The 57,671-nt window shown below is 31.7% G+C and carries 49 protein-coding genes and 1 pseudogene (1 of these 50 cut by a window edge); 28 read left to right on the top strand and 22 right to left on the bottom strand.

Annotated features, from left to right (window positions below; genetic code table 11):
• The 3 genes from CLHOM_RS13575 to CLHOM_RS13565 form a co-directional block, all read left to right on the top strand.
• Positions 1-116, top strand: partial view of an RNA-guided endonuclease InsQ/TnpB family protein gene (locus CLHOM_RS13575; protein WP_052222229.1) — the 3' end only. It extends 1,030 nt beyond the left edge of the window; 116 of the gene's 1,146 nt are visible here — the last part of the coding sequence; its start codon lies off the left edge, out of view; it ends in the stop codon at positions 114-116.
• A gap of 167 nt (positions 117-283) precedes the next feature.
• On the top strand, positions 284-1,075 hold the full coding sequence (locus CLHOM_RS13570) for a sugar phosphate isomerase/epimerase family protein (protein WP_052222228.1): 792 nt from the start codon (positions 284-286) through the stop codon (positions 1,073-1,075).
• A gap of 176 nt (positions 1,076-1,251) precedes the next feature.
• Entirely contained in the window at positions 1,252-1,737 is a 486-nt protein-coding gene (locus CLHOM_RS13565) for a DUF3888 domain-containing protein (protein ID WP_052222227.1), read from the top strand.
• 161 nt (positions 1,738-1,898) lie between these two features.
• Here the strand turns inward: CLHOM_RS13565 and CLHOM_RS13560 are convergent, their stop codons facing one another.
• Entirely contained in the window at positions 1,899-3,077 is a 1,179-nt protein-coding gene (locus CLHOM_RS13560) for a glycosyltransferase family 4 protein (protein WP_052222226.1), read from the bottom strand.
• 510 nt (positions 3,078-3,587) lie between these two features.
• Here CLHOM_RS13560 and CLHOM_RS13555 point away from each other — a divergent pair.
• A complete protein-coding gene (locus CLHOM_RS13555; RefSeq protein WP_052222225.1) occupies positions 3,588-5,144 on the top strand; it encodes an N-acetylglucosaminidase in 1,557 nt (518 codons plus the stop codon).
• A gap of 438 nt (positions 5,145-5,582) precedes the next feature.
• Positions 5,583-7,007, top strand: a complete 1,425-nt coding sequence (locus CLHOM_RS13550; protein ID WP_052222224.1) for a sigma-54 interaction domain-containing protein — start codon at positions 5,583-5,585, stop codon at positions 7,005-7,007.
• A gap of 84 nt (positions 7,008-7,091) precedes the next feature.
• On the opposite strand, the gene CLHOM_RS13545 is transcribed toward CLHOM_RS13550, so the two are convergent.
• Positions 7,092-8,069: an MBL fold metallo-hydrolase gene (locus CLHOM_RS13545; RefSeq protein WP_052222223.1), complete on the bottom strand. Its 978-nt coding sequence runs from the start codon at positions 8,067-8,069 to the stop codon at positions 7,092-7,094.
• A gap of 504 nt (positions 8,070-8,573) precedes the next feature.
• Here CLHOM_RS13545 and CLHOM_RS13540 point away from each other — a divergent pair.
• The 4 genes from CLHOM_RS13540 (at position 8,574) to CLHOM_RS13525 (ending at position 12,686) form a co-directional block, all read left to right on the top strand.
• Complete coding sequence (locus CLHOM_RS13540; RefSeq protein WP_052222222.1) at positions 8,574-9,878, top strand: acetyl-CoA hydrolase/transferase family protein; 1,305 nt, start codon at positions 8,574-8,576, stop codon at positions 9,876-9,878.
• A gap of 79 nt (positions 9,879-9,957) precedes the next feature.
• A complete protein-coding gene (locus CLHOM_RS13535) occupies positions 9,958-10,593 on the top strand; it encodes an acetate uptake transporter (protein ID WP_052222221.1) in 636 nt (211 codons plus the stop codon).
• Between the two features lie 111 nt (positions 10,594-10,704).
• Positions 10,705-11,490, top strand: coding sequence for a short-chain-enoyl-CoA hydratase (locus CLHOM_RS13530; RefSeq protein WP_052222220.1), 786 nt, complete (start codon positions 10,705-10,707; stop codon positions 11,488-11,490).
• A gap of 53 nt (positions 11,491-11,543) precedes the next feature.
• A complete protein-coding gene (locus tag CLHOM_RS13525; RefSeq protein WP_052222219.1) occupies positions 11,544-12,686 on the top strand; it encodes an acyl-CoA dehydrogenase family protein in 1,143 nt (380 codons plus the stop codon).
• Positions 12,687-12,924: 238 nt separating this feature from the next.
• Here the strand turns inward: CLHOM_RS13525 and CLHOM_RS13520 are convergent, their stop codons facing one another.
• Genes CLHOM_RS13520 through CLHOM_RS13510 form a run of 3 tightly spaced genes read right to left on the bottom strand, consistent with a single transcriptional unit; the run spans position 12,925 to position 15,141 of the window.
• Positions 12,925-13,509, bottom strand: coding sequence for an anti-sigma-I factor RsgI family protein (locus CLHOM_RS13520; RefSeq protein ID WP_052222218.1), 585 nt, complete (start codon positions 13,507-13,509; stop codon positions 12,925-12,927).
• A gap of 8 nt (positions 13,510-13,517) precedes the next feature.
• Positions 13,518-14,459, bottom strand: a complete 942-nt coding sequence (locus tag CLHOM_RS13515; RefSeq protein WP_052222217.1) for an anti-sigma-I factor RsgI family protein — start codon at positions 14,457-14,459, stop codon at positions 13,518-13,520.
• The gene (locus tag CLHOM_RS13510; protein WP_052222216.1) at positions 14,452-15,141 is read right to left on the bottom strand and encodes a sigma factor; all 690 of its coding nucleotides are present in this window, start codon (positions 15,139-15,141) and stop codon (positions 14,452-14,454) included. Before CLHOM_RS13510 ends, CLHOM_RS13515 begins: the two co-directional genes overlap by 8 nt.
• Positions 15,142-15,390: 249 nt before the next feature.
• Here CLHOM_RS13510 and CLHOM_RS13505 point away from each other — a divergent pair, with 249 nt between their 5' ends.
• A complete protein-coding gene (locus tag CLHOM_RS13505) occupies positions 15,391-24,783 on the top strand; it encodes a DNRLRE domain-containing protein (RefSeq protein WP_052222215.1) in 9,393 nt (3,130 codons plus the stop codon).
• Between the two features lie 27 nt (positions 24,784-24,810).
• Entirely contained in the window at positions 24,811-25,176 is a 366-nt protein-coding gene (locus tag CLHOM_RS13500; RefSeq protein WP_242846783.1) for a hypothetical protein, read from the top strand.
• A 909-nt stretch (positions 25,177-26,085) separates the two neighbouring features.
• On the opposite strand, the gene CLHOM_RS18875 is transcribed toward CLHOM_RS13500, so the two are convergent.
• Both CLHOM_RS18875 and CLHOM_RS13490 read right to left on the bottom strand, forming a co-directional pair.
• Positions 26,086-26,769: a tetratricopeptide repeat protein gene (locus CLHOM_RS18875; protein WP_423230640.1), complete on the bottom strand. Its 684-nt coding sequence runs from the start codon at positions 26,767-26,769 to the stop codon at positions 26,086-26,088.
• 74 nt (positions 26,770-26,843) lie between these two features.
• Entirely contained in the window at positions 26,844-27,407 is a 564-nt protein-coding gene (locus CLHOM_RS13490; protein ID WP_052222213.1) for a tetratricopeptide repeat protein, read from the bottom strand.
• Positions 27,408-27,533: 126 nt separating this feature from the next.
• On the opposite strand from CLHOM_RS13490, the gene CLHOM_RS18560 reads away from it, so the two are divergent.
• The 6 genes from CLHOM_RS18560 (at position 27,534) to CLHOM_RS13460 (ending at position 32,831) form a co-directional block, all read left to right on the top strand.
• A complete protein-coding gene (locus CLHOM_RS18560; protein ID WP_052222212.1) occupies positions 27,534-28,919 on the top strand; it encodes a DUF5667 domain-containing protein in 1,386 nt (461 codons plus the stop codon).
• A 144-nt stretch (positions 28,920-29,063) separates the two neighbouring features.
• Positions 29,064-29,351 carry an SHOCT domain-containing protein gene (locus CLHOM_RS13480; RefSeq protein ID WP_074782872.1) on the top strand — a complete coding sequence of 96 codons (288 nt, stop codon included), beginning with the start codon at positions 29,064-29,066 and terminating at the stop codon, positions 29,349-29,351.
• Between the two features lie 82 nt (positions 29,352-29,433).
• Positions 29,434-30,132: a response regulator transcription factor gene (locus tag CLHOM_RS13475; RefSeq protein WP_052222211.1), complete on the top strand. Its 699-nt coding sequence runs from the start codon at positions 29,434-29,436 to the stop codon at positions 30,130-30,132.
• Positions 30,129-31,541, top strand: coding sequence for a HAMP domain-containing sensor histidine kinase (locus CLHOM_RS13470; protein WP_052222210.1), 1,413 nt, complete (start codon positions 30,129-30,131; stop codon positions 31,539-31,541). The genes CLHOM_RS13475 and CLHOM_RS13470 overlap by 4 nt, the downstream gene beginning before the upstream one ends.
• Before the next feature lie 148 nt (positions 31,542-31,689).
• Positions 31,690-32,142 (top strand): thioredoxin family protein, encoded by a 453-nt coding sequence (locus CLHOM_RS13465; RefSeq protein WP_052222209.1) that lies wholly within the window; start codon positions 31,690-31,692, stop codon positions 32,140-32,142.
• Positions 32,142-32,831, top strand: coding sequence for a cytochrome c biogenesis CcdA family protein (locus tag CLHOM_RS13460; protein ID WP_052222208.1), 690 nt, complete (start codon positions 32,142-32,144; stop codon positions 32,829-32,831). Before CLHOM_RS13465 ends, CLHOM_RS13460 begins: the two co-directional genes overlap by 1 nt.
• Positions 32,832-32,884: 53 nt before the next feature.
• On the opposite strand, the pseudogene CLHOM_RS18930 reads toward CLHOM_RS13460, so the two are convergent.
• The 4 genes and pseudogenes from CLHOM_RS18930 to CLHOM_RS13445 form a co-directional block, all read right to left on the bottom strand.
• Positions 32,885-32,932 (bottom strand): annotated as a pseudogene (locus CLHOM_RS18930) (4Fe-4S binding protein); the annotation flags it as partial.
• A gap of 13 nt (positions 32,933-32,945) precedes the next feature.
• On the bottom strand, positions 32,946-34,076 hold the full coding sequence (glgD, locus tag CLHOM_RS13455; RefSeq protein WP_052222207.1) for a glucose-1-phosphate adenylyltransferase subunit GlgD: 1,131 nt from the start codon (positions 34,074-34,076) through the stop codon (positions 32,946-32,948).
• Between the two features lie 17 nt (positions 34,077-34,093).
• Positions 34,094-35,239, bottom strand: coding sequence for a glucose-1-phosphate adenylyltransferase (locus tag CLHOM_RS13450; protein ID WP_052222206.1), 1,146 nt, complete (start codon positions 35,237-35,239; stop codon positions 34,094-34,096).
• 241 nt (positions 35,240-35,480) lie between these two features.
• Positions 35,481-36,533, bottom strand: a complete 1,053-nt coding sequence (locus CLHOM_RS13445; protein WP_052222205.1) for an FAD:protein FMN transferase — start codon at positions 36,531-36,533, stop codon at positions 35,481-35,483.
• 192 nt (positions 36,534-36,725) lie between these two features.
• Between CLHOM_RS13445 and CLHOM_RS13440 the strand changes: the two genes are divergently transcribed.
• Positions 36,726-37,109, top strand: coding sequence for a NusG domain II-containing protein (locus CLHOM_RS13440; RefSeq protein WP_052222204.1), 384 nt, complete (start codon positions 36,726-36,728; stop codon positions 37,107-37,109).
• Positions 37,110-37,119: 10 nt separating this feature from the next.
• Entirely contained in the window at positions 37,120-37,623 is a 504-nt protein-coding gene (locus tag CLHOM_RS13435; RefSeq protein ID WP_052222203.1) for a Gx transporter family protein, read from the top strand.
• A gap of 145 nt (positions 37,624-37,768) precedes the next feature.
• On the opposite strand, the gene CLHOM_RS13430 is transcribed toward CLHOM_RS13435, so the two are convergent.
• Entirely contained in the window at positions 37,769-40,129 is a 2,361-nt protein-coding gene (locus CLHOM_RS13430; RefSeq protein ID WP_074782874.1) for an ABC transporter substrate binding protein, read from the bottom strand.
• Positions 40,130-40,381: 252 nt separating this feature from the next.
• Here CLHOM_RS13430 and CLHOM_RS13425 point away from each other — a divergent pair, with 252 nt between their 5' ends.
• Entirely contained in the window at positions 40,382-41,332 is a 951-nt protein-coding gene (locus CLHOM_RS13425) for a DUF6263 family protein (protein WP_052222202.1), read from the top strand.
• Between the two features lie 140 nt (positions 41,333-41,472).
• A complete protein-coding gene (gene pepT, locus CLHOM_RS13420; protein WP_052222201.1) occupies positions 41,473-42,696 on the top strand; it encodes a peptidase T in 1,224 nt (407 codons plus the stop codon).
• A gap of 59 nt (positions 42,697-42,755) precedes the next feature.
• On the opposite strand, the gene CLHOM_RS13415 is transcribed toward pepT, so the two are convergent.
• The 3 genes from CLHOM_RS13415 to CLHOM_RS13405 form a co-directional block, all read right to left on the bottom strand.
• On the bottom strand, positions 42,756-42,998 hold the full coding sequence (locus CLHOM_RS13415) for a hypothetical protein (RefSeq protein ID WP_052222200.1): 243 nt from the start codon (positions 42,996-42,998) through the stop codon (positions 42,756-42,758).
• Between the two features lie 175 nt (positions 42,999-43,173).
• Positions 43,174-44,142: a rhodanese-like domain-containing protein gene (locus tag CLHOM_RS13410; protein WP_052222199.1), complete on the bottom strand. Its 969-nt coding sequence runs from the start codon at positions 44,140-44,142 to the stop codon at positions 43,174-43,176.
• 224 nt (positions 44,143-44,366) lie between these two features.
• Positions 44,367-45,314: a sulfurtransferase gene (locus CLHOM_RS13405; protein WP_052222198.1), complete on the bottom strand. Its 948-nt coding sequence runs from the start codon at positions 45,312-45,314 to the stop codon at positions 44,367-44,369.
• Between the two features lie 259 nt (positions 45,315-45,573).
• Between CLHOM_RS13405 and CLHOM_RS13400 the strand changes: the two genes are divergently transcribed.
• On the top strand, positions 45,574-47,217 hold the full coding sequence (locus tag CLHOM_RS13400; protein ID WP_052222197.1) for an ArnT family glycosyltransferase: 1,644 nt from the start codon (positions 45,574-45,576) through the stop codon (positions 47,215-47,217).
• Positions 47,218-47,235: 18 nt separating this feature from the next.
• Here the strand turns inward: CLHOM_RS13400 and CLHOM_RS13395 are convergent, their stop codons facing one another.
• The 6 genes from CLHOM_RS13395 to rffA form a co-directional block, all read right to left on the bottom strand.
• On the bottom strand, positions 47,236-47,979 hold the full coding sequence (locus tag CLHOM_RS13395) for an ABC transporter ATP-binding protein (RefSeq protein WP_242846782.1): 744 nt from the start codon (positions 47,977-47,979) through the stop codon (positions 47,236-47,238).
• Complete coding sequence (locus CLHOM_RS13390; RefSeq protein ID WP_341377027.1) at positions 47,976-48,782, bottom strand: ABC transporter permease; 807 nt, start codon at positions 48,780-48,782, stop codon at positions 47,976-47,978. The genes CLHOM_RS13395 and CLHOM_RS13390 overlap by 4 nt, the downstream gene beginning before the upstream one ends.
• The gene (locus CLHOM_RS13385; protein ID WP_052222195.1) at positions 48,760-49,752 is read right to left on the bottom strand and encodes an ABC transporter substrate-binding protein; all 993 of its coding nucleotides are present in this window, start codon (positions 49,750-49,752) and stop codon (positions 48,760-48,762) included. Before CLHOM_RS13385 ends, CLHOM_RS13390 begins: the two co-directional genes overlap by 23 nt.
• Before the next feature lie 73 nt (positions 49,753-49,825).
• Positions 49,826-51,112: an ATP-grasp domain-containing protein gene (locus CLHOM_RS13380; RefSeq protein ID WP_052222194.1), complete on the bottom strand. Its 1,287-nt coding sequence runs from the start codon at positions 51,110-51,112 to the stop codon at positions 49,826-49,828.
• A 14-nt stretch (positions 51,113-51,126) separates the two neighbouring features.
• The gene (locus tag CLHOM_RS13375) at positions 51,127-51,864 is read right to left on the bottom strand and encodes a glycosyltransferase family 2 protein (RefSeq protein ID WP_052222193.1); all 738 of its coding nucleotides are present in this window, start codon (positions 51,862-51,864) and stop codon (positions 51,127-51,129) included.
• 1 nt (position 51,865) lies between these two features.
• Complete coding sequence (gene rffA / locus CLHOM_RS13370; RefSeq protein ID WP_052222192.1) at positions 51,866-53,011, bottom strand: dTDP-4-amino-4,6-dideoxygalactose transaminase; 1,146 nt, start codon at positions 53,009-53,011, stop codon at positions 51,866-51,868.
• A gap of 153 nt (positions 53,012-53,164) precedes the next feature.
• Between rffA and CLHOM_RS13365 the strand changes: the two genes are divergently transcribed.
• Entirely contained in the window at positions 53,165-53,383 is a 219-nt protein-coding gene (locus tag CLHOM_RS13365) for a sulfurtransferase TusA family protein (RefSeq protein WP_052222191.1), read from the top strand.
• Here CLHOM_RS13365 and CLHOM_RS13360 read toward each other — a convergent pair.
• The gene (locus CLHOM_RS13360; protein WP_052222190.1) at positions 53,380-54,276 is read right to left on the bottom strand and encodes a LysR family transcriptional regulator; all 897 of its coding nucleotides are present in this window, start codon (positions 54,274-54,276) and stop codon (positions 53,380-53,382) included. The two genes, CLHOM_RS13365 and CLHOM_RS13360, sit on opposite strands and share 4 nt — an antisense overlap.
• 263 nt (positions 54,277-54,539) lie before the next feature.
• Between CLHOM_RS13360 and CLHOM_RS13355 the strand changes: the two genes are divergently transcribed.
• The 5 genes from CLHOM_RS13355 (at position 54,540) to CLHOM_RS13335 (ending at position 57,609) form a co-directional block, all read left to right on the top strand.
• The gene (locus CLHOM_RS13355) at positions 54,540-55,244 is read left to right on the top strand and encodes a YeeE/YedE thiosulfate transporter family protein (protein WP_052222189.1); all 705 of its coding nucleotides are present in this window, start codon (positions 54,540-54,542) and stop codon (positions 55,242-55,244) included.
• A gap of 46 nt (positions 55,245-55,290) precedes the next feature.
• Complete coding sequence (locus tag CLHOM_RS13350) at positions 55,291-55,518, top strand: sulfurtransferase TusA family protein (RefSeq protein WP_052222188.1); 228 nt, start codon at positions 55,291-55,293, stop codon at positions 55,516-55,518.
• 61 nt (positions 55,519-55,579) lie between these two features.
• A complete protein-coding gene (locus CLHOM_RS13345; RefSeq protein ID WP_052222187.1) occupies positions 55,580-55,807 on the top strand; it encodes a sulfurtransferase TusA family protein in 228 nt (75 codons plus the stop codon).
• A gap of 19 nt (positions 55,808-55,826) precedes the next feature.
• The gene (locus CLHOM_RS13340; RefSeq protein WP_052222186.1) at positions 55,827-56,369 is read left to right on the top strand and encodes a YeeE/YedE thiosulfate transporter family protein; all 543 of its coding nucleotides are present in this window, start codon (positions 55,827-55,829) and stop codon (positions 56,367-56,369) included.
• A 16-nt stretch (positions 56,370-56,385) separates the two neighbouring features.
• Positions 56,386-57,609: an FAD-dependent oxidoreductase gene (locus CLHOM_RS13335; protein ID WP_052222185.1), complete on the top strand. Its 1,224-nt coding sequence runs from the start codon at positions 56,386-56,388 to the stop codon at positions 57,607-57,609.
• Positions 57,610-57,671: the final 62 nt, after the last annotated feature.

The following is a 57,671-nucleotide window of genomic DNA, read 5'->3' as shown; positions in this document are numbered from 1 at the left end:
TAAAGAAAGATTTAAAACTTAAAGATAGGGTTTTTATATGTTCATCATGTAATCATAAGATTGATAGGGATAAAAATGCGTCAATAAATCTTTCAAGATATGAGAAATCAGTATAGTATCACTAACAAGATAATGCTGATATGTACTGTTCGTTACGCAGGAATTTAAGCCTTTGGAGCAACATATCAAACTGGAGTAGTCTTATGACGAAACAGGTTGCATTGAATAAGGAATAAATCTCTAAATATTAGATTTTAGTAGATTTTATGTAACGGCAAAAAATATGAAGATAGGATATGCAGCATCAGCTGGGGAAAAGGATATTTTTGACACAATAGATTATGCTTATGAAAATAAACTAGAAGCCGTAGAGCTTAATATAAATATGCCAATATTTTTCCCAGAGAAATTTGATGAAGAGGAAAGAAAAAAGATTAAAGAGTATAGCAATGAAAGAGGGGTAGAGCTTACATTTCATGCACCAGAGGATATTTCTCTTCTTCAGCTTCAAAAGAATATTAGGGAAGCTGGACTTAGCAGACTTAAAGAAGTAATGGATTTTGGACATGATATAGGGGCAACTAGACTTACAATGCATGTTGGACCAGCTGTAACTTTTACTTTAACTGATAGAAAGACTTACATGGATGAGCTTTACTATGATGAGTATAAAGCAGTATTAAGAGAAAGTTTATTAGAGCTTATACACTATTCCAAAGGAAAAATTAAACTATGTGTTGAGAATTCAGGAAGATTCCCAAAGAAGCTGGTTCAAGAAACTTTAGATGAATTGCTAGCTCAAGAAGAAGATTTATTTTTAACTTGGGATATTGGACATTCCTATGAAAATAAATATGATGAAGTTAAATTTTTCTTAAAACATGTGGACGGGATAAGAACTTGCCATGTACATGACCATAATGGAAAGAGCGATCATCAAATTGTGGGAGAAGGAAATGTAGACTTTAAGTGGCACTTTGACAAAATGAAAGGAATTGAGATTATTTTCATTGTTGAGGTAAGGCCGAGAGATAAGGCAATAGAGGCAATTAAAAAATTAAAGGAAATATTATAGGAACTTTTAAAGACGATGGCTTTCGTTTTTAGGTGCAAAACGAAAAAATAGCATTGATATTAACACAATCAATGCTATTTTTATTGGTATTTATCCTCAACATTATGCTAACTTTCCAGTAAGAATTTAATATTAACGGAAATAATAATATTAATATGAGTGAAAAGGGTGAGATAATGAGAAAGGCTAATAAACCTATTGTAATGCTAAGTATCTTAATATTAGGATTTCAGTTTACATTTACTACATTTATTTCTGCTACTACATTATATTCAACAGATATACCGTATCAGCCACCAGAGCAATCAAGAGAAGAATTATATCAAGATATTTTTATATCTTTGCTGTTGCCATATATTCAGAATGAAGTTGATAAATACTACTCAAAGTACCTAATACAGCCTCCGATGGTTGCTCCGTACACAGTGGATGTATTAAGTGCCGAAAGACCAAATGGATATCGAACATTCTTTTTTAGATTAAAACTTCAAGTTAATTCTTATATAGGACCACATAACAGTGTTGGGCTTGATTATATAACTGTTACGGTAGGAGGTTCGGGAGATGTCAAAATTGAAAAATTTGAACATATAAAAAGTTATGTGTTACCCCCTAACTACGAGGATATAATTAAGAAAGGTTATAAAAATCCAATTCCTTAAAGTATGTTGTTGAGGGAATAACTGAATTTATGGGTATTCAGCCATAAACTATCAAATAGTACTTTCTTTAAGCCCAGTAAATTAAACAAAAAAGACTTGCTATTTTTGTGATAAAAAGCAAGCCTTTTCTAATGTTATTTATTTTCATAAATTTTTGCATATTAAGCTGAGTGCCCATGGGAATATAAAACATAGCTATTTAGAATTTCAGCATATAGAAGTTCAACTCTTCTCGCAAAGGTTCTAGAAGAAAATTTTTCTGCGAAGCTTTCACTGTATTTTGCCATCTTAAGTCTTAAGGCTTTATCTGTAAATAATTTTTCTATAGCTTCTTCAAATTCTTTAGAAGTTTTATAAACTAATCCATTTTTATAAGGTTCAACTACGCCTTCAATGCAAGGATCATATCTACATATTACAGGAAGGCCACTAGAAAGTGCTTCTATATAAGTAAGGCCCTGAGTTTCACTGGTGGAAGCAGTAACAAATGCATCAGATATTTTATAGTATTTATATACTTCTTCAGGCTTTACCATGCCTGTGAAAATAATTTTATTCTTTAAGGCTTTAACTGAGGATAATTCCTTAAGATTTTGAAGATAAGGGCCGCCACCTACAATTAATAGCTTAAAGTTGTCTATTTTATAAGCTAAATTAGAATAAGCATCTATTATTTCTTCAATATTTTTTTCTTGAGCTATTCTTCCTAGATATAAAAGTATTTTATCTTTTTTATCAATATTATATCTTTTTCTCAAGTCTATTTTTTCTTCCTCTGTCATGGATATTTGGAATTTGTTTAAATCGATTCCTGTTGGTATTATATGAATATCCCTTTTTACTCCATAATTTAATAGAGCTGTTTTAACCTTGTTAGTTGGAGCAATAACAGCGTCCATGCTATTAAGGAGTAACCTAATAAACAGACCCATTGCCTTAGGGGTTATTACTTTTCCATTAAAAATATAATCTAAATAATCCTCATACATAGTATGGTAAGTGTGAACATGAGGAACCTTTAGTATTCTAGCTATAAATTTAGCATCTATCATAGTAGTAAATTCTGTTTGAGAGTGAATAATATCTGGTCTCCACTTTAATATCTGCTGCCTTATTTCAGTATTGAAAAACCTTTTAACTTTTGCACCAGGATAAAGCCTTAAATTGAAGGATTTCAAATAAAAAATGTCTCCATCAATTCTCTCTTTACCGTCTGCTGATAAAGCAAGTATTTTAACATCATGTCCCATAGACTTTAATTCCTTATATAGGTTCAGGGTTGAAATAACAACTCCATTTACCATAGGATAAAAAGTATCTGTAGTTAATAAGATTTTCATACCTAATCCTCCAGTAATCTGAATAATATACTTATTTATTAATTGTAATATAAATAGATTAAGAAAAGGATGTATAAAATATTAAGATTTTATTAAGTTTTAGATAAGTGGGAAGGTAGTAATATAAGAAAAATGCGATGCATTTTTAAAATTGACAATGCACAATGGACAATTGACAATGAAGGATGTTTTGCTAAGGCAAAACTAGATTTTATATTGCAGCAAAGCTACAATTATTAAAATTGGTAATTAAGCTCTGCTTAATTACTTCCTTCATTGTCCATTGTCCATTGTCAATTGTCAATTTTGAAGAATTTTACGTCGTAAAATTCTTCAACTACTACAATATGATATAATACAATGATACCATAAATTATTAAATTTGGTTACAAGATAATGAATAAATTACAAATAGATTCATATAATTAACAGTAATTACCACTAAAAAAGTACATAAAGTGGACGATAATTATTTGGGAAATAATTAGACTAATTAGGAGATGTATACATATGAAAGCAAAACTTTATATAATTAAGTTCTTATTGGCAGCAGCCATGTTTACCTCAATGTGTACTACTGCTTTTGCAGAAACCTCTGATTTTAAGGAACTGCCTTCAAAGTCTCAGGTAAGTATATTAAAACCATTTACTGTAAAGGTTAATCTAGACTTGGATGCAAGCACTATTAATAGTACAAATATAATTGTAAAGGATAGTAAAGGACTTCCAGTGAAGGTTTCTATTTATCCAGGAGATGATAGTAAATCAATAGTAATATATCCTCAGGTTGGAGGATATATTCCAGGAGCTGCTTATGCTATAGAAATAAGTACAAATGTAAAAAGTAAAGCTGGTGCGAAATTGTCCATGCCTGTTAAGATGAATTTTACTACCTCAAGTCAGTTTGAGGATGAAACAAGCAATACAGCTTTACCGAGCATAAAGTCAATAGACATTTTAGACAAGCCTCTTATACAAAAAAACAAGACAAGCTTTGTAATCACTCCAAACATTTCTGGAGATGTTCAATACAGGGTATTTTTATTTAATTATCCTAATGAAACCTACGATAATTCAAACTATTATACGAGTGGAGTATATACAGAGCTTACATCAGGATATACAAGTGCTATATCAAGCTTAAATCCATACACCTTTACAAAAACAGATGGTTTTGAACTTGGCAAGTACAAGCTTTTAGTTTATGTTAAAGGAAGTGGAAGATCAGGAAAGTACAAGGATACAAATACTGATTTTGATAATTTTTATTCAACATATTTTAAAGTTTTGGATAAAAACATATTAGCAGATGCAGCAACTACCACCACAACAACTTCATCAAGTATTACTAAAATTAGTTATAGCAAAACCCTAGAAGAAGCTGTAGGTGCACAAATTAAAGCAGGTGGTCCAGTTTATAGTGAAACTACAGGCTTTATGAAAGCTAATGATAGTCTTCTTAGATATTATATGGACCCAAACAACTATTTAGATGATTATGGAAAGTACTCCTTTTTAGTTTTAAATTATATGGAGGTTAGTGTTGATGATTTAAATATTCTTTTAAAAGGAAAAGGAGTTTTAGAGGGAAAAGGAGATGTATTCTTAAAGGCAGCAAAGGATAACGACATAAATCCTATATATCTAGTATCTCATTCCCTACTTGAAACAGGCAATGGAACTTCTGTGTTATCCAATGGAATTCTTGTAAGTTCTGTAGATGGAAAAGCTGTAGAACCTAAAACCACATACAATACCTTTGGAGTACATGCTTATGATGAAGATCCGAATAGATTTGGTTCTGAGTATGCCTACACTCAAGGATGGTTTACCGTTGATGCTGCAATTTTAGGGGGAGCTAAATTTATAGGAACTAATTATATTAACAGAGTTGGAGAAAAGCAAAACACACTTTATAAAATGAAGTGGGATATAAATTATTCAACTTATCCTCATCAGTATGCTACAGATATTGGGTGGCCAAGAAAGCAGATTAAGAGAATAAAGGATTTAATAGAACAATGTAAAACTGCAAAGCCAGTATTTGAAATACCTAGCTTTAAATAAATGCTATGTTTTAAGAGATCGTTGATTTCGTATAATATAGAAAACAATTCTAAGTTTATAATAACTACAGCAGCTAAAATTTCATTAACTCGCACAGCTCAGACAAATGAAATTTCTTAACGCTTCTATAGTTATTCTAAATAAGAATTGTAATTTCTATATTATAATGAACTCAACAATCTTAAAAATAGCTTCGGGCACTAATGGAAAGTTTTAAATGAATGTAAAAACCAACATTCATTTAAAACAAATAAAACATAGTCTAAATAAAAAAAACATAAAGAGCTGTTTGAAATTTATTTTTCAGACAGCTCTTTATGATTTTTACTATTATGAGATTTGGCACAATATATGCTGTAATATAAATTAGGAAGTTAGGGCCTAGACCTTGAAAATGGCTGTGAACATAAACCTAATTTGATATAAGTGGGTGATATTATGAGTACTATAAGTAAAGAAATAAATGATCTAGAACATTACAAGTTGATATTCAATGAAATTCTAGATATGACAGAAGACGGATTTGTTGTAACTGATGTTGATGGAACAATATTAGATATAAATAATTCCTATTGTGCTTTTATTGGAACCACAAAGGAAAAAGCTATTGGACATCATATTCGCGAATTTATAAAGAATACTAAAATGCCGGAAATTGCAAAATCGGGTATTAAGGAAGTAGATGCAATTCATGAACTTGTACATGGACAGCACTACAAGGGAGATAAATTTTTATTTGTTACCAGGGCACCTGTAAAGAAGAATGGAAAGGTCATAGCAGCAGTAGCACAAGTGAAATTTAGAATACACACTCTGAAGCTATCACAAGATTTATTAAAACAAGATAAGGAATTGAAATATTATAAAGACGAGCTACAAAGGCTTGGAGAAAGCAAATATAATTTAAATTCTATACTTGGACAAAGTGATTCTTTTATGGAGGCAAAAGAACTAGCTAGAAAGGCTGCAAAGAGTAACTTATCTGTGTTAATTAACGGAGAAACAGGAACAGGAAAGGAGGTTTTTGCTAACGGAATTCACTACGCTTCAGATAGAAAAAATAATCCTTTAATAAGATTAAATTGTGCAGCAATTCCTGGTGAACTTTTAGAATCTGAGTTATTTGGATATGAAGAGGGGTCTTTCACAGGAGCCAAGAAAGGTGGGAAAAAAGGTAAATTTCAGCTTGCACATAAAGGAACAATATTCTTAGATGAAATAGGAGATATGCCTCTTCATATGCAGGCAAAGCTTCTTAGAGTACTACAGGAAGGAGAAATCGAGAGGATAGGCGGTTATGAACCAATACCTATTGATGTAAGAGTCATAGCTGCAACTCACCAAGATTTAAGAAAGCTCGTTAATGAGAAGAAATTCAGAGAAGATCTTTATTATAGATTAAATGTAATAAATATTAGGATACCTCCTCTAAGACAAAGGAAGGAAGATATAGCTTTATTTATTAATCATTTCTTAAGCGAATTAAACAAGAAATATAAAACTGATACCACCATATCTCAAAGGGCAAAGGAATTACTGTTGAATCATAAATGGCAAGGAAATATAAGAGAACTTAAAAACGTAATAGAAAGTGCTTATGTATTAGCCGAAAAGGATATTGTAGGAGTTAAGCATTTTCCTTCAAATTTAATTACATCTTGTCCTAATATAGCAAAAGCTAATAAGGATAATTCCTTAGATTTAATATTAAATGAATTAGAAAAAGACATAATTTTAGAAACTTTAATGGAAAACAACTATAAAATATCAAAAACCGCTGAAGACTTAGGAGTGCACAGAACTACATTATATAAAAAGATGGAAAGATTAAATATTAAGCTTTCCAGGTCAGTTGAAATATAAATACTAGGGAAATACTAATTGATTTATTGCTATTGGTATTTCCCTAATAGTCTATAGTAATCTAAAATAAACCATATATTTTTATTAATTACTTTTTAGCTTATAATATAATATTCCATCTTCCTCTGTCTTTTCAGCTTCTCCAATACAAGCTAGATGCTCTAAATGTGACGCAGCTTCAGCTGAGGCAAACCACTTTTGAGCTTTAGGGAAGTCTTCCCATTTATCATATCTTAATTCCCAATGCATATTTGCAGCTGTATCTCTTACTGTTTTCTTATTATTTTTAATTATTTCTTTTACTTCATTTAGGCGATGATCATGATGAGCTAAGAGTTCATTAATTCTTCTTTTATAATCAATTATAATGTTCCTGTGAGCTGTAAAAAGAAAGTCAATATCATATTCATATACCTTTTTTAAACTATTGAAGTATACCTCTAATATGTCTCTCTCAAAGCCCCAAAAGGCTATGTTTGGTGTAATCTTGTCTAAAATATGATCTCCACAAAAGAATAGCTTGTGATTTTTTTCGTATAAGCCCACATGTCCGGGGGTATGCCCTGGGATATCTACTATATTGAAGGAGTATTCTCCAATATTTATTACATCACCTTCTTCAACGGGAGTAAATTCAATAGGCTCTTTAAGCGCATATTTATATCCGGGATTATCGTCAACAGATACATTATCTTGATTTAAATGGAACATATTTTTATATCTATTAAAGTTATCCCAATATGTGCCATTAGTCATGTCATTAATCATTTTACCGTCTATCTTTCCTGCGTAAACTCTAACTCCCTGCTTTTCCAATTCTGATGCAAGGCCAGAGTGATCTGAATGCAGATGGGTTACAAGTAAATCGGTTTTTGTGAAATCAATTGCCAGTTCTTCAATGCCTTCCATAAAGGCTTTTTTGCATTCTTCAATATTAAAGCCAGTATCAATTATCAAGTTCCTTTCTGGTGAGGTTATTATGTAACTGTTAACTGCCTTTAATGGATTTTTAGGTAAAGGTATTTCCTGCTTATAAATGTTAGAATAAATTTCTGTAATCATGTTATCCTCCTTGTTTTTTCTTAATGAGTAGTGATATCTGGGTAAAAACACTTCTATTAATAATCTTTATATATAGCATATATAATGCCAATTTTTATTTATTTCTAAATAAATACTTATAAATGTGAAATATTCAATATAATTTAGTAATTATTTAATTGAGGATTTTAGTCCTTATAAGTTAGAAGAGGTTTATATAGAAAAGATATGTATAATGAATTATAAAGTGTAGAAAAAATTATACATTTTCTTTTGAAACTTATTAAATAAAGGATTTACAAAGATTTTGGTTCAGAAATATATAAATTCATATGGTTTTATTTAGTTTAGGTGTAGAAATTTTTCTACACTTAAATTTTTATCATTTATTAGAATATAGAGCTTAGGAATGGAAAATCAATGATTTTTATATTTGGCACGGCAATTGCTTTATAGGTTATCAAGGTATTAATACATCATAGAATTCTAGAATTCCATATATTAATTCAAAAGGAGTGATTAATTATGAATAAGTGGCAAAGCATTTACAAGGAGAAATTGACTTTAGCAGAAGAAATAGCAAAACAAATAGACTCCAATACTGTATGTGCAAGTCCCATAGCTGCCGGTGAAGCCTTTGCTATACCAGAAGCTATTGCTGAAAGAGCCCTAAAAGAAAATCTAAAGGGGATAAAACATTGTTCTATACTTTCTTTAAGACCACAAAAAATATGGGATCCTGCTTTAGACGGAAAATTTAATCATGTAACTCTATATGTATCATCAAACAATCCAAGAAAGGCTATGTGGGAAAATAGAGCAGAATTTGTACCAAGCTTCTATTATCAAATACCTAGAGTTTGGGATGAATATATAGAACCAGAAGTATTTTATGCTACTGTATCTCCAATGGATGAACATGGATACTTTAGCTTTGGATTAAGTGTGAGTACTTGTATTACTTTAAAGAAAAAAGCAAAGAGAATCTTTCTAGAAGTTAATGAAAATATGCCTAGAACTCATGGAAACAGTGCTATTCACATTTCAGAAGTAGATGCTATCTGTGAATGTAATGTACCACTGCCTCAGTTACCAGTTGGAAAAATATCTGATGTAGATAAGACTATAGGTAATTACATTGCTGAGTTAGTTCCAGATGAAGCTACTATCCAATTAGGAATAGGTGGAATACCTAATGCAGCAGCTCAAGCTTTATTAAATAAAAAGAATCTAGGAATACACACAGAAATGTTTACTGAAAGCATGATTGACTTAATAGAAGCTGGTGTAGTTACAAACACAAAGAAGAATATACATGCAGGTAAAAGTGTAACCACATTTGCACTAGGAACAAAGAGAATGTATGAATTTTTAGATGATAATGTAGGAGTAGAATTCCATCCAGTAGATTATGTTAATGATCCAGTTACAATAGGAAAGCATGATAATTTTGTATCTATAAATTCATGTATAGAAGTTGATTTATTTGGACAGGTTTGCTCAGAATCTCTTGGACCAAAGCAATACAGCGGAGTAGGCGGTCAAGTTGACTTTGTAAGAGGAGCATGCAATTCAAAGGGTGGTAAATCAGTAATATCAATGCAATCTACTGCAAAGGGTGGAACAGTATCAAAGATTAAATTAGCTTTAACAGAAGGTTCAATAGTAACTACTTCTCGTAACGAAGTTGACAATATTGTAACAGAATACGGAGTGGCAAAGCTTAAAGGAAAGTCTATATCAGAGAGAGCAAAGGCACTTATAAGCATTGCACATCCGAGCTTTAGAGAACAGCTTACTTTTGAAGCTAAGAAAATAAACTTATTTTAATAGATAGATAAAAAGGTAGTATGCTTAGCGAGAGCTGCTACAAGAATATAAAAATAATTTTAATTAAGGGGAGTAAATTATGGGGAATAATGATATAAGAATGGTTCAACATATAAGTTCTGATCCCACGGCAATAGGTCAATTTGGCCTTTCAATGGTTACTTTGGTGGCAGCTAGTCAAAAATTAGGATGGACTAACGGCCTTGGAGTATTGGTGCCTGTAGCCTTTTTCTTAGGCGGAGTAGCTCAACTTTATGCTGGAATAATGGATTCAAAACATAATAAAAGCTTTGGAGCTAATGTATTTACTTGTTTTGGTCTATTTTGGATGACAATGGCTATAGCTTGGATGATTAAATCAGGGGTGTTTGGAGAAGTTTTAGCAAAGCAGTACGATGTGAAACAATTGGGGTTCTTCTTTCTTGGTTATTTGATATTTTCTTTATTTGCAACAGCTGCAAGTTTAGAAGCAACAAAACAATTATTTATAGCTTTCATACTTGTTGATCTTTTATTGATAGGCTTAACATTAGAAAGCTTTGGAATTGCAGCACATTTTGCACATCAAATGGCCGCTTGGTCAGAGCTAATAGTATCTTTAGTTTGTTTTTACGGAGTAGGGGGTTATGTAATTAACAGTCATTTAGGATTTGTATTACTTCCTATGGGAAAACCAACAGGAATTTTAAGAAAGTTAAATAAACAACAAATATAGATTAATTTTTATGGTATTTATAATTAATTATATGGAAATTATAAAAATTGGCATGATATATGCTAAATAATTATATATATATAAAGATAATTTATACAAGGAGGGATTAATGTGGACTTTAAAAATGTTCTCTTAAAAAAAGAGAAGGGCATTGGTTTTTTAACAATTAATAGACCAGCTGCTTTAAACGCTTTAAATTCTGAGACCTTAAGTGAAATACATAAGGCAATTGAAGAAATTTCAAATGATGATGAAGTGTTAGCAGTTATAATAACCGGTGCAGGAGATAAAGCTTTTGTTGCAGGTGCAGACATATCTGAGATGAAAGATATGAGTGTAATCGAAGGAAGAAAGTTTGGAATACTTGGTAACAAAGTATTTAGAGCTATTGAAACCTTAGAGAAACCTGTAATAGCTGCTGTTAACGGTTTTGCCTTAGGCGGAGGCTGCGAGCTTTCTATGGCTTGCGATATAAGAATTGCTTCAACAAAGGCTAAGTTTGGTCAGCCAGAAGTAGGACTTGGAATAACTCCTGGTTTTGGTGGAACTCAAAGGCTGCCAAGACTTGTAGGAATGGCAATGGCAAAAGAACTAATATATTCTTCAAGAATTATTGGTGCTGAAGAGGCTTATAGAATAGGGCTTGTAAACAAAGTCGTTGAACCAGAAGCTCTAATGGGAGAAGTTACAAAACTGGCTGAAGAAATACTAAGAAATGCTCCAATTGCAGTTAAGCTTTGTAAACAAGCAATTAACAGAGGAATGCAAATAGATATAGATACTGCAATTTCTTTAGAGGCTGAGCTATTTGGGGAATGTTTTTCAACAGAAGATCAAAAAGAAGGAATGAGTGCCTTCGTAGAAAAGAGAAAAGAAAAACAATTTAAAAACAGATAAAGATATATAAATATAAAAATATATAAATTAATTTTAATTAGGGGGAAATAATTATGGATTTTATGTTATCACAGAATCACCAATTTATTCAAAGCACTGCAAGAGAGTTTGCACAAAAGGAGTTACTGCCAATTACAATTGAAAACGATGAAAAAAGCGAATTCCCTATGGAAGCTTATAAAAAGCTTGCAAAAATGGGATTCCTAGGACTACCTTATTCAAAAGAATACGGCGGAACAGGAGCTGATTATCTTTCTTATGCAATAGCAATTGAAGAGATATCAAAGGTACATGCATCCTTAGGTATTGCTTTCTCAGTAACTACTTCACTTTGTGCAGGTTCAATTTACAATGGGGGAACTGAAGAACAAAAGAAAAAGTATATTCCAGACTTATTATCTGGTAAAACTATTGGAGCTTTTGGTTTAACAGAGCCCAATGCAGGTTCAGACGCTAGTAATGCTAAAACTGTGGCAGTTAAAGATGGGGAATATTATATATTAAACGGTATGAAATGCTTTATAACTAATGGTCCTATAGCAGATATTTTCGTAGTATATGCGATGACAGATAGAAGTAAAGGAGTAAAGGGACTTTCAGCTTTTATAGTTGAAAAAAATTACCCAGGTTTTTCAATAGGCAAAATAGAGGATAAATGTGGAATAAAGGCTGCTCAAGTATCTGAAATAATATTTGAAAATGTAAGAGTTCCGAAAGAAAACTTACTTGGCGGAGAAGAAGGAAAAGGCTTTGCTTTAGCAATGAAGAGCCTTGATGGAGGAAGAATTGGAGTTGCCTCTCAAGGTCTTGGAATAGCAGAAGGAGCTTTTGATATAGCAGTAGATTACATGAAGAAAAGAGTTCAATTTGGAAAGCAGTTATTTAAAAATCAATACTTGGCATTCAAAATGGCTGAATTAGAAGTAGAAATAGAAAAGGCAAAATACTTACTATACAAAGCTGCTACAGATAAAGACAATGGAAGACCTTATTCAATTCCAGCTGCAAAAGCTAAGCTTTCCTGTACAGATGCAGCTATGAAGGCAACTGTTGAAGCAGCACAAATGCTTGGAGGAAACGGCTACATGAAGGAATACCATGTAGAAAGAATGATGAGAGACGCTAAGATTACTCAAATTTATGAAGGAACAAATGAGATACAAAAACTAATTATTAGTGGAAATATATTTAAATAATTTAATTTGATTTCTACCAAACTCCTCACCATATAAAAGACTAAAGGAATTACTCATCCTTTAGTCTTTCTTAATAATTATCATTTTTGAGACAAATAAAAAGAGAATAATAAATAATTTAAAGTAAAGCAGTGAAATTATTATAAGAATTAAAGCTATTCACTGAATAATCTGCATTTAAAATAAATTATCATTTTTGAGACAAAGTTTCGAAAAAAAGACAAGATATTTATGATATTTAATCAGAAATCATATCTTGTCCATCGTTATTAATAAGATATTTTATTTTTCTATCCTTTAGATAATTTTTAAGATTTGTTAAATTCATATCCTGCTGTTTTTTGGTTTTATTAGTTATATATATAGTTAAGGAGCCTTCTCCTTCAATATAGTTCTTGTTTATAATATTTTTGTTTTTTGCCTCCTCCAGTATCAATTGAATGGCCTTCTCTAAAGAAGCACCCTTTAAGTCTAAGCGTTCTACTAAATTACGGCCAGGAGTACTGGTAGGAGTGACGGATATAACTTTATTCCATTTATTTATCTTAAGCTGTATAGTAGGAGGAATAGATACTACAACTGATGCTGAGGAAGAAAAATATCTATAAATATTCATACTAACTAGTATTAATACTGTAATTAAAGATAAAATAATTATCCTTCTTACAGCAAGTCTTTTTGGAGTAGCTAAGATTGAAGAGTAAATATCTCCAATTTTAGGAGTATTCTCTTGAGGCTTTAGATTATAAAATTCTCCTTTTACAGTTCTAACACAAATATACTCCTTGGCCACTTTTACCACTACACCAGTTTTTCGCTTCATTCATACACCTATTTAACCTTATTTGTTTTATTAGAGTTATCTGAATTATTGGATTTACCGTTTGCCCCATGGGCTTCTGTGCCCTTACTGTCATTTTGAGGATTAGGCTGAGAGTTCTTTTCACCATTGTTCAATACAGGAAGAGTTTTAAACTCTTCCTTTGAGTTTGAAGATGATTTATCTTTAGATTCCTTTTTATCTATTTGGGAATCCTTTGCTTTTGGTATATTTTTATTTTCTTTGGAATCAATTTTATTTTCTTTATTTTTATCCTCAGTATTAACCTTTGGAGCTTGTTTTTCTTTATCTATTATATCATTTTTTGGAATATTTGTATCTGTATTTTTATCAGAGTTTATTACTTTATTGTTTATTTCTCCACTTAAATTCTTTTCCTTAAGCTTGCTTTCAAATTTAGGTAAGCTAATAGAATTTTCAGGACTGTCCCCGATAGTTTCCTTATTTTTTGAAGCTTTATCTAAGGTTTTAATTGATAAGGATACATTAATATCAGTTTTATTAGACGGATTTATGAAATTCTCCTTTTCTGCTTCTTCTAAAATCATGCTGAGACCATCATCTATGGTTTTATTTTTTATACTCAATGAGTCTAACATCTTTTGCCCGTCTTCATTTAATGCAGCTGCTTTTATAATTCTATTCCATTTATTTACCTTAAGTTCTAGGGAGGGGTTAATATCTACAACTATTGAGGCAACTGGAGTGTAATAAGCATAGGCGGTTGATCCAGTTGTTATAAATAAAATAAAACAAGCAGCTGCAGCTATATATTTAAATAAAGGTAGTTTTTGTTCTAGAGCACCAGTATAAGTACTTCCAATTGTGGGACTGTCCCCTAGAATTTTAACCTCTGCAAACTCTCCGCTGGGAGTCATTATGCAGGCTTTCCTATTTTTTATTTCTAATACTATGCCTGTTTTGCTAATCATTATTTTCACCTACCTTTATGTTCAAGTATGATTTTATGTAAGGATATTCTTCTGTAGAAAGAATCAGTATTAAGGTTAATAAGTATCTTCTCCATTTCTCTAAATACTTCTTCTTAGTGTTAGTTAGAAGAGCTATTTGAGCTATGGGAAGGAGTTTTTTATTTTTTATATAATCCAATATGTTATTATCCTTTGAACAAGCAATTGCAAGATTTAAAAGATTATTTCTCGTGTCTACGTGAGAAGGAGAAGATTCCACAAGTGCACTAAAGCTTAATTTATAATTTGCCAGCTCCTGTGAAAAAAGTGCTATCTCCTCTGCTCTTTTTTTATTTTCCGTTTCTATCTGATAGTTATCTATAGAAATTTTATAATCAATGTAGTCTTCTTTATTATCCTCTGAGGAATTATCAAAGGTTAAATAGGGTGTATTGTTGGCTTTTCTGAAAAAGTCTATTAAGGCATTTTTAATAATAACTGAGGCAAAGCTGAAAAAATTACCCTTTTCTTCGCTGTATTTATCACAGGCATCGTTAAAGGCAATAAGTGATATACTAAGCTCCTCGTCATTAGTCCAATCTAGCTTTCTCTTGCATACTTTATAAGCCGCGCCGTATATGAAGTTTTTGTTATTTTCAATAAAGCTATCTCTATTTTCTAAGATAGGCGACATAGGATCCATTGCCTCACCTCTTTACTAGTCATTATTTTATACGTATTTTATCGTAGTTTTTGCGGGGTTCTGTATGAATAAAATGTTTCCATATATTCCATGGGTTAAGATTCATGTATTTACAGTAAACAATAAAATGTAACAAAAAATTCAAAAATAAGAAGGAAAAAGGTAAAAAATATCGAATATAAGGAAATTAATAGAAAGTTAAATTAAATATAAAAATCGATTAAAATGTAAAAATGTGGGGGTAAATTCATGGTTAAAAAGACTAGAGGAAGATTTTTAAGTATTTTTATAGTGATTCTTTTTATAATATCTTCATTTAGCCAGACCTTGGCATTTGCAAAGGATGCCAGTGGAAATGGGGTACATGGTAAATACTATGGAAAGGAACTAGCTTCAAAGGAAAAGGTAAAGGAAGTACAAACTAAGGAAACTAAGACTGAGAAGCCGGCAAAAAAGCCTGTTACAAAAAAATCAAAATGGGTTTATGAAGAAAAATTTAGTGAAAAGCAGGAGGCAAAAGAAAAAAGAACCTTAAATAGCAAGACCTTTAAGGAGGAAAATGGTAAATATTCTACCTATGTATTCACTGAAAATATTCATTTTAAAAACTCCAAGGGAGAAATAGAAGAAATAGATAATACTTTAATTGAAGATAAAAATAAGAAGGGAACTGTATATAAAAACAAGGCAAATGAATTTAATGTAAGCTTTCCTTCTAAAATAGAAAAAAATAACCCAATTAAAGTAGAAAAAGATAATACATATATTGAAATGCTCCCAACGGAAGGAGACTTTTCAAAAAGCTCAATTTCAGATAACAGCATACTTTATAGTGATGTATTAGAGGGAATTGATTATCAGTATACGGTTGATAATTCTAGAGTAAAGGAAGACATAATATTAAACCACCTTGTTAATAAAAACGAATTTTACTTTGAAATAGAAACTTCGGGACTTACTTTAAAAGAAGAAGGAGGGGTAATTTTTGCCTACGATAAAAAAGAAAAAGAGCCCCTTTGGAAAATAAGTGCTCCAGAAATGGTAGACGCTAACGGCAAAAGCTCTATGAACTTAAAGTTAAGCTTGGATAAAAGATTTTTTGGAAATGACAGAGTAATAATTACTGCAGACAAGGATTGGCTTAAGGCTAAGGATAGGGCATATCCTGTAAAGATAGATCCAACTGTATATTCATATAAAGGGTCATTACTTGACAACTGTGTTGAATCTAATCATCCAAATACCATTACGGATAATGCATATTCTTATATAGGCTATGACGATGGAAAAGCCACAGGGAATTTAAAAGAAAGGAAAACCTTCTTAGGAAAAAATAGAACCTTCGTAAAATTTGACTTACCTGCATTACCAGAAGGTGCTGTTGTTAAAGGTGCATCCTTAATTATGTATAGATACACTGCCTATAGCTCTGCAGAAAGGACTATTCAGCTTGATAGGGTAAATCAATCCTATAATATATCAAAGATAACTTGGAATACTCAGCCTCAAGAAACAAGCTTTGAAACCTCTACTAAAATAGCAGGTAATATAGGCCCTGTAGAATGGAATATAAAGAACCTTGTAAATCAATGGTATAACGGATTAGCTAATAATGGGGTTGTTCTTAAATACACGGATGAAAATGCTCAATGTGAGGTATATAGATCCAATGAATATTATAATAAGCAGCAAACTCCATACGCAAGAATAGTGTATGAAGTACAAAAGAGTGGACAAGTTGATGATCAAGTAAAGCCTACAATCAATTTAAGGCCTATAGTGCAAGCAAACAACGATGGACTGCTTAGATTTGTAGCAGTAACAGCTGACGGACTTTCTAAGCCAAAATCTAAAGTTAATTATGAAACTGAACCAGCAAATGGAAACTTTACTGGAGAAGTAATAGCCAATGAGGATTATATTTATCCAAATCTAAATCCAGTAGAGTATGCCCAAACATACAATGTTAAAGAAAGTAACTGGCAAACAGATAAAGCATTTACTGAGGAAATGATTGGTACTAATAAGCTATATAGAATATCAGCAAAAGCAACTATAGAAATAGAAGAGGAAGAGCCCCCAGCTGGAGAAGGTGGGGAGCATGCAGAACCAACTCCTCCAAAGATAGAAATTATTGATATTGGACAAAGTGACAGCTTCCAGCTTTATGAAGTAAAATCTATGGATATACTTCCAAGAGTCTTAGCCTTCTATGGAATCACAGATAAAGACACCTTCATGAAAGATAATAACATGAAGGATGACCTGCTGGTTCAAGGAAGCATAATATTTATTAGAAATCCTAAGCAAAATCAAGGAGTGCCTTATAATGCTAAAGATCTAACCGATAGTGATAAACGTAGAATTGACAGCTTATTAATTGGAAGAGGAAAACACTGTGAATTTGGGTTTGAGCCAATTAACCTGATTACAGGAAATTATTATTATACTGCTGATGATATATCTATACCAGATATGGGTGGAGACTTTAAAATATCAAGAACCTATAATTCAAAGGCCAGCGAATATAATGGACCTTTTGGGCAGAGATGGGATTTTAACCTTAATAAATATATAGCTTACATGTCTAATGGGGACATAGGCTTTGATAGAGGAGATGGAAGTATCGTATACTTCACAAAGAACTCCGATGGAAGCTATACTGCTCCAGAAGGTGAAATTTATACTCTAACTAAATTAGAAAATGGATATAAAATTGCAGAAAAAGATGCTACCACTTATTATTTCATGAGACAAGGTCTTCTAACTGCAATAGAAGATAAAAACGAAAATAAAACTCAATTTCAATATGATGAAAATTACAGCCTAAATAAGATTATATCCCCATCAGGAAAAGAGCTTCAGATAAGCTGCGACAGTGAGGGAAGAATTACAGACATCACAATGCCAGATGGAAATTCTGTAGCCTACGAATACGACTCAATGGGCAACCTTATTTCCTACACAAATGCCAAGGGAAGCAGAATAAGCTACAACTATGATGATAAGGGAAGGCTTATTTCCTTCTACGATTCAAAGGGAAATAGAGTAATAAACAATATATATGATGATGAAAACAGGGTAGTACAGCAGGAGGATTCAAAGGGAAGTATAATTTATATAAAATACTTGAATGGATATAACGAAACCACTGATGCAAAAGGCAACAAAACCCTTTACTACTACGATTCACAATTTAGAAAGACTAAAATTGTTTATCCAGATAGAACTAGTGAAGAATATACTTATGACTCAGGAAATAACGTAAAAACCTTTAAGGATAAACTAGGAAGAACCACTACCTATGAATATGATTCAAATGGAAACAAGACAAAGGAAACTCTTTGGAATGGAAAAGTAAACAGATTTACTTATGATTCCTTTGGAAATATGACCTCAGCTACTGACCTAATGGGAAATGTGACCTTGATGGATTATAATTCAAAAAGAAATCTAATTAAGGTAACAAGACCAGGAGGAGCTGTTACAGAATACACTTATAACGAAAAGGGACAACTTATCTCCTCAAAGGATTCAGAAGGAAAAACAACAACCTATGAATATCAGGGAGGGGATTTAGTAAAGATTACAGATCCAAGGGGAAACTTCAGTAATTATTACTACAACTCTGTTGGCAAGGTAATAACTATAGAAGACCCCCTAGGTAAGCTCACTAGAATTGCCTACAGTCCAAATGGAGAAAGGCTGAATGTGCTTTTACCAGACGGAAATACCACAGAATATGGCTACGACAGCAGCGGAAACAACACTGCTATTGTAGATGGAAAGGGCAATGCAGTATTATTCAACTATGACAATCTAGATAATATGGAAAGTGTACAAGACCCTCTAGGAAACATAACAAGCTTTAAATACGATTTAAATGGAAACAAAATTGAAGAAAAGAATCCTAAGGGCGGAATAATAAAATATGAATATGACAGCATGAATAGATTAGTTAAGGTAATTGATCAGGATAACGGAGTCACTGAATATAAAAGGGATGCTCTTGGAAACATAACTTCAATTATTAATCCACAAGGCAGTAAAACAACCTATGAATTTAACTATGATGTAAATATGCCTGAAAAGATTACAAGCTCCCTTGGGCAAACGGTGGTAAATGAATATGACCCTATGGGAAATCTACTAAAGTCCATACTGCCAGATGGAAATGTGAAAGCCTATAAGTATGATGAACTATATAACTTAAGTGAATATACAGACATAACAGGAGTGAAAACCTCTATTGAATATGACAAGCTAGGAAGAATTAAAAAGATAAGTGACAGCCTTAATAAAACTTATCTATATGAGTATGACGAAAACGGAAATTTAACTAAAACAAAGGACCCATTAGGCTATGAAGTAACCTATGAGTATGACAAAAATAATTTAATGACTGGAGAAAAGGATGAAGAGGGAAACCTAACTAAATATAGCTATAGCCCTATTGGAAAGCTTAGTGAGGCAATAGATTCCCTAGGAAACAAAACCACCTATAAATACGATGAGAATGGAAATCTAGAAAGTGAAAAAGATTCAAGGGGTAACATTACCACCTACAATTATGACCAGCTGGATAGAATTATTGGTATAAAAGATGCTCTAAATAATATCTACCAGTATCAATACGATGCTGCCGGCAATAAAGAAAAGGAAATAGACCCTCTGGGAAATGAAACAAAGTATGAATACAACGGAAGAGGGCTTCCAGTAAAAATTATAAACCCGCAAGGCAGCACAGTTTCAATGGAATATGACAAGAATGGAAACAACACTAAAATAATTGATCCTTATGGAGATGCCTATGTATTCAGTTATGACAAAGGGGACAGGCTGATTTCCTTAACTGATACTGCAGGAGTGGTAAATACACTTACCTATGACATAAGAAATAATCCTACAGAAGAAAAGGATAATATGGGAAATGTAGTAAAGTATGTTTATGATTCCTTTGGAAGGCTTCTTGAAGAGAAGGATACAATAGATAGAAGCATTAAGTATACCTATGACTTAGAAGGGAACATAACCTCAAAGACAGAGAAGGATGGAAATACCACAAGCTTTCAATATGACAAGAAAAACAGGATTATAAGTATAGCAGACCCAGAAGGGAAGGTAGCCAGCTTCACCTATGATGGGCTAGGAAAAGTAAAGAGCAAGACCCAGCCGGGAGATAAAAAGTATGCCTATGAATACAATTCTATTGGAAACCTTATAAAGGAAAAGGATCCTCTAAATACAGAGACAAACTACCTTTATGATGGAAACAGTAATCTAATAGAAGTTAAAAACGGAAAAGGCAGCAGCAAAAAATACACCTACGACCCTCTAAACAGAATAAAAGAGGTAATAGATGAAAGAGGAAATACCACCACCTTAGATTATGATCCAAATGGAAATCTTTCTAAGGTACAAGAACCAATGGGAGGGACTACTCAATATTTATATGATTCCTTAAACAGACTTCAAAAGAGCGTAGATGCTCTAGGCTTCGATACAACCTATGAATATGATAAGCTAGGAAGAGCTACTGGAATCATAGACCCAAGAGGCAATAAAACCGCTTATGAATACAACAAGCACAGCAAGGTTACAAAGGTAACTGATGCCCTAAATGCTATAACACAATTTAACTATGACTTGAATGACAACCTTCTAGCTAAAATTGATGCAGCAGGAGCACAGTATAAATACTCCTACGATACTGTACACAGACTAACCTCTGTAACAGACCCAATGGAGTACATTAGAAGCTTCCAATACGACAGCTTTGGAAATCTAGTAAAGGAACAGGATAATGAAGGAAACATAAAAGATTACAGCTATGACAAAATGCATAGAGTACTTTCAGAAAAAAATACAGCAGGGCACATTACTTCCTATAAATACAATGACTTAGGAAACCTTGCAGAAGTTAAGCAGCCAAATGGGAATGTCTATGCATATAAATATGACATACTAGACAGAGTAACTGAATTGACTGACCCAGAAGGAAAGGTAACCTCTTTAGATTATGACGTTTTAGGGAATGTTACAAAGGTAGTAAAACCAGGAGAAAAGGAATATAAATACACCTACGATCCAGCAAATAATCTAAAAACAGAAACTAATCCACTAGGTGAAACTACCAGCTATGAATACAATAAAAATAACCTTTTATCCTCAGTAACAAATCCACTAAAGAACACCACAAACTATAGCTATAATGCTGTAAATCAGCTGGAGAAGGTAAGCAATCCTTTAGGACATACAACTACCTACAATTATGATGGAAACAGGAACCTAGTGTCTAAAAAGGATGGAAACGGATATGAAACTGTCTATACCTATGACCCACTTAACAGATTATCAAAGGTAACAGACCCTCTAGGCAGCGAAACAAGCTACAGCTATGACTCTTTAAGCAACATGACAGCAGTTAAGAATGCCAATGGAAATACAACTAAATATTCCTATGACAAGGTAGGAAGACTTACTTCAATAACAAATCCACTTGGAGAAACTGAAAGCATGCAGTATAGTAAAGCAGGAAATCTCCTAAGCTATACAAAGCCAGATGGAAGTAAGATAAACTACAGCTACGACATATTAAACAGAGTTACAGGGAAAGCACATATAGGAAGCGACGGCAAAGAAGGAGAAAATAAAGTAAGCTATGAATACAACCTAATGGGAAGCAGAACCTACATGAGTGGTGCAGAAGGAGAAACAGGCTATGCTTATGACAGCATGGAAAGACTTACAGGAGTGAACTTCCCAACAGGAGAAGAAGTAAGCTATGAATACGACGAGCTAGGAAGAAAAGCAAAAACCATATATCCAGATGGAAAATTTGTAACTTACGGCTATGATAAGCTGGACAGAATTTCATACGTAGAGGACTATGAAGGAAAGAGAACCTTCTACAAGTATGATGAGGCAGGAAGAAGAATAGAAACAATACTTCCAAATGGAACAAAAACCACCTATGCATACGACGAAGCAGACAGACTTACAAAGCTAGAAAACTCCTTCATAAATGGAGGAATAATATCCAGCTTTAAATATGAATATGACAAAGCAGGAAACATAATAAAAGAAATTCAAGTTCAAGATGACAGCACCTATACACGAAACTATAAATACAACAGTGCTGAAGAAATCGTAGAATTTACAGAGGAAAAGGACGGAGTAACAAAGAAATACTCCTATGGCTACGATGCAGCAGGAAACAGAACAGCAATGCAGATAACTGGAGGAGATGACTCAAAAAATGTAACCTACAGCTACAACGAAGCGGATGAGCTTGTAACTGAAAAAAGCGATGATGACCTAATAAAATATGAATACGACTCAAACGGCAGCATGGTAAAGAGAATACTTCCAGAAAACCAGATAGAATACTATGACTACGATGAAGATGGAAGACTAATACAAATAACTTACCACCAAGGTAAAATAGAAACCTTCGGCTACGACAGCGACGGAAACAGAACCTATAAAACCGTTGGAGAGTACTTCTTATCAAAGAGCCCACTAAATACAGATATCCAAAAAGAAAACAACAAGGATAAAGCACAGGACAATAAAAACGAGATTAAGGAAACCCATACAAAAGGACCAAAACCACAAGCCCCAGGAAATCAAGGCAATGGCAACGGCGGTGGAGGCAGTGACAACAGCAATGCTGGAGGAAACAGCGGTAATGCAAACGCAGGAAACAGTAACAGCGGTGGAAATGATAATGGAAACAACAGCGGCAGCAATGGGAATAGTGCCAATGGCAACGGCAGCGACAACGGAAATGGCAATAGCAACGGAAACAATGGAGGAGATAAGGGTAACGGAAATGGAAATGGTCAAGGAAAAGTAGACAATGCAGACAAAGGTAACGGTAAGGATAATGACAATAAAGGAAATGTAAAAGACAAAGAACACGACAATGGAAAAGACAAAGAAAAGAATAATGACAATGGAGGTCACAAAGGCTGGGACAAAGACAAAGTAAAGGATGGCAACAAGGGAAAACACCTTGGCTGGTACAAGAGAGCAGACCATCCAAAGAACCACGGAGAAGATCCAGTATTAACTAAGCCCGACGCTTACGAAATAACTAATTATGTTAATGATATAAACTCTGAATACACTCAAACTCTAATGACCTCAGACGCAAATGGAGTCTATAGAGGAGTTTACACTTACGGAGAAGAAAGAATATCTGTAAGAGACTTAGTAGAAGTAGAAGGAGTACCAAATAATCCACTATACTACATGTATGATGGAAGAGGAAGTGTAACTCAGCTTACGAATGCGAAAGGCAATGTAAGTGACCAGTACAGGTATACCCCATTTGGAGAACCAATGTCAGGAGGAAAGTTAAGTCCTAATACAAAACTACTTAACAACCCATACGGCTATAATGGAGAGTACCACGATTTAGAATCAGGCTTCCAATACCTAAGAGCGAGATACTACAACCCAGAAACTGCAAGATTTATTACTAGGGATAGTTATCTAGGGGAAATCAATGAACCACTTACGTTGAATAGGTATGCTTATGCTGTAAATAATCCTGTAATGAACGTGGATCCTAGTGGAAATGTACCAGAATCCCTAAGCGATGATATTGACTTTAATAATCAAATAAAGAAAGATTATCTTAGAGAAAAATCAAATTCATCAGTTAAAAATCAACCGTTACTAAAATATGGATCACGAGGTGATTCCGTAGTAAAGGTTCAAAACATATTAGATGAATTAGGTTATGACCTTGGACCGTCTGGAGTAGATGGGGTTTATGGGTATTATACTCAGAAAGCTATGAAATCCTATCAAACAGCAAATGGACTACAATCAGATGGCATAGTAGGACCAGAAACTTGGGGATCTTTTAATAGCTATGTTAATAAAAAAGCAGCAGAAAGTAAGGGTAGAACCAAGAATAATAAGGATTGTAGCGTAGATGCTGTTAGTAGTGCAGCAAAGAGTGCGGGTCAAACTATTGACCCTGAAATTGCTCGTTTGGTTCAAAAGGGCAAGAATGGGGACTACTGGAGGGAATATGAAAAGCAGGTAAGGACTCCTTTTAGTAGTGATATCTTTTATAACGTCGCTACAAGTGAACAATATAATCAATATATAATAAAAGCACGCAGTGAAAATATTAAGCCAGTTGAATTTAAAACATATGTAAATACAATGGGACCTAAATGGGAATATATGTACAACCATAGAGATCGTGGAGATGAGTTAGCTTATGCAGCATCGGTTGGAATAATGATAATAGCTGCTTTTGATGCTTTAACAATACCTTTGGATTATATGATGTCACAACAGCTTAGGGGGCCGGCTGAAGCTAATAAGTTATTGTTAAATGTTGGAAGCAAGGCTGATGCATTGAAATCAGTAGAAAGTTTACCAACTGAAATTCAAAGTAGTGCTAAAAGCTTTTTTAAAGGAAGCTCTAATGCATACACGGAATTTACTGTTGAGCAGTTAGAGAGTGGGAATTATTTAGTTAAGATGACTAAACCAGGGAATGTCCCAGGCTCCAAGGCAATCTATTATAAACAAATAGGAACAGATGGCTCAACTATCAAGGTGTACAAGGATACTTTTGACCCAGCAGGAAACCTTGTGCATACTAAAAATAAATAATCTTCAGATTAAAAAGGAGGAAGTGTAGTGGATATAGATATAGTTAAATTAGAGCAGTTTAGAGACCTTAAGATTTCAAGAGAAGAATTATATCAGTCAATGCATAAAGATGTGGCTAAAATATCTATAGAAACTCCTGTCAAGGTTTGCAGTGAACATGTGATAGGATTGTTAGAAGGTTACAAAAATGGTTTAAGAACCAAGGATACAATACTTGAATGGGTAAATACAATTTGGTTCTCAGGATGGTTTGAGTATTGTGATGAACAATGTGATTCGATAGCAAGTGTTATGAATTGCCTTGAAGAAATTGATGAAGAAGGTAAAGAATTAAATTTGGAGAAAGTTGAGATTTACTTAAATGCTTTGAAACACAATCTTGAAGTTGATTAGAAAAATTTTCACTGCAAAATTTATTGTAATCTTGCTACAAAACACCATAAGAAATAAAAAAACACATAATTTGACTGTTACAATATGATTTGCTTAATGTAACTTACCACATAATAGTAGTTCTGTAGTCAATAGCTGAATAAAACTTAAATCAATGCTAAAATGGTAGTAATAGTAAAAAACTGTTACTACCATTCTTTTATGAAACCACAGTTTCAGCCTTTGAACTTACCTCGTGAGAGGTTAATGCTTTATGATAAAATAATGTGTAGAGAAACAACTTAAAGATATTTATCACAAAAACTAAAAAACTTGTATTAGGAACATGTTTTAACAGTAATTGCCGGCAGGCGTAATAAATTTTAGAGGCTATAAAAATTACACATTTAGAGTGGGTGGTATAAACAGATTTCTAAGTTTCAGGGGGTGTTTTTTCCCACTGAAACTTAGAAATCGTTATCCAGGGTAGTAGCCGACGTTAAACAGACATCCCAAATCTGTGATTTGGTGATGGTCGTTTACTCATTCGAGGAACGAGAAGGAGTTTCCTTTTCTAAATGGGAGTCTTAGGGCGGGTAGACATCGGATAAACGTGCAGATCAAAACCTAATCACTTACATTTTATATATATCTTAAAATTCACTCATAAGTAGAAAATCTGCAATATGTTTGCGCTTTTCTTCGAATGTTATCCTGCCCGAATTCCTTTGTCAAGCAACAAAATCTATTTCTTTATCAGTCTTTTGCCTATTGTTTCATTTCAATATCAGAAAACATCATGGACTAAAATATAATATTATAACCCCAAAAGAGTAATTATTACATCAACTTTTGGGGTTATAACCATAAAGATTCTAAAATATTAGGTATCTGCCACAGTCCAAATAAAAATTATTAAGTTTGCTATTTTTATATGGACATATTCAATTTTTCGGTTAAGAAATTATAATAATCTAATGCTTCTTGATTATTTTCATCAAAATATAAGGCACTCTCAAAATCATTTAATAATATATACATTTCTCCTCTTTTCTTAAAGACAGTGGAAATAGATTCTAGTGATATAGTCTCATCGGTATCTGCAATTTCTAGAGCTGTAGTAAAGGTATCTAATGCATCTTCATATTGGCCTAGTTCAGCATAAGCTGATCCAAGATAATAATAATCATAATAATTCGTATACATGTTTGTAGAAACTTTAAAGTCTTTTATTGACTCCTCGTATTTTCCTAAACGAAAGTATACTGCACCTCTTGCGCTATAGGATTCTTCACCATTAGGGTTTAAAGATATTGCCTTAGTAAAATCACTGATTGATTTATCGTACTGAGATAAATATACATAAGATATACCTCTTCTAAGATATGATTGCCAGTACTGTTCGTTTACTTCTATGGATTTAGTAAAATCTTCTATGGCTTTAGTGTATTCTCCTAAATTATTATAAACTAAGCCTCTTGTATAATAAGCAGTTCCCTCAGTGGTTCCAAGCTGTAATGATTTAGTTAAATCGCTTAGAGCTTGTTCATATGCACCAAGTGAATTATAAAAAGTTCCTCTATACTCATAGGATTCTCCTAGATTAGGATCAATTATTATAGCCTTATTATAGCAGCCCAGCGCATCTTCATATTCACCTTTAAGTTCATATAGATATCCTAAGCTAGTTAAGCATCTGTTGCTTTAGGATTCATTTCAATAACCTTGTCTATATCTGTTTCTGCTTTGTCATTCTGCCTTAATAGCATATAGGTTAGTGATCTAATAGAATATTCTGCAGCATTTTTCGGAGTGAATACGACACCTTTATTTAAGTTTGTCTTTGATTCTTCAAATTTAAATTGTCTCCTATAAATATAGCCTTTAGCTGTATAATCAGTCTGGATTTTTGCAGCTTCTTTTATTTTAAAGGTTATATTAGAGCCTTCTTTTAATTTTATGTTCTTTTTGTCATATATATTAGGGCTGATTATTAGTTTATAAGTTTCTCCTTCAATATAAGATGTTTCTGGTGTTACATAAATGGATTTATTATCTGCTCCTAGAGTTATATTTATATTTATAGCTGTTTCTTTGCTGTCTTTTATGGATATTTCTTTTTTCGTAGATTCGTCAAAAACTATTTCTTTATTAAATTTAATAGTCCATGGCTTATCTTTTTCTACAGTTTTATCCCAAACAATATCCTGTGCATTAGCGATTATAGGCTTAAGAGAGAGTCCTATAAACATTAAAAATCAAAAAGTTTTTCACACCACCCCCCAAAACCAAAAATCTTTTCCGTACATATAGGCGAAAAGGGAAAATACATAAAGTAAAAAATAATAAAATAATATAAAATATTGGAGGTAACATAAATGAAAAGATTGAGAATTTTTGTAGCAACTTTAGTTGTGATGAGTAGTATAACAGGAATGGCATTTGCTGAAGGAGAGGCATCTTTAACAAGTGCTGCAGGTATTACTCCAGACAGCATATTATATGGCGTAGATAAAGCGATTGATGATGCGAAAATAGCATTAACCTTTGATGATGAGAAGAAGGTTGAAGTAATTACAGATGTAGCAGAAGAAAGACTTGGGGAAGCTGAAGTTATGACAAGTGAAGGTAAAGAAGATTTAGCTAATACTGCAATACAAGCATACAGTGAGAATATGCAGGAAGCTAATGCAGCTCTTCAAGATGTAGTAGCAGCTACTGAAGGACAAGATTTAGCAACAGCTACTGCAGATAATACAACAGCTGGTACAACTGGTACTGCAGCTACAGATTCAACTGCAACAACAGGTACTACTGGAACCACTACAGAGCCTTCAACTGGAACTACCACAGGTACAACTACTGGTACTGCAACAGATTCAACTACAACTACTGGAACATCAACTACAGGTACAACAACAGGCACTACTACAACTGGTGATACTACAGTTTCAGAAGATGATACAAAAATAGATGCAGAAAAGACTGAAGCTTTAAAAGCATTAGAAGAAAGATTACTTGCAAGACAAGAGAAGTCTATAGAAGTGCTAAAAGCTATACAAGAAAAGGTTTCAGATAGTGCAAAGGCTACTATTGCAGATGTAATAGAATTGCAGACAGCTAAGAAAGATGCTATTATTCAAATGGTTGCAACAAGATTAGAATTAAATTCTGCAAAAGAAGAGCTAAAGGTCGCTGCTGCAAAGGTTGAAGAAGCAAAACAAAGCGGAGATGAAGCTGCTGTTAAAGCTGCAGAAGAAGAGTTAAAGGCTGTTAAGGCAACATTCTTTGAAGTAAAGAATGATTTAAAGGATGCTTTTGTACTTACTAAAACAGTAAATAAAGAAAATAAAAAATTAAGTATAGAATTGAAAAAACAACTTATAGAAGAAGTTAAAGCTGGAACTATAACAAAAGAAGAAGCAAAAGAAGCAATTAAAGCTACTAAGACAAACAATGGAGTAGGAAAAGGCGTAATTGACAAGAAGGTTAAAGACAGCAAGGAAAAAGTTAAGGATACAAAGGATACAGAAGATAAGACTGTAGAAGAAGATAATACTACAGTAGAAACAGAAGTAAAAGCTACAGAAACTGTACAAACTAAAGCTGGTCAAGAAACACAAGAGACAAAAGTAACTGAAGAGAAAGAAAATGCTAAAGTGCAAGAAAGCATAGAAAAAGCTAGAGAGCAAATTAAAGAAAAGAAGGAACAAGTAAAAGAAAGAATTGAAAAAGCTAAAGAAGTAAGAGAAAAAAATAAATAATACTTAGTTACCACCACACACATTAACATATATAAAAGGAGCCTATAATTAATTTTATAGGTTCTTTTTAATTTCTACAAAATTCCTTCACATTTGTAGAATATAATTTGAATATAAGAAAACAAGAGAAGGGATGTGAAGAGAATGTTTGGATTCGCAAGATGCTTTGGAGCTTATGGTGGTTATGGTGATTTTGGACCTGGTAGAGGAATGGGGGCAGGAATGTTTATTATGGGAATTTTCTTCCTAATAGTTATAGCTATCTTAGTATTTTTAGTTGTTAAATATATTAAAAAAGATGCTAATATTACTAAAAATACAATAAATAATGGTGTAAACAATGAGGCATTGAACATTTTAAATATTAAGCTCGCTAATGGTGAAATTAGTGAAGAAGATTATTTAAAAAGAAAGGAAGCCTTACTAAAATAGTAAAATAAATGTATAATTAATATATTAGCATGCAGAATTAAATAACTGCATGCTTTTAAACTTTTGAATAGGTGGTAGAGAGATGGAAGCTAAAACCATATTAGTTGTGGATGATGAAATAAAAATATTAGAAATTGTAGAGGCTTATTTAAAAAAGGATGGCTTTCAAGTATACACAGCAACGGACGGGGAGGCTGCTTTAGATATATTTAAGAAAGAAAAGATCCATTTAGTGGTTCTTGATTTGATGTTGCCAAAGCTTTCAGGTGAAGAGGTTTGCAGAAGAATAAGAACCTTTTCGGAGGTTCCAATTATAATGCTCACTGCAAAAACTGAGGAAGAAGACAAAATACAGGGGCTGGCTATTGGGGCAGATGATTATTTAACTAAGCCTTTTAGTGCAAGAGAGCTGGTAGGAAGAATTAATGCTCTTTTAAGGAGAAGCTATAGAGGTGAAAGTCCTCTTGCGGATATTTTAGTATTTAACGATGGGGATTTAGAGGTAGATATTAAAAAATTCCAAGTTAAAAAGCAAGGCAAGATAGTGAACTTAACTCCTAACGAATTTAAGCTTTTGAATATACTTCTTGCGAGTCCAGGTCAGGTATTTACAAGAGATCAACTTTTAGAAAAGGCCTTTGGAAAAGATTTTGAAGGCTTCGATAGAACTGTAGATACTCATATAAAAAATATCAGACATAAGATAGAGGATAATCCAAAGGAAAGTAAGTACATCCTTAGCATATATGGTGTAGGATACAAGTTTGGAGGGGAAAGATGAAGAATATATCTTTATTAAAAAAGCTCTTATTAAGTTTTTTTATAGTGATTGTAGGGTCATATATTATTACTAGCATTATGGCAAATAAAATGATTGATAAGAGCTTTAACTCTTATCTTGAAAATCAGCTAAAGGAAAAATCCGATAATATAATAAAGCTAGTGGAAAAGTCATATGATGAAAGTAAGGGAATTATAAATATTGATAAAGAAAGCTTAAATAGATATGCGGAGGATGGAAGCTTTGATATAGTGGTAAAGGATATTAAGGGAAATACCCTGTATTCTTCCGGTAATGGCTACCTAATGGGTAAGGGCACTATGGGGAATATGATGAAGAAACATAGTCAAATGATGAAGATGTATAATTTTAATACAAGTGATTATGTGGAGGAGGAGCATCAGCTCTATAAAAATAATGCTGCTATAGGAACCATAAGTATAGGGTATTTAGGAAATTATAATCCAACAGTACAGGATATGGAATTTAGAGGGAATTTAAATAGCGTATTATTGTATTCAGTGATACTTGCCATTTTATTTGGTCTTATTATGAGCTTGATTTTGTCAAAACAGATTACAACACCTTTAGTTCAAATAAATAAAATAGCTAATGAGATGAAGAGGGGAAACTTTAATATAAGATCAAAGGTACAGACCTCAACTTTAGAGCTTAATGAGTTATCACAGTCTATGAATTATCTAGCAGAGGGACTTCAAATGCAGGAAGCACTTAGAAAAAGGCTAACCTCTGATATGGCTCATGAGTTAAGAACACCGCTTACTACACTTTTAAACTATGTAGAGGGATTTATAGATGGAGTGTGGCAGCCTACAGGAGAAAAGCTTAACAGCTGTCACGAAGAGATTCTTAGACTTACAAAGCTAGTAGAGAGACTTCAAGATATAGCAAAGCTGGAGCAGGCAAATCTAGTGCTGAATAAATCAAGTTTTAATTTATCAATTGAATTAAAAAAGGTTGTAGAGGTTTATAAGCCTTTTTATAGTAAAAAAAAGCTTACTCTCATAGAAAATATACACGATGATTTAGAGGTTTTCATGGACAAGGATAAAATAAAGCAGATTATTTATAATTTGCTTTCTAATGCCTTTAATTATTCAAATGAAAAAGGAGAGGTTGTGCTTACTGCCTATAAAAAAGAAGATAATATAGTAATATCTGTTCAAGATAAGGGCATAGGAATAGCTAAAAAGGATTTATCACATATATTTGAACGCTTTTACAGAGCTGATAAATCAAGGACAAGAGAAACCGGCGGAACCGGAATTGGACTTACCATAGTAAAATCAATGGTGGAAGCTCACGGAGGCACTATAAAAGTAGAAAGCAAGCTAGGGGAAGGGAGTATATTTACTATAGTTTTACCTGTAGGGTTAACAATAAAGTAAAATATTTGAAAATTTAATTGAATTGTAATTACCTGATAGAATTTATATGCTATAATATATTACAATATCCGAATATATAGATATATTAAAGTAGCTCTAGGATATATTATGAAATTAAGAATTTATCGATTAAATGGGAGGTTAATGCATGAAAAAGTATATGAAAATAGGTATTGTAGTTTTGCTGATAATAGCTATTGGGGGAATCTATTATGTAAAAAATTTCAGCTCAAAGAACACAATAGACAATAGTTCAAAAATAACTGAAAATGTAGATGAAATTATGAAGGTTAAGAATGGAGAAATAAAAAAGATAGTGGTTATGCAATTATCAACTTCAACTTGTCCAGCTTGCAAAGCCATGTATCCTATTATGGAGAGTATAAATAAAAAATATGGCGATAAAATTATAACAGGAGTAGTTTATCTAGATGATAAAAGCATTGAAAAGCAGGCAATGCAGCTAGCAAATGATTATTCTGTTAGAGTTGTACCCACTATAATAGTTTTAGATGAAGAGGGACAGCAGGTTATAAGGCATGAAGGAATACTGGAAGAAGCTCAGATAGTGAGTATATTAAGTCAAATGGGAGTGAAGTAATGGGGGATTTACTTAGTAATTTTGGGAACTTAATTTCTAATAATATATATTTTGCTTTACTAATTTCCTTTTTAGCAGGGATTGTATCTTCATTTAGTCCCTGCGTTTTGTCCACTCTTCCTCTTATTGTAGGTTATGTAGGAGAAGCAGGAGTTAAGGACAAGAAAACAGCTTTTAAATATTCTTTATTTTTTTCTATAGGCTTAATCGTAACCTTTACCGTCTTAGGGGTGGTTTTTTCAGTAATAGGACAATTTATGAACTTATCAGGTAAGTGGTGGTATATAATTTTGGGCTTAGTTATGCTCATAGCAGGACTAAAGCTTATAGGAGTATTGGGGGACGGGGCTGAAAAAAGCTGCAGAGTACCAAGTAAAAGGGGAGGCTTTCTTGGGGCATTTTTTCTAGGAATTGTGGGTGGGGCCTTATCTTCTCCATGTTCAACTCCAGTACTTGCAGCTATTCTTGCTTTTGTAGCTCAAAAGGGAAATATATTAGTTGGAGTCCTAATGCTTCTGCTTTATTCTATGGGACACTCCCTTTTAATACTCCTAGCTGGAACCTCTGTGGGGTTTGTAGAACAGCTAAGTGTTTCCAATAAAACAAGAACACTAGGAATGATTTTGAAGCTTATATTAGGAGTAGTTGTTATATTGCTAGGATTATATTTGTTATATTTAGGTTTATAAACTTGATGATTTTTAAATTAGTTAAGAGGACTGTCCCCCAGCATAAATCATTCTTATGGGGGACAGATGTATCCACAAAAGGCCTTACCAAGTATAAAGTATTATAAGTTTAGTTTATGCATGTTTTGCCAGAGAGTAATAATAGGAGTTTTTCTCAATTACTACTGGGAACTGAATATCTCCTTTTAATTCTTTGTTTTTTTCTATAACTACGTTTTTGTCCATAATAACCCTAGTCAGCTTAGCATTTTCCCGTATTTCACAATTTTGAAGTATTATGCATCCATCTAGTTTTGCTCCCTTACCAATTACAACTCTCCTTGAGATTATGCTGTTTTTTACAGAACCTTCAATTATGCAACCATTGGCAATTAACGAGTTTGATACAGCAGAGCCTTCTGCATATTTAGTTGGAGGGGCATCCTGTCCTTTTGTATATATAAGTCCTGTACCGAAAAATAACTCTCTGCTTGTTTTTTGATTCAACATATCCATATTAATCTTATAGTATGAATTTGAGGAGTTTACGCATTCTAAGTATCCATTAAAAGCATATGCTTTTATATTTAAATTTAAATTATTAGAATATAAACAGTGCTTAATAGATTTATAGCTGCCAGTGGAAACACATTCTTTTATTATGTCTAATAAAAGTTTCTTTTTCATAATAAACATGTCCATTGATATATTACAAATAGGATTAACACCTATGTTTTTCCCAACACTTATTACCTTATTGTCTGAACTTAAATTAAGGATGCTGCAGTTTGTAAAACTGGAATCTGCATTATTGACTTTTTTATAAATTATTGTTACATCAGAGCCTTCCTTCTCGTGGTATTCAATTGCTTTTTTATAATCAATGTTGCATATCATATTTGAGGATGAAAATATAATACTGTTTTGTTTACTTCTATATAGATAATCTATATTATCCTTTAAAAGATAAATGTCATTTGTTTTAATATCAGAAAAATTAAAGTTAAATAGAAATAATCCATTTATCTTACGATTTAAATCCCAAGGCTTCCCTGATTGCAAATGGTGAAGTAAGGATCTAGATTTATCTTGAGTATATATGCCAATGTTAGTTATTCCTGCATTAACCATGTTAGAAAGGACGAAATCTATTATTCGATATCTTCCAAAAATGGGGATTGCTGCAAGGGGTCTACTACTAGTTAGGCTTTTTATATGAGAGTTATCTTCATTAAGACTTATAATGCCCATATATTCCTTTAGCATATCACTATCCTCCTAAATTATTTAATTGTACAATTAATTTTCACTTCTTCGTAGTCGCCAATTACAGTTATATCTTTAGAGTTACCAATGATAGTATTACTTCTGACTATTGTATGGCTTCCAATGATGCTTTTTTTTATAATAACGTCATTGCCGATTTTTGTATTAGACATTATTACAGAATCTTCAATAATTGAATTTTCTCCAACCTGTACACCAGGAAATATAATTGAATTTTTTACAGCTCCTAAAATAGAACAACCTTCAACAATGAGGGAATTGAGAACTTTTGCTCTATTTCCTATATATTGAGGAGGCAAAGTTGGAGTTACTGAGTATATTTTCCAATCCCTATCATGAATATTCAATTCATTTTCAGAGTGAAGTAAGTCCATATTAGCTTCCCAAAGGCTTTCTATTGTACCTACATCTTTCCAATAACCTTTATATGGAAATGCATAGAGATTATAACCGGAATTCAGAAGTTTTGGGATTATGTTCTTACCAAAGTCATGACATGAATTTTCATCACGAGAGTCCTCAATTAGGAATTTTTTTAAAATTTTCCAATTAAAAACATAAATTCCCATGGAAGCTTTATTGCTCTTAGGATTTTGGGGTTTTTCTTCAAACTCAAATATTTTATTGGATTCATCTGAGTTCATAATTCCAAAACGACTTGCCTCTTCCATTGGAATTTCAATTACAGCAATGGTAGCATCAGAATTTTTTTCCCGATGAAACTTCAGCATCTGAGAATAGTCCATTTTATATATGTGATCGCCAGAAAGCACAAGGATGTATTCAGGATCGTATCTATCGATAAAGTTTATGTTTTGAAAGATCGCATCAGCTGTTCCCATGTACCAGTTGCCCCCATCATTTCTTATATGAGGAGGGAGTATTGTCACACCTCCGCTGTTCCTGTCAAGATCCCAAGGAGTTCCAATACCTATATGAGCATTTAATATATGAGGTTGATATTGAGTTAAAACACCTATGGTGTCTATTCCAGAATTTGAGCAGTTACTAAGGGTAAAATCAATAATTCTGTATTTTCCACCAAAGGGTACGGCAGGTTTTGCATTATTCATGGTTAATACCTTTAATCTAGTACCTTGTCCACCTGCCAAAACCATAGCTAGTATTTCTTTTTTTAGCATTTGCATCACCACCATTCAGGGACAGTCCCTTAATTTACCTTAAAATTTACTTGAATTTCTGTAATTATAGGTTCATTATTAAATAATATTACTGAAGGAGAAAATTTATTCAAATTAATAAATTAAAGTTCGTGGGAACATAATCCATCTATATGATAATATTACAATAATTACCAAAAAACCGCAATAATAAAACCCTAAAACATTAAATGAATATTTTAGGGTTTTGTTCTAAATTATTTTAGTTTTGTAATATATATTTTGAATTCGTAATGTTAAGTTTTCCTTTAAGACCTGAAGAAACGTAAACCTTGTGGTCAGAGGTTACAAAAATTGCATCTACGTTTTTAAGGGATTCAATAAGCTTCATGCCTTCCTCTAGACCTAAAGCAAAAGTACTTGTTGAAAGCCCGTCAGCATCAACAGATTTATCTGCAATAATTGAAACGCTAACTAGAGAATTACTTACAGGGTAGCCTGTATGTGTGTCAAGAATATGATGGTATCTTTTACCATTTTGTTCTAAGTATCTTTCGTAAATTCCTGAAGTTACAACAGATTTATTTTCTACTTCTATAATCCCTAGATATTCACCTCTAGTACTTTCTGGATCCTGAATACCAAGCCTCCATTTAGTGTTATCTGGCTTTGGACCCATAGCATAAATATTTCCGCCAAGATTAATTAGAGCATGCTTCACTCCATTTTCTAGAAGTACTTTTTCCACCTCATCAGCAGCATAACCTTTTGCTATAGCACCTAAGTCTATAATCATTCCTGGTTCCCTGAGCATTACCTTTTCGTTCTTCTCATCAAGAAGAATGTTTTTATAATTTACTAAAGGAAGTTTTGCTTTAATTTCTGCATCAGAAGGAACCCTAGCTTGATCTGTACCAATGTTCCAAAGTTTTACTATTGGTCCTATGGAAATATCAAATTTCCCCTTGGATAATTCTGAATAATATAAACTTTTCTTTATAACATCAAAGGTGTCGCTTGAAACCTTAACATATTCTTTTCCAGATTTAGAATTTACATTAATAAGTTCACTGGTATCTTTATTTATGCTCATCTTATCTTCAATTTCACTAATTCTTTTAAAAGCTTTTTCAAGAACATCTCTTGAGCTTTCATCATAAATAGTTACTTTACAAATAGTTCCAAGAAGAACTCCTTCTTTTGAAATTGGCTCAACAGAAGTAGGTTCTGCTTGCTTTTTTGAGCAGCCTGTGTATGTAATAGATATAATAATTAATAATATGAGGAAAAATATACTTTTTTTAAATTTAAACATTACATGCCTCCACATTAAATTATTTATTGCTGCAAAAAGTTTAATTATACTATTCAATTCTACTATCCTGTAGAATAAAAGTCAATTTTTACAATATATAAAAGTACTATTTGAATAAGTATCTCATAGATGATAATATTATATTATGTAATAATGACTATTAAAATAGTTATACTAGAAATGGAGGAAAACATGAAAAAACTAGACAAAATAATAGTAGCTTTTTTTGTTATCATTGCCATAGTCTTAGGGATTATCTTTAAGTTTGCTTTTAATAAAGACTATAATAACAAATATGTAGAAATATATGTTAAGGGGCAGTTTTATAAGAAGGTTTCAATAAAAGATAATAACTTTAAAGAAGAAATAGATATAAAAACTGATTTAGGAGAAAATATTGTACAAATAGAAAATGGTGGTGTAAGAATAGTAGATGCAGATTGCCCAGATAAGGTTTGTATTAAAGATGGATTTAAAGACAAGGTAGGGAGCGTATTAGTTTGTTTGCCTCATAAGGTGGTTATTCAAATAAAGGGGCAGAGTACTGAAAATGAAGTAGATGAAGTATCACAATGAGGTGAGAATTATGAGTAAAACTAAAAAAATAACTTTAATATCTTTACTTGTAGCACAAGGATTGGTTCTTTATATGTTTGAAAGAATGTTGCCCTTACCGTTTATAACACCAGGAGCAAAGCTAGGTCTAAGTAACATTGTTACTTTAGTAGCTCTTTATATGTTTAGCTTTAAAGAAGTATTATTAATTGTAATTTTAAGAGTTATTTTATCTACTTTTTTTGGTGGAAGTCTATCCTCATTTTTATATAGTATTGCCGGCGGGCTTTTAAGTTTTTTTGCAATGTACTTTATAAAAAAGATTGGACAAGACAATGTAAGTACAATTGGTATAAGTATGATTGGAGCTGTTTCACATAATATAGGTCAAATAATAGTTGCTGCTTTAGTTATCCAAAATGCAATGATTGTCACTTATCTTCCTATACTTATGGTGGCTGCTATAGGAACTGGATTCTTTGTAGGAATAACTTCTAAGTACTTACTGCCTTATATAAAAAGAGTTTATAGCTAAAAGGTATTATGATTTTATTATTACTAGGATGATTTTATATGTCTATAATGATTTGAAAAATATATTTCTGATTAAAGCTAAAAATCTAGCCATCAAATGATGGCTAGATTTTTAGCTTTAATAGTTTTGCTTATCAATATGAGTGCTAGTATATATCCGAAAACTCTATGTTTATTTTCTCTTCGCTAGAAAGATGATTTACAGTATCTGAATATAGCTTTATTTCTTTATCAGGAATAACATACACTGGTAAACTTATTATAAAGCTACTTCCTTTGTTAAGCTCGCTTATTAGCTTGATTGTTCCTCCATGAAGCTCTACCAGTGATTTTACTAGGGACAGTCCTATACCACTGCCTTCCCTATTTCTAGATAGAGACTTGTCTACTTGAATAAATCTTTCAAAAATTGAAGCCTGTTTATCTTCTGCTATTCCAATACCAGTATCCTTAACGGATATTTGAATGGTATCAGATAAATCATATACATTAATTGAGATCTGTCCCCCAGAATCTGTGAATTTAATTGCATTGGATATAAGATTTAATATAATTCTTTCAATCATATTTGCATCACAAGCTATTATTTTTTCCTCTACATCTGTGTCAAAGATTAGACTTAAGCCATTAGTTTCTGCATAAGAGGCAACGGATAATGAAATTTCTTCTATTACCTCTACTATATTATAATTTTCTAATTCAAGCTCGAAATATCCTGAATCTATTTTAGTAATATCAATTAAATTGTTTACTATTCTTACTAAGCGATAGCAGTTTTGCTTCATAATAGATGTATATTTTGAATAACTTTCAAAATTATTATGTTGATGCTCATTATAATTTGCATGAATTAATTCTATATATTGAAGAGCGCTTAAGATTACATTAAGCGGGGTTCTTAACTCATGGGAAAGATTTGCAAAAAATTCTGTTCTTAAATTTTCATAGGCTACTAATTCATTCAATAGTCTTTTATTTTCCTGTGCTTTTACTAAGCTTGTGATGTCTTGTCCAATAACTACCAAACTGTTACTATTATTATTGGCATCTATTATTGGCATCTTTATAATTTCTAGAATCTTTTCTTCTTCAGTATCTTTTTTAAATACTTCTGTATGCTTTGTAACCTGGGCTTTTTTTAATGCTAAGTTATCAAAATTTTGATATTTTAAAATTCCTTCTATATAAACATCATTTAATTCCAGCAGTTCTTTATCAGTTTTTCCTTTCCACAATACTGGGTCCAAATTAAAAAATTCTATGGCAGCTTTATTTGTTTCAACCCATCTTCCCTTACTATCCTTTAAACATATTAAAGCAGGAAAAGTGTTAATTAATGTACGAAGCCTCTCTTCGCTCTCTATTAGAGCGGCTTTTGCATCTCTTCTTTCAGAAATGTTAAGAATCAAGAAGGACAAAAGCGTTATAATAAGAATCACAAAGAACCATATTAATTGCGTAGGAATAGTATAAGATTTTATTGGTAGATTATTGATGATACTATTTTTAGGTAAATAAGCTGACTTTATTGAATACTTTAGCAACTGTTTATAGTCAAAAACATACTGTGATTCACTATTTTTTACAACGGGTATATTAGAAGGATTTATGCCCATAAGAACTCTGCTTGTTAAAAGCCCAACTACTTCTCCATGAGATTTACCAGATAATATTTTACCACCTATTACTCCATGATTTAATAAAAAATCCCAAGTTGCGTAAACGGGTATGGGAACATCATTTAATATTATATCTCCATCTCTTTCTGTCATAATATTATCTTGATAGTCCGTGGTATAGCCAGAAAGTAATAAGGCAATAGTGTCTTTTGAGTGTTGTTTTAATTCTTCTTTATCATTAACCAAATTAAAGTTTTCTGTAATTGTGAAATTAATGTTAAATGCTTTTACGTAATAAGGAATAATCTCATTTAGAGCATTTTTAGTTGCTTTTCCTGTAACAGAATTAGAGACTATAATAATTACATTTTTAGTATTTTTATGTAGATTAAGAGCTAAATCTAGAGTTTCTTTTATAGGTATATTTTCAACTACCCCAGTAAATAAGCTGTTGCTTTCAAGCATTGAGTCTTTAAAGTAATTAACACCGCAAAAAACCATAGGAGTATTTGGAAATAACTCTTTTGAATATTCTCTTAAAAAATCAAAGGCAGCATTGTCAATAGATATAATTGAATCGAACTTACTATTTTTATATTTGTTTTTATACATTTCATATAGACTTTTAATATAATTTTCTCCATAGAACTTTTTCGTGTCCATGTACTCAACATGAATATCAAATTTTATATCGGAAGCTTTTAGTGATGATTTTATACCAGCTATTATATCATCTGACCATTTTACATCCTTATGATATGAATTTAAAATCAGAATTTTTTTTTCAGGTTCTTCAGTGGTATTTGCAAAAGCTATATGAGAATTAAAGAAAAAGTAAACTAAAAAGATGAAAAAGAAGTGTTTAATTATCTTACCTCTGAAATTCATATAGAAATTATCTCCATTAATAAAATAGTATAGGAAACATTAATAATAATGTAAATTAATTCTAACACTGCTCCTTAATCATTTCAACATTTTATTTTACATTTCGAAATAAAACTCTATAAAATTCTAAAATTAATGGAACACTATAATGTAAGGTTTAATTTGAATATGTAGAAAGTTAAATGCGAAATTTTTTAAATTTATAATTTTAGAGTATATAGAAAAAAATACAAGTGATTGGAGGTTGGCTAAATGAAGAAAAATATAGGGTTATATATTATATTGATCTGCAGCATTCTTCTTCTAAGTGGATGTATGAAGAAGTCTGTAGATATTTCATTAAAACTAAAAAAGGGCAATTTATATAAAGTTGAAGTAGATATAAAAGAAAAAACTTCTCAGAAGATAAAAGATAATAGCTTGGAATTGGAAACTAAGTCCAAAATGGGATTTTTATGCAATGTTACTAACGTTGATAAAAATAAAAATGCAGATATTAAGGTAACCTTTGATTCTATTGATATTAAAAGTACTACTCCAAACGGACAAACACCTGCAAATAGTCAGCAGGTAACATCTGAGACCTCGGATAAATTATCTAAAGTGTATGCAGCTTTTGTAGGTAAAAGTTTTAATGTTAAGATTGGTGAGTACGGGAAAGTTAAACAGGTAGTTGGTATGGATGATGTTGTAAATAACGTATTTACGGAGTTAAATATTAAAGATGAAAAAGAAAAAGAAGATATAAAGAAGGTGATAAAGGCAAAATTTGGAGAAGAAGTTATAACCAAAAGCATAGAAACAATAACATCAGTATATCCCAATAATAAAGTAAAAGTAGGGGAAAACTGGCAGCAGAAAGTATCAATTTCTGATCAATTTCCTGTGGAAGCGGAAAGAAAATACAATTTAAAAGAAAGTGCTGATGGGACTTCAGAAATTACTGTTGATTCACAAATTAAAGGAAAAGAAGATGCTGAACCAAAGATAACTGATAATTTAAAAATAACCTATGAAGAAATAAAAGGAACTGAAAAAGGTGTAATAAATTTAAATGAGGAGAATGGAATAGTAAAAAATGCTGAAATGCAAACTCAATTTTCGGGAAAAATGAAACTCTATTCTGATGATCCAAACTTAGGAAGCCAAACCTTTCCAATAAGCTATACAGAAAAAACCGTAGTGAATGTACTAAGACAATAGTAAAAGGATTTACATTGTAAATTATGTAAATTAAATTATAATATAAATAGTACTTTATTTATTTTAATTAAGGCCTTAACAAAGTGGATAAGGTATTTATATGATTTTTAATCGAAAACAGTATAGGGGGAGAATATATAATGAGTGCTGTAGTTGAAAGATTCCTTAAATATGTGAAGTATGATACTAAATCTGATGGAGATTCAGGAATTACTCCAAGCTCAGAAGGTCAAAAGGTATTTGCAAGGGAGTTAGTTGTGGAATTAGAAAAAATGGGAATGCAGAATGTAACCATAGATGACAATGGATACGTAATGGCAGAACTTCCTTCAAATTTAGATAAACAGGTACCTGTAATTGGTTTTATAGCTCATATGGATACATCTCCAGATATGAACGGAAAGGGAGTAAATCCACAAATAATTAAAAATTACGATGGCAATGATATTGTTTTGAATGAAGCTGAAAATATAGTTATGAAAGTTGAAGATTTCCCAGAAGTAAAAAATTATATAGGTAAAGAGATAATAACTACAGATGGGACTACTCTTTTAGGTGCAGATGATAAGGCTGGAATAGCAGAAATTATTACAGCTATGGAATATCTAATAAATAATCCAGAAATTAAGCACGGAACTATAAAGATTGGCTTTACTCCTGATGAGGAAATTGGGCAAGGAGCGGATCATTTTAATGTTAAAGACTTCGGCGCTGATTTTGCTTATACCATTGATGGAGGCCCAATTGGGGAATTAGAATACGAAAACTTTAATGCTGCTGGAGCGAAAATAACTGTAATCGGTAGAAATGTTCATCCAGGCTATGCAACTGGAAAATTAATAAATTCAATGCTAATAGCTAGTGAATTTGTTTCTATGTTGCCCAAAAAGGAAACTCCAGAATGTACTAAAGGCTATGAAGGGTTTTATCACCTTACAGGCTTTAAAGGAGAAGTAGAAGAAACTAAGCTTCAATATATTATAAGGGATTTTGATAAGAATCAGTTTGAAAAGAGAAAATCAATGATGAGTAAGTTAGTAGATGATTTAAATAACAAGTATGGTGCGAGGACAGTCATCTTAGAAATAAAGGATCAGTATTATAACATGAAGGGAAAAATAGAACCTGTGAAGCATTTAGTAGATAATGCTTTTGAAGCAATGAAGCAGGTTGGAGTAGTGCCAAAAGTTACTCCAATTAGAGGTGGTACTGATGGTGCAAGGCTTTCTTTTATGGGATTGCCTACCCCAAACATATTTACTGGAGGTCACAATTTCCATGGTAAATACGAGTTTATTCCAAGCTTTGCTATGGAAAAGGCAGTAGAAGTTATACTTAAGATCGTGGAAATTTACTCTAAGTAGATCTTTTAAAAATGATAAAGTCGGGGACTGTCCCCGACTTTATTGTTTTGTGTATATTATTAATTTAACTTCTTTTTTGTAGTTACTAAGGCTTCATCATTTATAAAAGGAGCAAAGAATCTAAAGGCTTTTTCATGTCCACATTCTCCGCAAACGCACATAGATATGTCGTAAGGAATATTATCTATAACATGAATTTCTAAGGACTCAGCTATATATGAACCACCACAAACCTCACAAGGAGTAGAGTTAATAATATCGTACTCGCTCTCAATATATTTCATAATATCTCTTATTAACATTTTAATCCTCCAAAGTCTAGAATAAATCAACACACTTAATGGTATCACTTTAAAAAAGTTATTTCAAGAAAAATAATCCGGGACGGTCCTATAAAATACTCTAAAATATAAAAAAACCTCTATAGAAATTTAATTCTATAGAGGTTTAGAAATTCAATTAATTTACAATATAAAATTACTTTACAACAGGGAAACCTTTATTAGCCCAACCGCTTGGCGCATTTGCTTTTGTTCCCATGCCACCATTTAAAGATACTGCGTCATAACCTAATAATTTCAATCCTGCAACAGTTTGACCAGCTGTTTGTCCTGTATAGCAATATACTATTATTTTCTTATCTTTAGGTAATGTGTTGAAACTTGCTTGCATACCTTTTCCCCAAGGGATATTTATAGCTCCTGAAATATGTCCATTAGCATAGTCAGCAGCACTTCTAATTGATAAGAATACTACACTGTTGTCTTTAGCATCAACTAGTTTTTTTGCATTTTCTTCACTTATTTTGTAATTTGCATAGTTAGTTCCCTTAACTTCATTTAATCCAGTAAAGTATTTTACAATAGCATTTTTTATATCTGCATTAATTTCTGCCTTTTTAGCATCTGCAGCAATTTTATTTTCTTTTGTCTCAGTAACCGCTTCAACTCCAGGAACCTTTGAAATTCCTAGATCCCAACCTAAATTTACTGATTTTGCGTTAAATCCTGCCATGTTTAATAATGCAACAGTTTGACCAGCAGTTTGTCCTGTATAGCAGTAAACCATAATTGATTTATCCTTTGGCAATAATTCAAGATTATCACTTATAGTAGTTCCCCAAGGAAGATTTACTGCTCCTTTAATATGACCTTTTGCATAAACATCAGCTTGTCTTATATCTAATATAAATATGTTTTCATTTGCTTTTACTTTTTCTATAAAATCTTTTTCAGGGATTTTGTAAACATCTTGAGGCATATTAGCAAAGTAATTGTTTACAGCAGTGGTAACAGTGTCAGAAGTTTTAGCGGCTGAAGAATCATTCTGTACAACCTTTGTGCCGGTTTCAGTGGTTTTTGCAGTTTCGGTTTTAGCTCCGCATCCAGCTAAGGATATAGCAAGTGCTAAGGCTAGAAGGCTTGATAAAAGTTTATTTTTTTTCATAGAATTAATCCCCCTTATAGATTTGTTATTTTTTTAACACTTTTATTTAATTATAACTCATAATTAATAGATTAAGTAAATCGTTTTCATTATACTGCATAAGAAATATTTATAGGTAGTAATTTTATTATAGTGTAATAAATAGCATAATTGCAGAAAAAATAGCTAAATAACAGTATATTTAGCTATTCATATGAATTAAAATAGGATAAATTTATATGCGTTTAAGAATTATCTTGATTTGCTGGAGCAGCATTTGAGTCAGTATTTTTTGTATCCTTAATTTGAATTGGTAAAGATTTATCAGCACTCCATTCTAGCCATGCTCCATCATATATTTTAATGTTTTTGTATCCAGCTTCAAGTAAAGCTAAGTAAGTTTCAGCTGCTCTAGTAGAAGTTTTACAGAATAATATTATGTTATTATCAGGCTTAATATTATTTTCAATATACATTATTTTTATATCTTGTCTTGACTTAAAGGTTTTATCAGTGTAATTATTATCTTCATAGTTTATTAGCTTTGAACCTGGAATTGTACCTTCATCGTACTCCTTTTGAGTTCTAACATCTAATAATATAGTGTTTTTATCAGGAGAATTTACTTGAGCTATTACATCTTCTTTTGTTGCTATCATGCTAGTATTTAAATCTTTAGCAGTATATCTTGTAGGGGTGATTGAAGGGATTTCTGTACTTACTTCAGCACCAGCTTTTTTTAGGGCCTCTAATCCACCACTTACAACTTTTACATCCTCATGACCATACGCTCTCATAGCCCACCATAACCTTGAAGAATGACTATTATTAGTTTTATCATATATTAAAACTGTAGAATCAGGTGATATGCCTTTTTCACTCATAATTTTTTCAAATAACTCCTGTGGACCAAGCATACCTGCAACTGGAGTAGTAATATTAACTTCATCCTTATCTATATTTCTTGCACCTTTTATATGCTCTTTAGAATAATCATCAGGTATTTGTGCATCAACAAGAATTACTTTTTCACTATTAAGCATTTTTATTGCAGCTGAGGCTTCAATAATATAATGTACTTTTTCAGCAGAAGTATATGAAGAACTACATCCATTTGCAATAAAAATAAGTGAAAGGATCATAAAGCAGGATAATAGTCTAGAGACGTATTTTTTTTGTAATTGCTTTATCATGTTTTTCCTCCCATCCTTTAAATAAAATTGAGTTTTAAAGAGTTTGAAGAGATTGTTAAATTATATACAATTTTATAACTATATTATACTGCATAACATTTTACTTTAGGTATAATATTTTCTAATAAAACATTTAATAATCAAATAAACAGATAAATATATATGATAAATAACAGTATGCTATAATAATGAATACAAGTAAGCGTGCGCATAAAGTGAGTATGTATCTATGTTTTAACTTAAGGAGATAAGTGATTATATGATAAATATAATATGCAAATATATTAACAAAATAAAAAAGGACAAGTTTCTTATAATTTTTATAATATTATATATTGCAGTAAACATTTTATTCTTAACTAAATTTCCCTTTGTACATTCTGATGAAAGCTGGACTAGTGGATTATCAAGAAACATCATGGAGAGCAAAAGCTTTTCTGTAACAGAATCTTTTTTTGATCTGTATCCAAGATATCCCCATGCAATTAAGATAATTTTTCAAGGATTACAAATAATTTTTATAAAGATTATTGGGTACAAAGTTTTTTCTGTAAGGTTAATATCTTTGCTATTTAGTGGAGTAACCTTATATTTTTATTATAAGATATGTAAATACATTTTTGAAGACAAGGAAAAAGCCAATATTACAGTAGTACTTTTATCTTTTGATATTCAGTATATTTATGCTTCACATTTTGCAAGACAGGAGATAGTTATTTTATTTTTCTTAGTAGTTGGATTGTATTATTTTTTTTCTAGAAGATTATCAATAGAATTTAGAGGGGAATATACAGGGGCCTCTGGGGGAGCTTCGGGGGACAGGGCAGGAATTAAAGGCGATATAGTCCTTGGAATTATTATAGGTTTAAGTATTGGAATACATCCAAATAGCTTTATTATTGCTCTAACAATAGCTTTAATATATTTATATTCAATTATTTTTGCATCAAAAAACTTAAGTTTTAAAAATTTTATTTCATATGGTATTACAGTAGGCATTTTTGCATTAATATTTATTGGAATAAGTATATCCTTTAATAGAGATTTCTTTATTGATTATTTTAATTATGGAAAAGAATTTGGTGTAGATTATCCAATAATGACTAAATTGAGTACGATTAAATACTTTTATTACAAGCTTTACGAGGGTATAAGTGGAACATATTACACTCCCAATATTAAGCTCCAATTCTGGATATTTGGTGCAGCATTTGTGGGGACAGTCCTAAAATTGATGAAATCCATTCACAAGAAAAATAGCATTAAAGCAGAAAAAATTATACCAATTATTTTAGCTATAATAGGTATAAATCTAGGGATAATCCTTATTGGAAGGTTCAATCAGACAAGCGTAGTTTTTCAATTTCCTTTTTTCTATTTATTAATAGTGTATTTCATAAATGACGCTAAATTAATGTATAGAAGGCTTATCTTCACTGTATTAGCGGTGATTTTGCTATTTAATTCAGTTACCAGTATAATCCCATATATGGATAGCAGTTATGATAGATATTTAAATGAGATATCTAAAGCAGTAAAAAAGGATCAGGTAGTTTTAGCAAATCTAAATTGCGATTATTATTTCGAGAACGGAAAACTTTATGATTATAGAAATTTAGATTTTTTAAAGAAAAATAATATGGAATTCAAGGACTATATAGCTAAGAATAAAATTGAGTATATAATCTATCCTGAAGAAATGGAAGTAATCTATAAAGAGAAACCCAGATGGGATGGATTATATGGAAGTTTAAGCTACTATGAAGATATGAACAAATTTTTAAAAGAAAATTGTGAGCTTGTCTATCAGTTTGAAGATAAAATCTATGGCATGAGGATAGTAAGATATATCAATGATAGGCCTTGGAAAATAAAAATCTATAAAGTCAAAAGAACCTTATAGATAAATTACAAATTATTTCTAGAGAAGATTATAAACTTCATCGTAAATACGAGAAAAACCAGGTTGCATAGGCATTCTAGGACGTGGTAGATTATTTTCAATAATTTTTTTTGCTCTTCCGGGGTTTTTATCCATTACAAGAATCTTAGTTGAAAGAAGTATTGCTTCATGAATATCATGGGTTACAAATATGATTGTTATGTTAGTTTTTTCCCATATTTCAACTATCATTTCCTGAAGGGTAGTGCGGGTCTGTGCATCAAGGCTTCCAAAGGGTTCATCCATTAAAAGTATCTGAGGATTAATACTAAGAGCACGGGCAATAGCTACCCTTTGCTTCATACCCCCAGAGAGCTCATGAGGATAGTAATTTCCATAGGTATCAAGCTTAACCATTGAAAGATATTTGTTAGCAATTTCATAGCTTTCCTTTTTAGATATAGATTTATCCTTTATTCGTATTGGAAATGCTACATTTTCAATAGCAGTTTTCCAGGGGAAAAGTTGATCGAATTCTTGAAAAACCATAACTCGATTAAGTTCTGGGACAGTTACTGCTTTGTTATTTAAAAGTATTGTTCCACTATCTGCTTTATCGAAGCATGCAATTTGTTTCAATAGAGTAGATTTACCACATCCGGAAGGTCCTAAGATACATAAAAAGTCTCCTTGATCTACATTAAAATTTATATCTTCTAATACTAAGGATTTATAAGTGGAGCCTTTAAAGGTTTTAGATAAATTATTAATCTCAAGTATCATATGCTCATTCCCCATTTTCTAGTTGTATATTTTTCTAAATTATTAATAATTAGATTTTCAACTAAAATACCTATAAACACTATAATTATAATACCAGCAAATATGCCAGGGGTATCCATAAAAACTCTTCTTTTAAATATAAACCAACCAAGGCCACCATTTCCACCAGTAGCACCAAAAATCATTTCAGCACTAATTAAAGCTCTCCACGCTCTTGCCCAGCTTATTTTTAAACCAGCTAAGAAGTAAGGAAAAGATGCAGGTATCAATATATGATAGATTATCTGAAACAGGTTTAATTCATAGTTTTGAGCAATTTGTCTATATACTTTAGGTATTGATTTAAAGCCGGAGTAGATATTTAATGTGAGAGGCCATACTACAGAATGAATTATAATAAATACTATAGCAAATGGACTAGCACCAAACCAAAGTATAATAAGCGGCAATAGGGCAATACCGGGAAGAGGGTGGGCTATAGCGGTTAAGGTATCCACTAATCCCTCAAATAATTTAGATACAAAGGATAGTGAAGCAAAGACAACAGAAAATACAATACCTATGCCTAAGCCTTTAAAAATTAAATTTAAAGAATATAAGGTCTCCTTTATTATCTCTCCGCTTAATAGGTAAGAATACATAGATTTGAGTATAGTTCCTAGTGATGGGAATATAAGCGGAGAAAAGTTGTGGCTCAGATAAAGTATTTCCCAAATTAGTATGAAGATTATTATCCAGAATATCCTTATAGAAATTTTATTATTAAATAACTTCTTAAATTTACTTTTTGCTTTCATTATCATTCCACATTACCTCTTTAAGAGTATAAGTTTTAGAAATATACTCGTTCTTTAGCATAAACTGGCTGAATTTTTCTAGGCCTTCTACCTTAGTGCTATATTTATTACCATCAGCTGTTAGAAGTTTGTAGGTTTGTTCTTTGGATAAATTGTATGAAGGAGCTAAAATTTCAGCAGCCTTATTAGTATTATTGTTGATAAAATCAATAGCCTCATCGATGGATTTTACAAATCCAGAGTATAGCTTGGGATTTTTAGTATAAAACTCTTTGGTAGTGACTCCAATAATAAAGGTAAAATCACCTTCCATTACATCCCTGCCATCTAAAACTATGTGCATTTTATCATTTTTCAATTCTTCACCAATATAGGGAGGAGAAGCGAAATGAGCTGATACTCCATTTCCAGAAAGTAATGAATTCATTGCATCAGGATGAGACAGAGTAAGAATTAAATTATCTAATTTATGAGAGTCTCCAAATTGCTTTTCACATGCCATAGAAAGTAGTATATGCTGAACGCTTCCTGGCTGAGGAAGTGCTATTTTATCTTCATTAGTAAAGTCTTCTAGAGATTTTAAATCATTTTTATTTGTAATAAGTTTAGTTGGAGAATAGGATAATCCTGATGCTATCTTCCATTCCATCCCTTTATCAAGACCAATTAGAAAAGGTGGAATAGCCATAAAACCAGCATCTATTTTATTGCTTAGCATAGCTTCTCTAATAGCAGTTGTATTACTTACTTGTTGCCAACTTATTTCTATACCAGGCAAATTCTTTTCAAGTATTTTATTAGCCTTCATTATTTGTAATGGAGCATAAGCTAGGCCATATTGCTCAGCGATTCGCAATTTGGTAGAAACTTTTTCTTCATTTTTATTACTACAAGCCATTAATAAGAATGAAAAGTTTAGAAAACACAAAAAGATAAATAATAAAGCTTTGTATTTGAATTGGAATGTTTTTGTCATGGAATATTCCTTCTTTCAGTTTAGGTAATATAAGTGCCGCACGTAACATATAATTATAAGCATTTTATATGAATTACATGTAATTATGAAAATTAATTAATAAGTTATTTTCTAAAGAATCAATAATCTTAAAATTATCAAAAGCTGAATATAAATTTTTTTTCAATTCTTTATTGCTACTACCCTCAACTATCATATACCCAATACGTTGGGTAGCGTTTATAATTTCTCCAATCTCATCATTTTTTTTAATGTTTAGTTGAATTTTTTTCACTCCAGGAAGGGGATTAGTTAGTGTAAATAAAGAACTAATTTCAGGACTGTCCCCGAAGGTTTCTTCTCCAAATAGCTCTATAGCTTTGATCTTACCAGGCTTTGCAAAAAGTAGCTGTACAGATAGTTTTCTATTATTATCAAGGATATTATATTTTTTTATGTTAGATAAATCCAATGTTATACCTAAGGAAGATTTAATAAGCATATCAAGTATGTCTATACCTGTTAAATAAGGAATAAATATATCTTCATAAGCACCACCAATTCTACAGGCAATTTCATTTACTTTTATACCTTCTTTTCCAACTAACATTTGAAAATATATTGGACCATTGTGAATATTAAAGGATTGTACAAGCTTACATGTTATATCCATTATTTCATTGCAATTTGAAAAAAGGTGCTTAGAAGGAAAATTGTGGGCTGTACAAATTCCGATAAGAGGATAATTATTATAAGTCACTCTATCTGTAACTGTTAATACATAAACTTTATTTTCCTCAACCCATCCGCTTACTGTGATTTCATCATTTTCATAATATTCTTCGATTAAAATTTCATTTTCTCTAGAATAACTTAAAGTTTTATCAATATTATTTCTTACTTCTTTAATGGAATTTAGTTTATAAATTCCACGCTGACCTTGACTATCTAAGGGCTTTATTACTACAGGGAATTTTAGATTGGCAATATCTTTATCTTCAAAATCTCTTTTGATAAATGTAAATTTAGTTGTAGGAATAAAGGTATCTTTAAAAATAGTTTTCATTATTTTTTTATTTGTTACTGCCTTGGCTGTTTTAGCATCTATTAAAAATGGAAGATTTAAGGCTTCCTGTACCTTTGAAGCTGTATAAACTGGCTGATCTGTCCCTAATGTTAATATGCCATCTATAGAGTATTTTTTGCCAATTTCTATATTCCCATCTACATCGAAGGTGCTAATAAGCTCTTTATAATCACAGAAGGATTTTCCAGGAGCATCTTCATAATAATCAGAAATAATTAGGGAGTGTCCCTGATTTTTAGCTTTCAGTATAGCATTTAGTTGACAGTGGCCACCACCTAAAATTAGTAATTTCATCTTCAAATCCTCCTTTACAGATGTATGTTATTAATAATATATTGAGGCTTATTGGATCTAAATATTTTTAACAAAGAAAAAGGCGCATAATATATAAAAAGCTTTAAATATTGTTTTATCAGCCTAAAAAAACTATAGCTAGATTTGCCGTATTTACGAGGATTATGATTTACATACACGTTTGCAACTTTATTTGTATTCTTAAAGGTTATTGCAGATATATAAACAAAGGAAGACTTGTCTGCAATTATTTTGCTTATAAATTTTTTGCTAATAATTCTAAAACTGCTAACCTTAAGACTTTTAGGCTTTGAAGTTATTAAGTTAAACAGCATGTCTGTAGCTTTAGTACCTAAATTTCTATGTTTGGAATGTTGTTTTTTTATAGGAATTCCATAAACAACATCATAACCTTGAAGAATTTTCTCATAAAGTTTTAGTATTTCAGTGGGTGGGTGCTGTAGATCATCATCCATAGTAACAACATAATCATAAGAGGCGTAGTGAAAGCCACACATCAAAGCATTTTGTTGTCCAAAATTACCATTTAACTTAATAATTTTTATATGCTCATATTTATTAAATAAATCCATCATTACTTCATAGCTATTATCTACGCTCCCATCATCAACTAAGATAATTTCGTAGCGTGAAAAGGTACTTTTTAGAACAGTAGAAAGAAGATTATATAAAGAATTTAATGAACTCTCACTGTTGTAAACAGGGATTATTACAGAAATAGAACTGTTCATATTAAAGCTCCTTTATAACTTTATTTAAAGATTCAACTACAAATGTGGCTTCTTCTAAAGTCATTGAAGTATATATAGGTAATCTAAGAAGGCAATTTGCCAAATTCTCCGTTAAGGGAAGGCTATTTGGAGTGTATCCAAGCTTTATTCCCATAGGAGAAGAATGTAGAGGGACAAAATGAGTTAGTGCATTAATATTATACTTTTTTAAACCTTTTAGAGCACTGTCCCGGATTTCTTTAGTTGAAAAAACTATATAAAATAAATGATAATTGGGTGAAGAATATTCAGGAACATAAGTTAGTCCTTGAATAAATCCTCTGTTTACATGTCTTTGTAATTTATCTATATAAAACTCATGAATTATCTTTCTTTTTTCTTTAATTAGGTTAAGGTTTTCTAATTGAGAGTATAAAATAGCCATAAGTATGTCTGATGGTACGTAACTTGAACCTAAATCTACCCAGGAATATTTGTCCACATCTCCTTTAATAAACTTATGTCTATCGGTACCCTTTTGGCGTAGGGTTTCTGCACGTTCTAGTATATCCTTATTATTGGTGTTAATTGTTAAAGCTCCACCTTCACCACATATATAGTTTTTGGTAGAGTGAAAGCTGTAACAGCCTATGTGTCCTAGGGAACCTAAGTATTTATTTTTATATTTACTGTTTACTCCTTGTGCTGCATCTTCAATTACATAGAGATGATAAAGCTTAGCTATTTCCAATATTTCATCCATTTCGCAGCTGATGCCACCATAATGAACTGGGAGTATTGCTTTTGTTCTTGGAGTAATTTTTGCTTGAATATCATTTACATCTATATTAAAGGTGGCTTTATTTATTTCGCAAAAGACTGGTTTTGCTCCTTGCAGCATAACAGAATTAGCTGTAGAAGGGAAAGTAAAAGAAGGCATAAGAACCTCATCACCAGATTTTAAGCCTATTAACATTGATGCCATTTCTAAAGCGTGAGTTGCAGAAGTAGTCATTAATACTTTATTAATAGAGAAACTTTTTTCTAAAAAATTTGTGACTATCTTTGTATAATAACCGTCTCCGCATAGAGATTCTTTTTCAATGGCATCACTTATATATTGAATTTCATTTCCAGAAAAATACAATCTGTTATATGGAATTTTCATTATTATCACCGTCTATCGTACTAGTATTTATGAATGAGAGCATATTTGTGAGTTTTCTTTATTTAATACAATTTATTGATAATTATTAATATAATGTTAAAATATTATTATAGTATTCAGTATAAAAATCTTTATAAAAGTGAGGTTCTGATTATGAAAGAAATTAATTGTTTAGGTGAAATTTGCCCTGTACCAGTAATAAGAACTCAACAACAATTAAAGGTTGCTAAAGCTAATGAAAGCTTTAAGGTTATAACTGATCATGGTTGTACTGTTGAAGAAATATCAAAATTTCTAAAGAAAAAAAAGGTAAACTTCAATATTGAGGAAGTTATTAATGGTGTTTGGGAAATAGTAGTAGTTAAGCTTTAGCAAAAGCTTTTTTTACCAATCTTTATAAAATAATCTATAAACTCTTTAATTGAGTTAGATTCACAAGAAATTTTCTTGTAAATAAGATATACATCATAATTAATTGAAAAATCCTTTATCTTAACAATTTTAAGGCGTTTATTGTATAATTCTGCTTTTAGGGACAAATAAGGAAGAAAGGCTAGTCCGTAACCTTGAAGCAACGAAGATTTAACAGATTCAGTGGAATCAAGACTAAATAATATATTAAGATTCTTACAACTTTGTCCAATAATATTTAAACGTTCATTTAGGGAGTCGTAAATATCTAATTTATCGTTTAGCATTATCAATGGATACTTTGATAGGTCTTTAAGTTCGATTTCATCAGGTATATTAAAATCAGAAGATGCTACTAATATTAAGTCATCTGTAGCTGCTTTAAAATATTCTAAAGAATTATCTTTAGGCTTTCCGTAGATAAATCCTAAGTCGTAAATATCGTTAATTACATTTTCTTCTATATCGTCAGAAAAATCAGAAGTTATTTTATAATTGTGATTAGGAAACTTCTTTTTCATCTTATATAGTGTACAAGGTAACGCATATGTAGAAAGAGTCCAACAACAATCAATTTCTATAGTTTTATTTTTATTTTCTAAATTCCTCAAATCTTCTAGCATCTTGTTATAAGTCTTTATTAAGGTTTCAACATGTTTTTTTACAATTATTCCTTGATCAGTTAAGGTTACACCTTTATTACTGCGAATTAGAAGTTGCTCACCAAGAGAATCTTCAAGTTTTTGTATCTGTTGACTTAGAGCAGATTGTGAGATATGAGCATTATTTGCTGCTTTTGAAATACTTTTTGTATTAGCAACCTCATAAAAATATTTAAAAGAATCAATATGCATGGGAGAACACCTTCCTCTTATATTATTTAAACAACAGGAATTTCCAAGCTTGAAAGGATGAATAGTTATTTATATAACAATATTTATTTTAATATAATTATAACATATGATTTGTCATAAAAAAATCTTATAACAGGATATTAGTTATTATTAATTATTATATAGTATAACGATTTCAAATAATAAATGCTATTTGTATATGCTAAAATAAAAATGAAGAGTTTGTTAAAATTATATCGAATTCTATTTAGGAGTGTGATTATATGACAGAAGTTGGTAATAGTGAAACTTCCATAAGAAGAACTGGAACTTCAGCTAGAACGAGAGCAAGAAAACCCAAAAAGAGCCAAATTCCATATGGAATTTTAACAGTAGCAATAGTTTTGGCCATTGGGATTTTTTTAGGCAATAATTCACCTGCATTGGGATTATTTTGGATAACAGGTACTTGCTTTGGGTTTATTCTTCAAAAATCAAGATTTTGTTTCACTGCTTCTATGAGAGATCCTGCTTTAACAGGAAGTACTTCTGTAACAAGAGCTGTACTTATTGCTTTTGCAATTACTACAATTGGATTTACTGCCATAAAATATGGAGCTTTTATAAAAGGACTTCCTATACCTGGGCAGAGCTATGTAGTTCCTGTAAGTTTTTCAACAGTAGTTGGAGCATTTATGTTTGGTATTGGTATGGTAATAGCAGGAGGATGCGCATCAGGTACATTAATGAGAGTGGGAGAAGGATTTACAATGCAGATATTGTCATTAGTTTTCTTCGTTGTAGGTTCTTTATGGGGAGCTCATGATTTTGGATGGTGGAAGCTTAATTTTATATTAAAAGGTAAAGCTGTGTTTTTACCGGATATTTTCGGATGGTTTGGAGCAGTGGCAATTCAGCTATTAGTAATAGCAGCCTTATATATTGCGGCGGATAAATGGGAAAATAGGAATCAAGAATCAGAAGAATAGATATGAATATTATTGTTAATTAGATAATTTGTAAGGGGGATATAAAATGAAAGAAGTAATGTTAGATTGTTTAGGAGAAGCTTGTCCAGTACCATTAGTAAAAACTGAAAATAAGTTAAAGGAATTAGCAGTAGGAGATGTATTAATAGTTCAAATAGATCATAGTTGTGCTATGAAAAATGTGCCTGAATGGGCTAGAAAAGAAGGACATAATGTTGAAATAGAAGAAGTTGACGATGGAGAATGGGAAGTTGTTATAGAAAAGACAAAATAGAGGTAGGATCATATAAGATTATATAAATACACGTTAATATAATATCAAGGAGGAATATGAAATGAAAGAAGTAATGTTAGATTGTTTAGGAGAAGCTTGCCCAGTGCCATTAGTAAAAACTGAAAATAAGTTAAAGGAATTAGCAGTAGGAGATGTATTAATAGTTCAAATAGATCATAGCTGTGCAATGAAAAATGTACCTGAATGGGCAAGAAAAGAAGGTCATAACGTTGAAATAGAAGAAGTTGACGATGGAGAATGGGAAGTTGTTATTGAAAAAGTTAAATAGCCTATAAGGAGGTGTAACTTTGGATTTTAAAAAGTTAAATAAAAATAAGTTTTATATAAATTGGTTTAAAAATCCATGGACATACGTTGTAGGTGCTGTATTGTTATCTGTTTTTCAAATAGTTACGCTTGCCGCAACTGGTAATCCATGGGGAGTATCTGGACCCTTTGCTAATTGGGGAGCTTGGATATATAGAGCATTAGGTGGAAATGTTGATAAGTGGTATTATTTCAGCAGTGAAGGTGCACAAGCTACATTGAATGCAGGCTTCTTAAATGACCCAGGCTCTATAAGAAATATTGGAATAATTTTTGGAGCTTTAATGGCAACACTACTTGCTTCTCAATTTAAAATTAAGAAAATAAAATCTAAAAAACAAATTATTGCTGCAATATTAGGCGGATTATTAATGGGATACGGAGCTAGATTAGGCTTTGGATGTAACATTGGTGCATTATATAGTGGTATTGCGTCACTTTCATTATCAGGTTGGGTATTCGGTATATTTTTATTTTTAGGAGCAATGGTAGGTAGTAAGTTATTAGTTAAATTCTTTATGTAAAGTAGGGAGGATAGATATGGATAAAAAAGTGGAAAAATATGATGTAGTTATTATAGGTGGCGGGGCTGCAGGATTAACAGCTGGTATCTATTGTGGAAGAGCAAGGTTAAACACATTATTAATTGAAAAAGCACTAGTAGGAGGACTTGCAACTTATACAAATGAAATAGAAAATTACCCTGGATTTCCTGAAGGACAAACAGGAATAGGACTTATGAATTTATTTCATCAACAGGCAAAAAAATTTGGAGTAAAATTCAAACTTACAGATGTAAAATCAGTGCAACTAGAAGGAGCTACAAAAGTTGTAGAAACCTTTAGAACAAATTATGAAGCTAAAGTTGTTATAATAGCTTCAGGAGGAAGACCAAGAATTACTGGAGCAAAAGGAGAAGAAAGCTTTCTATTTGATAAAGGTATATCTTTTTGTGCAACCTGCGATGCAGCAGCTAATACTGGCAAGGATGTTTTAGTAATAGGTAGTGGGGACGCAGCTATAGAAGAAGGTATGTTCTTAACAAAATTTGCAAATAAGGTATATGTCTCAGTTATACACGAAGAAGGAAAAATGGATTGCAACGAGATTGCTAAAGAGCAAGCATTAGCTAATCCAAAGATGGAATTTTTATGGAATACGGTTGTGGATGAATTTAAAGGAAATGAGCGTTTAGAAACAGTTGTTTTAAAAAATGTTAAAACAAATGAAAAAATACCTGTTAAAGTGGATGCTTGTTTTGAATTTATCGGATATATACCTAATACTGAGATATATAAAGGACAAGTCGAATTAACAAAAAATGGTTACGTTATCAGTAATGAAAGAATGGAGACTAACGTTTCGGGTGTATTTGCTGCTGGTGATGTAAGGGACAAGTTTTTAAAGCAAGTTGCAACAGCTGTAGGGGACGGGGCTATAGCTGGTTATGCAACTGAGAAGTATATAGCTGAAAGCGAAGCGTTTAATGAGCAGATTATGAAGCCAGATATCCCAGGTGTTGTTTATATATACAATGCAATTGACCCTAAGGGAATAGAATGTTTACCTGAGATTGAAAAGATTGAAAAAGATAATAAAGGCAAGATTAGAGTTAATAAAATTGATGTGTATAAGTCTACTGGAATTGCTGACAGATTGGGAGTTAAAGAATTCCCATGTGTTGTGATAATCAAGGAAGGTAAAGCTGATAAGGTTATTAAAGAAAATATAAATGAAAAGGAAATCTTATCTGCAATACAGTAATAAGGATTATATTGGATATTTATTTAGGGTTTACAAGTTGTTATGTTATGTTGTAGATAATA

It is taken from the genome of Clostridium homopropionicum DSM 5847 (assembly GCF_001263795.1).
In the GTDB taxonomy this organism is placed as follows: Bacteria; Bacillota; Clostridia; order Clostridiales; family Clostridiaceae; genus Clostridium_H; species Clostridium_H homopropionicum.
This window is presented reverse-complemented; position numbering and strand designations above follow the sequence as displayed.

Coding starts and splice junctions, on each gene's coding strand:
- CLHOM_RS13445 (WP_052222205.1), bottom strand. CDS start 36,533: ATGTTTAAATTTAAAAAAAGTATATTTTTCCTCATATTATTAATTATT.
- CLHOM_RS13335 (WP_052222185.1), top strand. CDS start 56,386: ATGGATAAAAAAGTGGAAAAATATGATGTAGTTATTATAGGTGGCGGG.
- CLHOM_RS13400 (WP_052222197.1), top strand. CDS start 45,574: ATGATAAATATAATATGCAAATATATTAACAAAATAAAAAAGGACAAG.
- CLHOM_RS13390 (WP_341377027.1), bottom strand. CDS start 48,782: ATGATAATGAAAGCAAAAAGTAAATTTAAGAAGTTATTTAATAATAAA.
- CLHOM_RS13465 (WP_052222209.1), top strand. CDS start 31,690: ATGAAAAAGTATATGAAAATAGGTATTGTAGTTTTGCTGATAATAGCT.
- CLHOM_RS13380 (WP_052222194.1), bottom strand. CDS start 51,112: ATGAAATTACTAATTTTAGGTGGTGGCCACTGTCAACTAAATGCTATA.
- CLHOM_RS13355 (WP_052222189.1), top strand. CDS start 54,540: ATGACAGAAGTTGGTAATAGTGAAACTTCCATAAGAAGAACTGGAACT.
- CLHOM_RS13560 (WP_052222226.1), bottom strand. CDS start 3,077: ATGAAAATCTTATTAACTACAGATACTTTTTATCCTATGGTAAATGGA.
- CLHOM_RS13480 (WP_074782872.1), top strand. CDS start 29,064: ATGTTTGGATTCGCAAGATGCTTTGGAGCTTATGGTGGTTATGGTGAT.
- CLHOM_RS13430 (WP_074782874.1), bottom strand. CDS start 40,129: ATGAATTTCAGAGGTAAGATAATTAAACACTTCTTTTTCATCTTTTTA.
- CLHOM_RS13510 (WP_052222216.1), bottom strand. CDS start 15,141: ATGGATCCTATGTCGCCTATCTTAGAAAATAGAGATAGCTTTATTGAA.
- CLHOM_RS13450 (WP_052222206.1), bottom strand. CDS start 35,239: ATGCTAAAAAAAGAAATACTAGCTATGGTTTTGGCAGGTGGACAAGGT.
- CLHOM_RS13395 (WP_242846782.1), bottom strand. CDS start 47,979: ATGATACTTGAGATTAATAATTTATCTAAAACCTTTAAAGGCTCCACT.
- CLHOM_RS13405 (WP_052222198.1), bottom strand. CDS start 45,314: ATGATAAAGCAATTACAAAAAAAATACGTCTCTAGACTATTATCCTGC.
- CLHOM_RS13350 (WP_052222188.1), top strand. CDS start 55,291: ATGAAAGAAGTAATGTTAGATTGTTTAGGAGAAGCTTGTCCAGTACCA.
- CLHOM_RS13460 (WP_052222208.1), top strand. CDS start 32,142: ATGGGGGATTTACTTAGTAATTTTGGGAACTTAATTTCTAATAATATA.
- CLHOM_RS18560 (WP_052222212.1), top strand. CDS start 27,534: ATGAAAAGATTGAGAATTTTTGTAGCAACTTTAGTTGTGATGAGTAGT.
- CLHOM_RS13545 (WP_052222223.1), bottom strand. CDS start 8,069: ATGATTACAGAAATTTATTCTAACATTTATAAGCAGGAAATACCTTTA.
- CLHOM_RS13375 (WP_052222193.1), bottom strand. CDS start 51,864: ATGAACAGTTCTATTTCTGTAATAATCCCTGTTTACAACAGTGAGAGT.
- CLHOM_RS13425 (WP_052222202.1), top strand. CDS start 40,382: ATGAAGAAAAATATAGGGTTATATATTATATTGATCTGCAGCATTCTT.
- CLHOM_RS13385 (WP_052222195.1), bottom strand. CDS start 49,752: ATGACAAAAACATTCCAATTCAAATACAAAGCTTTATTATTTATCTTT.
- CLHOM_RS13360 (WP_052222190.1), bottom strand. CDS start 54,276: ATGCATATTGATTCTTTTAAATATTTTTATGAGGTTGCTAATACAAAA.
- CLHOM_RS13415 (WP_052222200.1), bottom strand. CDS start 42,998: ATGTTAATAAGAGATATTATGAAATATATTGAGAGCGAGTACGATATT.
- CLHOM_RS13490 (WP_052222213.1), bottom strand. CDS start 27,407: ATGTTTATAGGACTCTCTCTTAAGCCTATAATCGCTAATGCACAGGAT.
- CLHOM_RS13505 (WP_052222215.1), top strand. CDS start 15,391: ATGGTTAAAAAGACTAGAGGAAGATTTTTAAGTATTTTTATAGTGATT.
- CLHOM_RS13535 (WP_052222221.1), top strand. CDS start 9,958: ATGGGGAATAATGATATAAGAATGGTTCAACATATAAGTTCTGATCCC.
- CLHOM_RS13365 (WP_052222191.1), top strand. CDS start 53,165: ATGAAAGAAATTAATTGTTTAGGTGAAATTTGCCCTGTACCAGTAATA.
- CLHOM_RS13515 (WP_052222217.1), bottom strand. CDS start 14,459: ATGATTAGCAAAACAGGCATAGTATTAGAAATAAAAAATAGGAAAGCC.
- CLHOM_RS13470 (WP_052222210.1), top strand. CDS start 30,129: ATGAAGAATATATCTTTATTAAAAAAGCTCTTATTAAGTTTTTTTATA.
- CLHOM_RS13550 (WP_052222224.1), top strand. CDS start 5,583: ATGAGTACTATAAGTAAAGAAATAAATGATCTAGAACATTACAAGTTG.
- CLHOM_RS13565 (WP_052222227.1), top strand. CDS start 1,252: ATGAGAAAGGCTAATAAACCTATTGTAATGCTAAGTATCTTAATATTA.
- rffA (WP_052222192.1), bottom strand. CDS start 53,011: ATGAAAATTCCATATAACAGATTGTATTTTTCTGGAAATGAAATTCAA.
- CLHOM_RS13475 (WP_052222211.1), top strand. CDS start 29,434: ATGGAAGCTAAAACCATATTAGTTGTGGATGATGAAATAAAAATATTA.
- CLHOM_RS13520 (WP_052222218.1), bottom strand. CDS start 13,509: ATGAAGCGAAAAACTGGTGTAGTGGTAAAAGTGGCCAAGGAGTATATT.
- CLHOM_RS13540 (WP_052222222.1), top strand. CDS start 8,574: ATGAATAAGTGGCAAAGCATTTACAAGGAGAAATTGACTTTAGCAGAA.
- CLHOM_RS13435 (WP_052222203.1), top strand. CDS start 37,120: ATGAGTAAAACTAAAAAAATAACTTTAATATCTTTACTTGTAGCACAA.
- CLHOM_RS13525 (WP_052222219.1), top strand. CDS start 11,544: ATGGATTTTATGTTATCACAGAATCACCAATTTATTCAAAGCACTGCA.
- CLHOM_RS13440 (WP_052222204.1), top strand. CDS start 36,726: ATGAAAAAACTAGACAAAATAATAGTAGCTTTTTTTGTTATCATTGCC.
- CLHOM_RS13410 (WP_052222199.1), bottom strand. CDS start 44,142: ATGAAAAAAAATAAACTTTTATCAAGCCTTCTAGCCTTAGCACTTGCT.
- pepT (WP_052222201.1), top strand. CDS start 41,473: ATGAGTGCTGTAGTTGAAAGATTCCTTAAATATGTGAAGTATGATACT.
- CLHOM_RS13345 (WP_052222187.1), top strand. CDS start 55,580: ATGAAAGAAGTAATGTTAGATTGTTTAGGAGAAGCTTGCCCAGTGCCA.
- CLHOM_RS13570 (WP_052222228.1), top strand. CDS start 284: ATGAAGATAGGATATGCAGCATCAGCTGGGGAAAAGGATATTTTTGAC.
- CLHOM_RS13555 (WP_052222225.1), top strand. CDS start 3,588: ATGAAAGCAAAACTTTATATAATTAAGTTCTTATTGGCAGCAGCCATG.
- glgD (WP_052222207.1), bottom strand. CDS start 34,076: ATGCTAAAGGAATATATGGGCATTATAAGTCTTAATGAAGATAACTCT.